The sequence below is a fragment of the Phyllobacterium sp. YR620 genome (assembly GCF_900104165.1).
Lineage (GTDB): Bacteria > Pseudomonadota > Alphaproteobacteria > Rhizobiales > Rhizobiaceae > Phyllobacterium > Phyllobacterium pellucidum.
In genome coordinates, this window is sequence record NZ_FNJP01000007.1 from 115,343 (window position 1) to 173,013 (window position 57,671).

Sequence of the window (57,671 nt, forward strand, 5' to 3'; positions counted from 1 at the left end):
ACTTGTAAAGCGCTGCAAGCTTTGGCGAAATTGCATCATCCGAGGTGTCTTCGGCACTGGCGATACCTTCTCCCGGCGATGTATCGCGGTAGTCATAACGAATGCCGGGGATCAAGGTCAGCTTTTCGCGCCACACGAATTCGTCCTGGGCGTAGAACCCGTACTTGTTCTCGGTTCCCTCAGGATGGAACAGAATCGGACCAGGCCGAACACCGCCGAGCGATTCGGCGTCGCGATCCTGACGGCTGATTTGCGTGCCGATCGTCAGGTAGTTCTCGAAATCGTCAGCCTTGTACTCAAAGGTATTCTCGAGACGAGCCTGCAACGTCTGGTACGAATAATCCGAATCGTCGAACAGCTGGTCGGGCATCCCTATTCCCGAAGCATTCGTCTGTTCGTTCGCCGTGTCCGAATAGGAGAGTTCGAACTTGAGATTGAGCCATGGATTGTCGCTGGCGGGATTCTCGTAGCTTAAGACGGCCGTCTGGTCAGTCACCTTGCGATCGACTGTTCCAAAATCAAAATTGTCGGTCTGTGAATATGCCTGGTCGTCGCCGCTGCCCTGCCAGCGCTGATAGGAGAGGCGGATGGTCTGTTCGTTACCATCACCGAAACGATAGGTGCCTTTCGCAAGACCCGACCAGGATTCGAAATTCGAACCCTGGATCGTGTCGCCATCGCCGTCCTTGTAATCGTCGCCCTGGCGATAATTGCCCATTCCGAGGAACTCGAAATTCTCGTTCAGGCGGGTCGCATAAATGGTTGAGCCGAGAACGCCCGTACCATTGGAATCATAGGCGCTCTTTACGCGCACGGCATTGTTCTGACCGTTCACCAGAAAATCTGCCGCGTCTTTCGTCGTCAGATTGATGACGCCGCCGAGGGCTCCGGAACCGTAGAGGGTAGACGAAGCCGGGCCGCGCAGGACTTCGACCTGCTTGTAAAGCTCGGGATCGCTGAAAAAGGATCCCATGCGGTACTGCTCGTAGAATTTGGGCGTACCATCGACATTGATGATGATCTTCGATTCGTCCGCCGCCGCGGCTCCGCCGATACCACGGATGTTGAACGCCTCGCCAAAAATACGGTCGCTGCCGATCGCGGTGACACCGGGCACGTCGCGCAGCGTATCGCCGATCGTCGTCGGCTGGTCCTGATCCATCTGTTCCTGATCGACCACGGTTACGGCCTGCGGCGTATCGATCGCGATCTTGTCGACGCCGGCGCCGATCACCAGTCGCTGCAGCAGCGTCACGCGACCCTTCTTTGCAGCTTCACCCTCGGGCTGTTGCGCCCCCAGTTGTACATTTGCGGTGGCCTGCTGCGCCCCCGCAACCGTCGAGCCAATCATTACCATCAGCGCCGCTCCGCCGAGCAGAGCAGCCGTATTCCGTGCAATAAGCCCCATAATTACCCATTCTCTCCAGAGTCTGAATGCTGGCTGGCTTAAAGGCGCTCTTGAAAAAGCTCATTGCTCGCTTGCAAACGATTGTTTCTAGAAGGTCATTTCAAATCTTGACTGGTTGACTCTTCTTTGTGTTGAGTAATAAAGGTGACTTTAAGAGTCAAGTTTGAAAAATGGCATTCTTGCCCGCTTCAGACTTTCATTCGAGAACAAAACATCAAGGGGCGCTCGCCATGGCTGAACCAGTAAAATCTACTCCCGAAACCATTCGGCAGGCTCGTGCTGAAAATCCTAAAATGCGCGAGCGCGACCTTGCACAGCAGCTCGGCGTCTCGGAAGCCGATCTCGTCGCTGCTTACTGCGGAATCAGCGTCGTGCGCATCAGCCCGCGCATCGAGACGTTTCTGACCGACATTGCTTCACTCGGCGAAGTAATGGCGCTTACCCGTAACGAAAGCGCCGTTCACGAGAAGATCGGAACTTACGAAAACGCCCATGTCAGCAAACATGCCAGCATGGTTCTCGGCGAACAGATCGACATGCGAATCTTCCAGGGCCATTGGGCCCATGGTTTTGCAGTTGCCAAAGAAGACGAGGTCGGTAGCGTGCGCCGCAGCCTGCAATTCTTCGACGCAGCAGGCGAAGCAATACACAAGATTCATTTGCGGCCTGCTTCCAGCCTCGAGGCGTATGAAGAACTGGCCGCCAAGCTGCGCCTCGACGACCAATCGCAGACGATCGAACTGACTTCATTGCCCGAAATCGAGGAAAAGAAACTGGCGATCGAAGAACTCGACGCCGCCAGCCTGCGTGATCGCTGGGAGAAAATGCGCGACGTCCACGAATTCTTCGGCATATTGCGGTCGTTGAGCATGACTCGCCACCAGGCGGTGCAAGTCATCGGCGACGATTTCGCTTGGCGTCTAGACGCGCAAACGGTGACCACGATGCTGCACCAGGCGGCCAAGGGCGAAATGCCGATCATGTGCTTTATCGGCAATCGCGGTTGCATTCAGATCCACAGCGGACCGATCCAGGCGGTGAAGCCCATGGGGCCCTGGATCAACATCCTCGACGAGACGTTCCATATGCATCTGCGAACCGATCACATCGCCGAAATATGGGCCGTACGCAAGCCGACTAAAGATGGCCACGTAACATCCCTGGAGGCCTACGATGCGAAAGGCGCGTTGATTGTGCAGTTTTTCGGCAAGCGGGCCGAAGGATCGGGCGAACGCAGCGACTGGCGCGACCTTGTGGAAAATCTTCCGAACCTCATGCATGCGGCGGCGTGAGGCGACCATGACACTCAGGACAATTGTCTGCGCCGGCCTCCTGTTGGCAACGCTTGGCGTGCCAAGCCGGGCCGAAGAGGTTACTGGAGCGCTGCCCGATGCGAGCCGTATTGTGTCGATCGGCGATTCGATAACCGAGATCATCTATGCGCTGGGCGAAGAGTCGCGGCTCGTCGGCAGGGACTCGACGAGTACGTTCCCTGATGCAGCGACCAAGCTTCCCGACATCGGTTACATGCGCGCACTGTCTCCCGAGGGCGTGCTCTCGATCAATCCGACAGCAATCATCGCCGTTGAAGGCAGCGGACCAAAAGAGACGATCGATGTCCTGAAGAAGGCGAGCGTTCCCATGGTCTCCGTGCCCGAGAGCTATTCGGGCCCGGGCATTGTCGGCAAAGTCGAGGTGGTCGGCAAGGCGCTTGGAGCCGAGGCCAAAGCGAAAGCGCTTGCTGGCGAACTTGAAAAGAAGCTCGCATCAGCTGCGGCCGAGACCAAGGATATTCAGGAGCGCAAACGGGTCCTGTTCATCCTCAGCGCGCAGGGCGGCAAGATCCTTAGTTCCGGCACCAAGACCGCTGCCAACGGGATCATCGAACTTGCAGGGGCCGAGAATGCGATCAGCGGCTTTGAGGGCTACAAGCCGCTGACCGACGAGGCGATCATTACCGCAAAACCGGATGTCATTCTCGTCATGGACAGGGGAGGGGATCATGCGGCCGCCAACGCTGACCTGCTTGCCAACAAGGCCATTGCCGCGACACCGGCCGGCGCTTCGAAATCGATTATACGCATGAACGGGCAATATCTCCTCGGTTTCGGTCCACGCACACCCAACGCCGTGCATGACCTTGCCAAGGCAATTTATGGCGACAAACTCAGCCAATGAGCGAAGCCTTGACCACAAAACTCATGGGGCGGCGCCAGACATCGACGAGGCACCTCGCCGATGGCGATCGATCCCATCTGGCAAGGGCAGTCATCGTCATCTTGTGTGGCTGCCTTCTGGCTTCCATGGCGTTCAGCCTTACGGCCGGCGCATCGGATGCATCTGCTCTTTCAGTGCTCTCCAGTTTATTCTCCGCTTCGCAGGACAGTCTGGACGCGGTATCGCTCCGCGACCGGATCATCGTCTACGACATCAGATTGCCGCGGGTCATCCTTGGCGCACTGATCGGTGCCTCACTTGCGGTGTCCGGGGCGGTGATGCAGGGCCTCTTCCGCAATCCCCTCGCCGATCCCGGCATTGTCGGGGTCTCGGCTGGCGCAGGACTTGGCGCGGTGAGCATGATCGTGCTTGGCGGCACGGCGCTCGCGCCCATGATCGCATTCTTCGGTAGTTACGCCCTGCCGCTTGCAGCGTTTGCAGGCGCCTTGAGTTTCACTGCGATTCTCTACCGGGTAGCGACCCGGCGCGGACAAACGTCGATCGCGACGATGCTGCTCGCCGGCATCGCGCTCGGCGCCATGGCCGGCGCCTATATGGGCATACTGGTCTACGTTGCCGATGACAGGCAGTTGCGTGATCTCACCTTCTGGGGGCTTGGTTCCCTTGCCGGCGCCAGTTGGATCAAGATCGCGGCGGCCGGACCCTTCATCATCGCCTCGCTGCTTGCCTCCCCGTTCCTCGCGCAAGGCCTGAACGGGCTCGCCCTCGGTGAAGCCTCCGCCGGCCACCTCGGCATTCCGGTGCAGAGGCTGAAGTATATTGCCATCGTCACAGTCGCCGCGGCGACCGGCGCATCCGTTGCAGTCAGCGGTGGCATAAGCTTTGTGGGGATTGTCGTACCGCATCTTCTGCGCATCGTTATCGGCCCGGATCACCGCTACCTCCTGCCAGCCGCGGCGCTGCTCGGCGCATGCATGCTGCTGCTTGCCGATACGGTGAGCCGGACGATCGTGGCACCCTCGGAACTGCCGATAGGCATTGTCACCGCCGCTGTTGGAGCACCATTCTTCCTCTGGATATTGCTGCGCAGACGCGGCATCCTCGATCTCTAGGACCCGCACCATGGCGAATTCCCATTGCATTGACGTGAGCGACGTAACTGTCTTCCTTGGCCGCAAAAAGATCATCGACGGCGCTGCTTTCACGGCTGAAGCCGGAAAATTCACCGTCGTCTTAGGGCCGAACGGATCGGGTAAGACGACTTTGCTTCGGGCGATGGCGGGTGACCTGCCATTTACGGGCCGCATCAGCCTCAACGGTACACCGATCGACAGGATGAAACCCTGGCAGATGGCTGCCGCGCGTGCGATGCTGCCGCAAGCCACCTCGCTCTCATTCCCGTTCACTGTCCGGGAAATCGTCAAGCTGGGAGTCATCGCCGGCCGTACCGGTGCAGGGCCGGCAAGGGATCTGCCGGATCTCGCCCTGGACCTTGTAGATCTTGCCGGATTCGGCGGCCGGTTCTACCAGGAGCTTTCAGGCGGCGAGCAACAGCGCGTGCAACTTGCCCGTGTTCTCTGCCAGGTCTGGCAACCCGTGCTTGACGGACAGCCGCGTTTCCTCTTCCTCGATGAGCCGGTCTCGAGCCTGGACATCAAGCATCAGTTGATCATCATGCGGATCGCGCGGGACTTTGCTGAACGCGGGGGAGGGGTCATTGCGATCCTGCATGATCTCAATCTCACCGCGATGTACGGCGACAAGGTCGTTATCATGAATCGCGGTCATACCGATTGCGTCGGGACGCCGGCTGAGGTGCTCACGGATGAGCGCATTCTGCGGGTCTATGATTGTGCGCTTAAGGTTGGCGCATTTCCGGCGCCGGGCACGCCGTTTGTCCTGCCGCATTCTGTATTGTCCTGAATAGTAGCCGCAAGCAAGACGGAACCTTGGGCTCAGGCAGCACCCGGGCAAAACCGTCCCCGCCGCAAAAGGCAGACATTTCACAGCATAATTTATTTCTGGTTGCATGAAGCGGAGACTCGCTCTCCCTTCGATGCCGAATTCTATCGCGCCCCGCCTATGCTAACCGGCATCCCGAGGATAAAAGGGGCGAAAGCGGCGCACTATTCGTGCTTCGAGAAGGTTGAAATGGCTCAGAAACCAGCGACGTTGAAGGATGTGGCAGCTTTTGCGAACGTCTCCCGCGCGACGGCTGCTCGTGCGCTCAACAGCTATGGTTACGTTGGCGACGAGACCGCGCAGCGCGTTCAGGAAGCGGCGGAAAAGCTCGGTTACAGGGGCAATCGCCTGGCACAGGCGCTGCGCAACGGCCAATTGCCGATCATCGGCTGCATTCTCGGTGACATTCAGAATCCATTTTTCGCCCGGATCGCGCATGATATCGAGGCTTTGGCGCGTCAAAGCCGGTACAATCTGATTATCGGCAGCAGCGAAGAGCAACTGGAACAGGAAGTCTCCTTGCTGGCGAGCCTGCAGTCCCTGAGCATTCGGGGCTTCATCGTCGCGCCGACATCGGACGAGAACAACATCCATCTAAAGCGCCTGATCGAGGAAAACGTCCCGCTGGTGCTGATCGACCGTGTCGTGCAAGGAATCGATTGCGACAGTGTCGTCGTCGATAATGAAGGCGGAGCGCGCAAGGCCATCGAATACCTCATCGCCATGGGCCACCGACGCATCGGCCTTCTCCAGGACGATACGCGCATCTTCACGTCGCGCGCACGCTTGAGCGGCTATCAAAGCGCGCTTGTCGCCGCAGGCATCAACCCGGACGACAGAATGATTTCTGTATCCCAATCGACAGTCGAACACGCGATCGATGCGACCATTCGACTGTTTAGCCAGAAATCGCCACCGACTGCACTCTTCACCGTCGACAGTTTGATGACCCAAGGCGCGCTGTTGGCCTTTCGTTCGATGGGAATCTCCATCCCGCATGACGTGTCGCTCATCGGATTCGACGACTTCAACCTGGCGACATTTACCGATCCGCAGATCACAGTCGTTGCACAGCCGGTGTCGGAAATCGGCCTTGCTGCAGCGCGGCTCCTTTTTGAACGGCTCTCCGGACATAACCGCCAGACAAGACAAATTCGCTTTGAAACCAAGCTGTTGGTAAGAGGTTCGGTGAGCCGTCGACAGGACGTTTGAGCCCCACCGCGCATCTCAGCAAAAAAATACTCCAACCCACTTGTCAGCGTGAAATTCTTGTGCGCTAAATATGTGTGAGATCGATCTCACATTGTCTTAACGAACATTCGCGCAAGACGGTACCTCGCTCTCCAGCGGTGTTGATATGCGCAAACGGGAAGGTTCTAATGCTCAACTTCGATAAAGATCGCTTTGTGAAGATACAAAGTGGCGCAGTCGCAATCGCCGATGACGTGCGCACCCTGGTGCGCAAGCTGCTCGACGATGGCCTCGAACGGATTTTCTTCATGGGCACGGGCGGCGTGCAGTTTCTGACGCAGCCGGCGATCGAGCTTGCCCGCAACGGCACTGTCTTCCCGGTCTCCGCGGCATTTCCGGCGCAGGTCGTTCTCGAAGCGCCGGCTGGCCTTGATGAACGGGCGCTCGTCATTCTTCCGTCGCTATCGGGAACAACCAAGGAAAGCGTCCAGCTTATGGCTTTCCTGAAGGAGCGCGGCGTAAAGACGCTTTCCCTCACCGGGCATAAGAACACGCCTCTCGGCCTCGATGCGGACTACAATTTCACCAACTTCGCCGAAGACGATACATCTTCGGAATCGTTCTACCTGCAAACTCTCCTGATCGTTCTCGCCCTGCTGGCTGAGCGTGGTGAATTTGCGGACTTCGATGCGACTGTGGCAGAGCTTAAGAAGCTGCCGGAATTGCTCGTATCGGTGAAGGAAGATTACGAGGCTGGCGCTGCCGCGCTCGCCCAGGAAATCAAGGACGAGACCTATCACATCTTCACCGGCGCAGGTTCGGTCTGGCCGGAAGCGCATTATTACGGGATGTGCATCCTTGAGGAAATGCAGTGGATCCGCACACGTCCGGTTCATGCGTCCGATTTCTTCCACGGCACGCTCGAATTGGTCGAGCCCGGTGTCAGCCTGTTCATCTTCAAGGGTGAAGATGCCTGCCGCCCACTGACCGATCGCGTCGAAAATTTCGCAAAACGCTATACCGACAAGGTTCGGGTTCTGGACGCAGCCGCTGTCAAGCTGCCGGGAATTTCCGAGAATACGCGCAAGCTGATCTCTCCGATTATCCTCGCCACCATGCTGGAGCGTCTGAGCGCCCATCTCGAAGTTTTGCGCGACCATCCGCTGACAACGCGCCGCTACTACAAGCGCGTCGAATACTGAGATTGTCCCGATCCGATCATGTCGGATCGGGATTGATTTATTCACAGAAACGAAAGATCAAAAAAGAGAGGAACTGCGAAATGAAAAGCACCACGTTTTTAAGCACGACGAGTCTCGCTTCTTTCATGGCGGCCGGATTGATTGTCGGCAGCGCAAGTGTCGCGCTGGCAAAAGACCCGGTCGTAGCGGATCCGGATGCAAAAGTTGAATATTCGGGCACGCTCAGCATTCTCACTAAGTTCGGTCTGCAGCAGCTTTCTCCGTTTTTCGTCGATGCCGCCAAGGAATATGAAAAGCTTCATCCAGGCGTCAAAGTCGAACTTATTCAGGAGAGCGACGACAGCGTGAAGGGCAAGACGAAGGCTCTCGTTGCGTCCAATTCCTTGCCTGATATCTATTTCTCCTGGACCGGCAGCTGGGGCGAAAACTTCGTCCGCGGCAATCGCGCGGTCGACCTTAGCAAGGTGATCGGTCCCGATACCGCCTGGGGCAAGCAACTTGCCGGCGCCGCAGTCAGCGCCTTCCAGTACAATGGCAAGCTCTATGGCATCCCGCTCTATCTCGATGCCAAGTTCATGGGCTACAGCAAGCCGCTGTTCGAAAAAGCCGGCGTTTCCGAACCCAAGACTTTTGATGAATTGCTCACCGCCTGCGCGGCCCTGCGCAAGTCGGGCGTCACACCGATCTCCTTCGGCAACAAGGAAGGCTGGCCGGCGGTTCATTATGCCGGACAGCTGCTCTCCTATAACGTGCCGCAGGCGACGCTCGAAAAGGATTTCACGCCGGCCACGGCCGACTACTCCGATCCGGGCTATGTGCTGAGCCTGACCCAGTTCAAGCAGTTGATCGATGAATGTTCGGATGGTTCCGGGACGAACGGCTCGTCCTATGCATCGGCGCTGCAGCAGTTCTCCAATGCCAAGTCGGCGATGTACTATCAGGAAATCATCGAGTTCGATCAAAGCACTGCCGACGGCGCCTTGAAGCGGGACGATTTCGGCTACTTCAAACTGCCGGCACCGAAGGACGCAAAGGGCGACGTGAAGTCGATCGAAGGCGCGCCGGAAGGCTACATGATCAATGCCGCTTCGAAGAACATTCCTCTTGCGATCGACTTCATGAAGTTCGTCACTTCTGCGGATAATGGCAAGGTCCTGTCCGCTCCGCCTTATGGCCAGCCGAGTGCGACAGTCGGAGGATATTCCGCCGATACGATGAACCCGGCGGTCGTCGGTGGCCTGAAGGTTATCGCGGACTCTTCCTATCTCATGCCCTGGCTCGATACGGCCAACCCACCGCGCGTGGCGGCTGCCTGGCTTTCGGGCCTGCAGGCACTCATCGGCGGCTCGCAGACTCCCGAGCAGGTCATGGAACAGGTGAAGAAAGCTGCGGCTTCTTCAAAGTAAGAAAGCTCTCAGACAATGACTGTCGTGAAGCATGACTATAAGGGTGAAGCCGCCGCTATCGGCTTCACCCTGCGGAGGAAAGCCGGGAATGATCGGGCCAGCCCGTTGTCCGGCTTGCTGTCTTTCCGCTGGGTGTTGGTCGCATTCGTTCTGATCCTTTGGTTCGTCTATTATCCAATCATCGACAACTTCATCGTCAGCACGAAGAACCAGGATATTTTCACCGGCGAAACCGCCTTTGTCGGCCTCGACAACTATCGCCGGCTCCAGAGCGATCCGATCGTCTGGACCGCGATCCTCAACAACACGCTTTATGCGGTCATCTCGATTGTCTTTCAGGTATTTGGCGCATTCGTGCTCGCTGCGCTCATCGAGGGTCTCGACAACGAAAGATGGCGCAGGTTCTGGCGCGCCGTCTATTTCATCCCCTCGGCGATTTCGATCACAGTGACCGGCCTGCTGTTCTACTTCATCTACCAGCCGGACATCGGTCTGCTCGACTCCTTTCTCACACAGATTGGCCTCGGGAATTGGTCGCGGGCGTGGCTCGGCGAAGAGCATACGGCGATCTATGCGATCATAGCCATGAGCCAATGGCAGGGTTTCGGCTATTCGACGCTGCTGTTCGGAATTGCGATCCAGAAGATACCGCGCGAACTCTACGATGCAGCGATCATGGACGGGGCCGGCACCTGGCGGCGCCTGTGGAACATCACCATGCCTCTGACACGCGAGATGACAGGCCTGATGGTCATTGTCACGATCACCGGCGCCTTCCAGGTTTTCAACGAGGTCATGGTCATGACGGCCGGCGGTCCGAACAATTCCAGCCAGGTGCTTGGAACCTGGCTCTATCAACAGGGCTTCATCGAAAACGACTTTGGATATGGCGCCGCCGTGGCAACCGTGATCTTCCTCATCACCTTGCTGACCGGCTTCGCCCAGCTCTGGTACACAAGGAAGCGGAGGGTGCATCTGTGAGCGTCACCCTTCAATCCAGTGAGAGGGAACCGGTCGATTTCGTGTCGGCGCTGGCAAAGGTCTGCCTCGTTACCTTTCTCGTCAGCCTCGGTGTCATCGTCATCTATCCATTGATCTGGATGGCCCTGAACGGCTTCAAGAGCAACTCCGAGATCTTCGGCAATCCATTTGCGCTTCCGACCAGCTTTACGATCGGAAACTATATCTCTGCCTGGAACCAGGGCATCCGCAATTACATCGCGACGAGCATAATCGTGACGCTTGGTTCCGCCATCTGCACCGTTCTCATAAGCGCGTGGACCGCATACGGCCTGACGCGCTCAAGCCTGCCCGGGAAGCCTTATTTCGTAGGTATCGTGCTTGGCGGTCTCATGCTCAGCCCGACTGTAGCGGTAATCCCGCTCGTGCGCATGATGCAGGATCTCGGCCTCTACAACACCTATTGGGCGCTGATCATTCTTTATACAGCCTTCCGCATCCCGTTCACGACCTTTCTCATTCGCGCCTACATGCTCGGACTGCCGCGCGATCTCGATGAAGCAGCCATCATGGATGGCGCGACCGAGGGCCAGATCTTTTGGAAGGTGATCCTGCCGCTGTGCAAGCCGATACTTGTATCCTGTGTCATCCTGCATGTGCTTTTCGCCTGGAACGAATATCTCTTCGCGATGATTTTCACGAGCGGCGCAGACTTGCAGACACTGCCTGTCGGCCTGACATCGATCATGGCGAAACACGGAACCAATTACGCCATCGTCTTCGCTGCGATGACATTATCGGCACTTCCCATCGTCATTGTTTTCTTCGCCGCGCAGCGCTTCTTCATCCGGGGCCTCGCCGAAGGCATCGGCAAGTAAGGGGAGTGGGAAATGTTGAGACGTGAACAACTCATCGGAGCGAATTTCTCCTTTCAGCACCACCCGTTCCGGTGGGTTGCGGAGCAGCTGCGCCGGATGGGATTCAGCCGCATGGAGCTTTGGGGAATTGCTCCCCACCTCGACCTCTTCAACGATAGCAATTCGCGCCTGAGAGAAGTGAAGGCCGTCCTCGTCGACAATCAGTTGTCGGTTCACTGCTTCACGCCGGAACAGGTGCTCTATCCCATCAACATCGCATCGGGCGACGACACCTATCGCGCAAAGAGCGTGGAGCGCTTTCTTCATGCTGCCGATATTTGTGCTGAACTTGGTGCGAAATACCTGTTTCTGACCCCGGGCCGCGGGTTCGAAAGTGAAAGTCGAGAGCGTGCCTGGGCTCGCTCGATCGAGTCAGTCAACACGATTGCCCGGCACGCCAGGAGAAACGGGGTTGCCTGTCTTCTGGAACCACTGCAACGAACCGAGAGCAATATCGTCAACAACGCGGATGAGCTCTTTGCCTTCTGGCGCGAGCTCGACGCAGATAATGTCGACGTCGTTCTCGATCTTGTGGCAATGGCAACGGCGAAGGACAGCGTCGGCGCCTATGTCGATAAGTTTGGCGAGCGCCTTTCCCATGTTCATATCGTTGACGGGACGCCGGCCGGCCACCTGGTCTGGGGCGATGGCAACCTGCCATTGCACGACTATTTCGCTGAACTCGATGCGAGTTCCTTTACGGGGACCCTTACCTTCGAACCGTTCGGCAATGGATCTTATGCGCTTGATCCCGTTTCGGCCTGGCAACGCTGTCTGACCGCGATTGCTCCTCTTCTTGACCGTGCGGAGCAATGATGCAGAACGCCAGTCCAACGCTGATTGCTGTCGGCGACAATTGCCTTGATGCCTACCTGACCAAAGGCTTCGTCACGGTAGGAGGAAATGCGCTCAATGTCGCGGTTCAATGGCAACGACACGGCCACAATGCGCGCTATTTCGGCGCCCTCGGCCATGATGAAGAAGCCGAGATCATGCTCGACGAGATCGAGCGTGTCGGCCTCGCTCCGGGCGACGTGGAATTGCTGACAGGGAGTTCCGCGGTAACCCTTCTTGCCGACGATGCCGGCGAGCGGCGCTTCCTGCTCGAGTCCCTCGGCGTCGGGGCAGGCTATTTTCCGAAAGGCGAACATTATGATGCGATGCGGCGGGCCGACTGGGTCCATCTCGGCACAAATGCGAGCGAAGAGCTGGTGCGCCGGCTTGTAGCGGATGGCGTAAGGTTCAGCGTCGACGTGTCGACACGACACTTCGATTTGCCGCTGGATAATGTACCGCTGGTTTTTGCGTCAGGTCCAGACGATCCGGACGAACCGGTCAAGCCGCTCATCGAAAAGTTTAAGCGGGCAGGGGCCCGCGAAGTCGTGGTCACATGCGGCAAGCGCGGCTCCTTCTACGATAATGGCAGCGCTCTGTTCTTCGCGGATTCGGTCCCGGTATCTGTCGTTGATACCTGTGGCGCCGGCGACAGCTTCATCGCAACATTCATCGTTAGCCGTTTTGTAGAAGGCTGCTCGGAGGAAACCGCGCTCAATCGTTCGGCCGCGCGGGCCGCGGAAACCTGTACGCATCTCGGCGGATTTCCCCAGGTGATCCTGCCGATACCCCAATGGCTTCTCGACAAATACGACAGCGTCATCCGTACCGCGCAAAGGGCTTGAGCATGAGCAGTATCAAAATGAGACCGCCGGTTGCGGCTCCAGGAGAAGACCGGTCCTTTTGGTTGCAGAGCATTGCCGCCGATGCCGCAACGACACCGCTCAAGGGCAGCGAGACGTGCGATATTGCGATCGTCGGCGGTGGTTACGCCGGCCTGTGGACTGCGCTGCGGATAAAAGAGCATGCGCCCGAGACGCGCGTTACGATCGTCGAAGCTGATTTTTGCGGGTCGGGCGCTTCGGGCAGGAATGGGGGACAGGTCCACACCTGGTTCGCCGAGATCGACATGCTACGGGAACTCGTGGGTACTGAAGACGCGCTCATGTTGTGCCGCGCTACTGCCGACGCCATCGATGAACTCAAGACCCTGCAGGATTCCGGCACGATCGACATGGATTTGCGACTGGACGGCTGGTTGTGGACGGCAAGTTCCGCCGCCCAGGAAGGGGCGTGGTCGAAGGCCTATGATCTCACCCGGACGCTGGGCGAGAAGCGATTTCGGACCCTTGACCGGGCCGATATGCTGAAGCGGACCGGTTCTTCCGCGTCCTACCTTGGCATCGTGGAAGACCGGGCAGGGACGGTCCAGCCGGCAAAGCTGGCGCTCGGTTTGCGCCAGCTTGCAATCTCGAAAGGCGTCATTATTCACGAGCAAAGTCCGGTTCTGGAGATCGTACCCGGGGCACAACCGCAATTGCGCACGGCTCAGGGTACGTTGTCAGCCAAGAAGATCGTCCTCGCAGCCAACGCATGGCTTTCGGCGATTTCGGAACTGCACCACTATCTTTATGTAGTCAGCAGTCAGCTCATCGCCACCGCGCCTGCTGCCGACATTCTGGATGAGATCGGTTGGGTCGACGGTGCATCGATCTGCGATGCCCAACACCACGTGCTCTACTACCAGCGCACCCCTTCAGGCCGTGTGATCTTCGGCCGGGGAACCGGCGGCATTGCGTATCAGGACCGCATCGGCTCCAGCTTCAACCGGAGCGGAGACAAGGGTTCGGACAATATCCGCGAGCTGCACCGCGTCTATCCGCAACTTAAAGAAGTTGAGGTGCAATATGATTGGAGCGGACCAATCGACTGCACTGCCCAGCATCTGCCAGTTTTCGATCATCTGAAAGAGCATCGGAATATCTTTTACGCTGTCGGTTTCAACGGCACCGGAATTGCCCAGACGCCCGTTGCCGGCCGCATTATGGCAAGCCTCGTTTTGGGACGCGACGACAAGTGGAGCAGGTGCGGGCTGGTCGGTATCGGTCGCCGGACGAAGCTCCCGCCCGAACCCTTGCGCTATGTCGGTGCGAAGATCGTCAGGAGCGCCATTCGCCGCAAGAATGACGTGGAAATTCTCAATCAGAAGCCGGATCGGATCACGCGATTCCTGGCCAATCTTGCTCCCTGAGTGATGGGAAGCAAATATAAGGAACGGAACGATGGCTGACTTGTCGCTGAGAAACATACGTAAGTCATACTCCAATCTGGAGGTCCTTCACGGCATCGATCTCGACATTAAATCGGGTGAGTTCATCGTTTTTGTGGGCCCCTCGGGCTGTGGAAAATCGACACTGCTTCGCTCGATTGCCGGGTTGGAAACGATTACCTCCGGCGACCTCATCATTGACGGCGAGCGGATCAACAATGTGGCGCCGTCCAAGCGCGGCATTTCGATGGTGTTCCAGTCCTACGCCCTGTACCCGCACATGACTGTCTTCGAGAATATGGCCTTCGGTCTGCGCATTGCCGGCCTGCCCAAAGCCGAAATAGATAAACGTGTGCGCAATGCAGCAAACATCCTCCAGCTCGACAGCTATCTGCAGAGGCTGCCGAAGGCTCTTTCCGGCGGACAGAGGCAACGTGTTGCCATCGGCCGCGCCATCGTGCGTGACCCGCGCGTGTTTCTCTTCGATGAACCATTGTCCAATCTCGATGCGGCGCTGCGCGTAGCGACCCGGATCGAGATTGCGAAGCTGAAGCAGAGCATGCCGGACGTCACCATGATCTACGTGACACATGACCAGGTCGAGGCCATGACTTTGGCCGACCGCATCGTCGTCTTCAAGGACGGAAACATCGAGCAGGTTGGGACGCCGATCGAGCTCTACAAAAATCCTGCCAATCTTTTCGTTGCGCAGTTCATCGGGTCGCCTTCGATGAACATATTGGAGGGGAAACTTGAAAAGGACTTGTCGGGCTCCGCGAAATGCAAGCTGGATTGCGGGGTCGCTCTCGATCTTGGTGTGCTGCCCGCTGGCGTTTCTGCTGGGGATCGGCTCAGCATCGGTATTCGTCCTGAAAATACACAGATCGCGGATGCAAAAACGAATGGCCCAGTGTTTACCGGTACCATCGATTTTGTCGAACACCTCGGCGAAGTACAGATCCTCTATGTCGATATGCCGGGCTCTGATCGAAAATATCTCATCAAGGTAGACGGTACCGGCACCTACGCCAGGACGGACAAGATCCGGTTTACCGCGCGACCGCAAGACGTCCACATTTTCGATGGCAATGGCGCTGCTATCGCGCGCTTGTCACAAGCCGGCGTCCAAAAGCAAAGTGAATACGGGATGCAATGAAACCTCGCTTTTGACGCGAGCGACCGATGGCAGGGAAAGGTGCTCCTCCGCCCTAGCCGCAAGACGACAACCATATGTCGCGGTCATGGAACCGCAGATCGCGTATGATGCTTGAAAGCAAGGAGGTCCCCGCATGGTTGACATCGGTCGCGTAGGCATCATTGGAGGGTCGGGTTGGCTGGGAACAGCCATAGCGAAAGCTCTTGTCGGTTCGGGAACAGTCGGGTCTGAACGGCTCACTTGCTCGTTCCGCAGCGGACGACCAGAAAGTTCGCTCGGCTGTCATTGGACGCCTGACAACACGCAACTCGTAAATAATTCTGATGTCATCGTGCTCTCGGTGCGGCCGAATGACTGGAATGCTGTCGATATCGACGCCGCGGAAAAATTGGTGGTGTCGGTAATGGCCGGTGTGACGATCACGGACATCAAGCAACGAACCGGCAGCAACAGGGTAGCCCGCGCACTGCCCAATGCGGCAGCAGAGCTCGGCTATTCCTATACGCCCTTCTTCATCGATTCGCATGAACCCGGAGATAGCGATACGATAGCGAGGCTGTTCCGCAGTTGCGGCGTGGTCGACGCGGTCAGCGAAGAGGAGCACATTGATTACTTCACCGCCATGTCGGGTTCGGGCGCTGCATTCCCGGCCTTGCTCGCAGAAGCAATGATGAACCATGCGGTGGCCCGGGGTGTTCCCGCTGACGTCGCGCGACGCGCCGCAGAGCAGGTGATCATCGGCGCCGGCCGGCTTCAGGAGTTCAACGGCGCATCGCCATCCGAGACGGTCAAATCGTTCGTGGACTATAAGGGGACGACGGCGGCAGGCATCATTGCCATGCGGCAAGAGGGCTTTGATGCTGCGGTGGACGCCGGTCTTGACGCCGCTTACCGCAAGGCCAAGGCATTATCGACGACACCGTAGAAGGACTGACGGATGAATGCGAGACCCCTGACCTCCGAGACGGCGCGATTGAAAATCGGCTTCGTCCTCGCGCGTTCCTTCACTCTGTCGGCCTTTGCCATGTTCGTCGATACGTTGCGGCTGGCAAGCGATGAGCTCGACCGTTCTGGACGGGTGCATGCCGACTGGCAGGTGCTCGGAAGCACCCGGCATCTGATCACGTCAAGTTGCGGCGTCGAGGTGGCTCCGACGTCGGATTTCGTCGACCCCGGCCAGTTTAACTACATCGTGGTGGTCGGGGGGCTGTTGACCGTGGAACGCCCCATCGACAACGACACGATCGCTTTCCTCAAGCGGGCAGATCTGCGAGAGGTGCCTCTGATCGGCGTGTGCACCGGGTCGTTCATTCTGGCGGAAGCCGGATTGATGGATCACCACGAGACGTGCGTCAGCTGGCTGCACTACCAGGCATTCAGGGAACGCTTTCCTGATCTGGCGGTACGTTCCGATCGATTGTACAACCTCGACAAGGCGCGCGGTTCCTGTGCTGGCGGCACCAGTGCCGCCGATCTGGCAGCGTCGATCGTGCGCCAGTCGATCAGCAGGGACGCCGAACGCAATGCGCTCGAAGTGCTGCAGATAGAACGGGCACGAACTGCGCTCGATATTCAGCCGCGCCGGCCGCTGGATATCGACTGCAGCGACGATCGCCTGAAGTCGATCCTGATCACCATGGAACGGCATGTCGAGGACATTATCAGCATCCCCGACCTCGCGGCGTCTGTCGGCATTTCGCGTCGCCAATTGGAGCGTCTCTTCCATGAAAAGACGGGCCGCTCACCCGCTCAGGCCTATATGGCGTTGAGGTTGCATCGCGCGCGGGCGCTACTACTGCAGACCAAGGCTCCGCTGATCGAGATCGCCATTGAGGTAGGCTTTGAGACCGCCGGGCACTTCATAAAGGCCTTCAAAAAGGCTTACGGTGAGACGCCGGGGCGGGTACGGGGCGCAACGACGCACTGATACGCAGAAGTGAGCAAGTCTGTGCCAAACGATTGCGTGCGCTCCATTCAGCAGGCCTCGTGCGTTTGCTATGGCCACCTCCTGATAGAACAAATACGCCCGCCGCTGCCAGGGGTTTGCAGCAGCGGCGGGCCAAGTTTCAAGTCTAGAGAGGGGAACTTGAGATATCGACAATATTGACAGGATCAGCATGCCGCAATCAGCACTAACCCTAGGCTCTGCCGAGAAAACTACGTAGAGCAGCCAGTGATTGACTTTCATCGGAATATTTCCCCGATAAGTTGTGCCTAGATGGCATTTGCTTTCGGGCGCGGCTGCAATACCCTCCGTCCGTCCCAATTCAAACCGTCAGGAGAGAACGATATGCCAACGATCAACACAAAGGATGGGGTCGAGATTTTCTACAAGGACTGGGGAGCAGGGCAGCCGATCGTCTTCAGCCACGGGTGGCCGCTATCAGCGGACGATTGGGATGCGCAGATGATGTTCTTCGCCAACAATGGCTTTCGCGTCATTGCCCATGATCGGCGCGGTCACGGGCGTTCAAGTCAGGTGAGCGACGGCCACGACATGGATCATTATGCCGATGATCTTGCGGCATTGACCGAAAAACTCGACCTGAAGAATGCCGTTCACGTCGGCCATTCCACGGGGGGCGGGGAAGTGGTGCACTATATTGCGCGTCATGGCGAAAGCCGGGTAGCCAAGGCGGCGATCCTGAGTGCCGTGCCGCCGCTCATGGTCAAGACTGACGCCAACCCCGGCGGACTGCCGAAGGATGTATTCGACGACTTCCAGAAGCAACTCGCCGCGGGCCGCAGCGATTTCTACCGTGCGATAGCCGCCGGCCCGTTCTACGGCTACAACAGACCCGGCGCCAATGTGTCGGAGGCCGTGATTCAGAATTGGTGGCGTCAGGGCATGATGGGTGGCGCCAAGGCGCATTATGACGGCATCGTCGCCTTCTCGCAGACCGATTTCACCGAAGATCTGAAGAAGATCAAGGTCCCGGTACTCGTGATGCACGGCGACGACGACCAGATCGTTCCTTATGCCGATTCTGCTCCTTTGTCGGCAAAGCTTTTGCAGAATGGAACGCTCAAGACCTACAAGGGCTTCCCGCACGGCATGCCGACGACGCACGCGGAGACAATCAACGCGGACCTTCTCGCGTTCATCCGCAGCTGATCGACGCGGCGGGGCCGACCATTGGCCCCGCTTCCTTTTTTGCACGGCGCAAGGCCTTACCCATGATTGATCATGATGTGGCGCACGGCCGTATAGTCCTCCAGCGCGTAGACGGACATGTCCTTGCCGTAGCCTGACTGCTTCACGCCGCCATGCGGCATCTCGTTGGTGAGCATGAAATGCGTGTTGATCCAGGTGCAGCCATATTGCAGGCGTGATGCTGCCTGCATCGCCTTGGTGATGTCGCGAGTCCAGACCGACGACGCCAGACCGTAATCGCTGTCATTGGCCCAGCTAACTGCCTGCTCGTCCTCTTTGAACCGTGTCACGGAAACGACCGGTCCGAACACTTCCCGGCGCACGATTTCGTCTTCCTGCGTGGCGCCGGCGACCACCGTCGGCTGGAAGAAAAATCCATTGGTGCTGCCGGGACTGCCTCCCGTCGTGATCTCGATGTGCTTCTGTTCCGTTGCCCGCTCGACGAAGCTCGCAACCCGGTCGCGCTGGCGTCCCGAGATCAGCGGTCCGATCTCATTGACCGTGTCGTCGGGGTCGTTATAGCGGATTGTCGACACTGCCGAAGACAGGTCGGCCACCAGGCGCTCATAAATGCTGTCCTGCGCGTAGATGCGGCAGGCCGCAGTGCAGTCTTGGCCGGCATTGTAGTAGCCGAACGTGCGGATGCCATTGACGACGGCTTCAAGGTCGGCGTCTCCATATACGATCACCGGCGCTTTGCCGCCAAGCTCGAGATGGGTGCGCTTGACGGTCTTGGCCGCCGCCTGCAAGACTTTCTTGCCTGTCGCAATGTCACCGGTAATGGAAACCATGGCGATCTTCGGATGGTTGATAAGGGCGTTGCCGACGGTCTCGCCGCGGCCAAGGATGATGTTCACGACACCTTCAGGCAATATTCCGGCGAGCAGGCGCGCCATTTTTAAGGCTGTAAGCGGTGTCTGCTCCGATGGCTTGAACACGACTGTGTTGCCGCCCGCGATCGCTGGCGCGACCTTCCAGGCCATCATCATCAACGGATAATTCCATGGGGCAATCGAGCCGACGCTGCCGATCGCATCGCGGCGGATCATGGAGGTATGTCCGGGCAGATATTCTCCGGCAACAGGGGAGGTCAATGTGCGAACCGCTCCGGCAAAAAACCGCCAGCAGTCGATGATGGCCGGCAGTTCATCGTTGCGCACCGCATTGATCGGCTTGCCGCAATTCAGTGCTTCGAGCGCGGCAAAATCGTCTGCCTCCGCTTCGATGGCGTCCGCAATCTTCAGAAGATACCCCGCGCGCTCGGCCGGCGTTGTGCGCGACCAGCCCAGGAAAGCTCCTTCGGCGGCATCTACCGCCGCGTCGATCTGACTGTGGGAAGCCTCGGCGAGATCGATAATCCTGGCGCCGGTCTTGGGATTGAGGATCTGTTCCTCCGTTTCCGTTCCGGCTTCGAACCTTGACCCGATGAGCAATTGCGTATCCATGACATGTTCTCCCATAGTCTTATTATTTGCCTGAACCGGCGATCTGGTCGCCGTCACGTGTGAGGTAATAGGCGGCAAGGATCGGCAGGAACGTCACGAGCACCACTACCATCGCCACGACGTTGGTGACGGGCCTCTGGCGCGGACGAATAAGCTCCTGCAGCATCCAGATCGGCAGTGTCGATTGTTGGCCACCGGTAAAGGTGGTGACGATCACCTCGTCGAACGACAGGGCGAAAGCGAGCATGCCCCCGGCCAACAGGGCGGTTCCGATGTTCGGCAGGATGATGTAGCGGAACGTCTGGAAGCCGTTGGCGCCGAGGTCCATCGATGCTTCCATCAGCGAGCCGGAAACGCGGCGGAAGCGGGCCACTGCATTGTTGTAGACGACGACGATGCAGAAGGTCGCGTGACCAAGGACGATGGTCCAGAACGAGAAGGGTATATCGGCCAGGCTGAAGGCGGAACGCAGCGCAATGCCGGTGATGATGCCGGGCAGCGCGATCGGCAGGATGACGAGGAGCGAAATTGTCTCGCGGCCGAAGAAGCGCGTCTGGCTCACGGCGGCGGCGCAAAGCGTACCGAGAATTAGCGCCAGTATGGTCGATACCGTCGCGACACGCACGGAGAGAGACAGCGCCTGCCAGACATCGGGCCGCTCCCAGGTGACAGCGAACCATTGGAGGGTCAGGCCGGGCGGCGGGAACTGGTAGCTCTTGTCTTCGGTCGTGAAGGCATAGAGAAAGATCAGAAGCAGCGGCACATGCAGGAAGAGGAGGCCGCAACCGGCAGCGATCTTCAGTCCGAGCGGGGCGGAGCGATCAGAGCGCATCGAATGCCCCCATGCGCCGCGCCATCCACAGATAGAAGCCCATGATCACGATAGGAACAACCGTGAACGCCGCTGCCAGCGGTATGTTGCCCGCCGTGCCCTGCTGCGCATAGACCGCCTGTCCAATAAACAGCCGCGACGAACCGATGATCTGCGGAATGATGTAGTCGCCGAGTGTCAGCGAGAAGGTGAAGATCGAGCCCGCGACGATTCCCGGCAGGGCAAGCGGGAAAAGGACATGGCGGAAGGTTTGTTGCGGCGTGGCCCCAAGGTCGGAAGAAGCTTCGATGAGGTTGCCGGGCACCCGTTCGAGCGATGCCTGGATCGGGAGGATCATGAAGGGCATCCAGACATAGACGAAGACGATAAACGTCCCCGTATAGCTAACCGATAGGGAGTTGCCCCCGATGACCGGGAGAGAGAGCCAGGCATCGAGCAGCCACATCAAATTGAGCTTAGTCAGAAACCAGGTAAGGATGCCTTCCTTGGCGAGGATCAGTTTCCAGGCATAGATCTTCACCAGGTAGCTCGACCAGAGCGGCAACATCACGCCGAGGTAGAAAAAGGCCTTCCATTTTCCTTGCGCATACCGCGCAGCATAGTAGGCGATGGGAAAGGCAATGACCGCCGAAACCAGCGTCACGATCGAAGCCATGAGAACCGTCCGGAGGATGATGTCCAGATTGGCTTCGTTGAGCAACTGGCCATATGTGGCGAGTGTAAACTGGTAGTTGATAAGCCCGGAATAGTCGTCAATGGAAAAGAAGCTTTGCAGCAGGAGCGCAAAGAGGGAACCGAGATAGATTATGCCGAGCCACAGCAGCGGCGGGGCGAGCAGGAGCATGAGCAAAATATGCGGATGCTTCCACAGGAAGTCCGAGAGCCGCCCGCTCAAGCTGCCGCGATCGGTGAGGGTTGATCGTTGTTGCGCGATGGCGCTCATAACGCCTGATCCATCAGGTGGAGATCGGCCCGGTCGAAACTCAATGTTACGCGCCCGCCTTCGGCGGGGACCGTCGCTGCGGCCGGGCTCATCACGTGGATGCGCGTGCCATTGACGCTGACGAGGATGCGGTTGGTCGCACCAAGGAAGCTGCGCGACACGACGGTGCCGTCAAGCACCAGCTTGCCGTCGCCAGCGCGGCCGAGCGTGATAGCTTCGGGGCGCAGGCTTGCATATCGGTTGACAGCGCCAAACTGGTTGACGAATTCCGGTGGCAGCACGTTCGACGAACCGACGAAGTCGGCAACGAAGCGCGTCTGCGGTCGCTTGTACACCTCCTCCGGTGTGCCAAGCTGTTGAATTTTCCCGTCATTGAACACAGCAATGCGGTCGGCCATCGACAAGGCCTCGCCTTGGTCGTGGGTAACGAAGACAAAGGTGATGCCAAGCGACTTCTGCAGGGACTTCAGTTCCTCCTGCATCTGCTCGCGCAACTTCAGATCGAGCGCGCCGAGCGGCTCGTCAAGCAGAAGTACCTTCGGCTTGTTGACGAGCGCACGCGCCAGCGCCACGCGCTGGCGCTGACCGCCCGACAACTGACCCGGACGCCGCGAGCCATAGCCGGGAAGCTTCACCATGGCGAGCGCGTCCTCAGCCGCCTTACGCCGTTCTTCCTTACCCGCGCCCTTCACCATGAGCCCGTAGGCAACGTTGTCGAGAATATTGAGGTGCGGAAACAGTGCGTAGTCCTGAAACACAGTGTTGACGCTGCGCTTGTAAGGGGGAACGCCCTCGGCGGTTTCTCCGAAGATCTCGATGTGACCACTCGTCGGTTGTTCGAACCCGGCCATCAGCCGCAGGCACGTCGTCTTGCCCGATCCCGACGGGCCAAGCATTGCGAAGAATTCGCCTTCAGCGACTGCCAGATCAACTGCATCTACCGCACGAACGGCACCGAAATGGCGGGATACGTTCTGGAATAGAACAGCAGGTGTCATGGCCTTGCTCCAGCAAGTTGGGTTATGATTGGCCCGGGCCTGGCCTATGCAGTTCGCGATCGACCGGCGTCCATGGCCGGTCGACAAATCTGCAAACATCAAGCGGCGTAGCGGCAGTGACCGGTATCAGCGTCCGCCAATGACGGCGATATAATCCGAGACCCAGCGGTTATAGGGAATGCATTGGCCCTGTGATTCACACTTGGCAACCGGCGTCTTCCAGAACTTGATCTTGGCGAAGTCGTTATAGCCGTTGGCGGCGCAGCCCTCCTCCGTCAGCAGCTCATTGCCCTTGCAGGCAGCACCGACCGAAGGATTGGCGCCGAACCATGCCGAAACGTCACCCTGCACCTTGGGCGAAAGTGAATGTTCGATCCACATATAGGCGCAGTTGGGATGCTTGCTGTCGGCGTGCAGCATGGTCGTATCGGCCCAGCCTGTCGTTCCCTCCTCCGGGAAAACCGATGCGACCGGCTGTTTCTCGCCTTTCAGAAGATTGACCTGGAACGGCCAGGATCCCGATGCGACAACACCCTCATTCTTGAAATCGTCAACCTGTACCATCGCATCGTGCCAGTAGCGGCCGGCGAGCGTGCGCTGGACGCGCAAGATGTCGAGCGCCGCCTTGTACTGATCCTCATTCAATTCATAGGGATCCTTGATGCCAAGCTCGGGCTTGTGGAACATCAGGTAGTTGGCAGCGTCGGCAATGTGGATTGGACCATCGTAAGCCTGAATCCGGCCCTTGTTGGACTTCCCGTCCGGCAGATTCATTTCCTCGAACACCACGCTCCAGCTCGTCGGAGCCTTGTCTTTGAAAACATCCGTATTGTACATGAGGATATTCGGGCCCCAGACATAGGGGACGCCGTAATGGACGCCATCAATCGTATGCCATGGCGCATTTTGCATGCGCTCGTCGATGGTCTTCCAACTCGGGATAAGATCAGTGTTGATTGGTTGGACCCGCTTGCCAGCGATCAGGCGCCGTGTCGAATCTCCGGATGCGGTCACAAGATCGAAGCCGCCTTCGTTCATCAGCGCTACCATCTCGTCGGATGTGGCCGCCGTCTTAACGGTGACCTTGCAGCCGGTTTCCTTTTCGAAGCCGGTCACCCAGTCGTAGTTCTTGTCTGTGTCGCCTCGTTCGATATAGCCAGGCCAGGCGACGATCGAGACTTCACCTTCACCTTTGCCGAGTTCCTTCAGCGCTTCCTGCGCCATGACCTGTGTCGCGAACACCAACGAAAGCGTTAGCGCAGTGCAGGATTTGAGTAGCTGCTTCATGTTCGAATCTCCCCGATTCGGCCGCGATTTTGCGAGCCATGTTCCCTGAGAAGAGACTGCCTCTGTTTCGCTGCATTCGCAAATTCATTTACGAGAAGGTAGGTATCGGAAATTCCGATATCGCTAATGTTAACGGGTGCGCCCGCTACGAAGCGCTTCGGCTATGCCGACGAAATCCCGCGCCGCCTGCGGCAGGCTCGAGCCCTTGCGCCAGACCATGCCGACCTGCACGACGGGGAGGGCGCCCGAAACGTCGCGGCTTTCGATGCGGTCGCCTTCCAGTGACCACGGGCGGTACACGAGATCGGGAAGAAGGGCGATGCCAGCACCCGTCGCCACGAGACTGCGCACGGCTTCAACCGAGCGCGTGCGAAAGGCCACGTGCGGACGGGCACCAAGAGCGGTCAAAAGCTTGCCGGTATTCTCCTCGATTTCGTCGACGGTCAGCATGATCAACGGCTCCTTGGCGATATCGTTGATCGAAATGATGTCGGCGCTGACCAGCGGATGCCCGAGGGGCAGCCACAGTCGATAAGGCGAGGTCTCGATAATTTCAGCCTGTAGCGCCATCCGATCGCGCAGGTTGGAGATCACCATCACGGCGACGTCCAGCTCGCCTCCGACGAGCAGATGTTCGAGATAGGAACCATTGTCCTCGATGGCGCTCACTTCGACGCCGGGACTGGCACGGCGAAACCGGGCAAGCAGGTCGGACAGCACATACCCTGCCACCAGGGAGGTGACGCCAAGGTGCAGCTTTCCACCCATGGCTGGCGCATCGTTGGAAAAAGACCGGCGCGCATCGGAAACGTCGGCGAGGATCTTCGTCGCGTGCCGCAGGAACTGGTGCCCGTTATAGGTGATATCAAGCCCGCGCGGATGCCTCTCGAAAAGTTCGACGCCAAGGTCGTTTTCAAGTTCCTTCACTGCTTCGGTGATGGATGACTGCGATATGGAAAGATTCTGCGCGGCGCGGGTGACGGAGCCTTGCTCCGCCACCGCTACAAAATATTGCAGTTGCCGCAGTGTAAATGCCATGCCACGAGTTAATGGCCCTGCGCGCAATTGGCAAGGCGCGAGGTATTGGCAGCCTTCAGTGTGCGCCGGCCGCTGCAGCACCTTTCGGCTTTTCGGCGAACAACAGGGCAATTGCAGCAATAGCAAGCAGGACGCCAATAACCGCAAAGGTGTCGCCGAAGCCGAGGATCAACGCCTGTCGCTTGACAAGCCGGCCAAGGACGACGACGGCCTGTTGGGCGGCCAGGGCGTGATCGGAAACGCCGTGGGCGATGAAATAACCCGTCAACTGGTCGAGACGCTGATGAACCTCGTCGCGGGCCAGAGTCACAGACTGGCCGATGATGTTCGAGTGGAACTGTTCCCGCTTGGTCAGAACGGTTCCGAGCGTTGCCGTACCGACCGCGCCGCCGAGATTGCGCAGCATGTTCGTCAAACCCGATGCTGCGGCGGCGTCGGCAGCGGCGATCCCGGCCGTGGTGATGGCAGTGATCGGTGTTAGGACAAGCGCCTGCCCGATTGCACGAACAATGTTCGGGATCCAGAATTGGTCGCCGGCATTGTCGGGTGAAAGCATGACGTTCATGAAACAGCTGACAGCGAAGATGCTTATGCCGAGAAAGCCGATGTAACGGGCGTCGAAACGCTTCATCAGCATCGGTACCAGCGGGATCAGCAGCAATTGCGGCAGACCGGTCCAGGCAAGCACATTGCCGATCTGCTCGGCATTGTAGCGCTGCACCTGCCCAAGGTATTGGGGCAGGATATAGACGGTGCCGAACAGGGCGACGCCGACCAGAACGTTGACGACGACACCGATGGCGAAGTTGCGCTGCTTCAAGAGGCTGAGTTTCACCAGGGGCTTGTCGACGGTCAATTCAATCCAGATGAAAGTCACCAGAAAGACGACGGCGACAGCGCTGAGCTTCAGGATGAAGGGCGAGGAGAACCAGTCATCCTTGTTGCCTTCTTCGAGCACGGTTTGCAGAGCCGATAGCCCGACAGCCATCGTGAAAATGCCGGCCCAGTCGCCTTCCTTCAGCAGATGAAGCTGCATCGGCGCCTTGTCCAACGTTGCCGCCAGGGCAACCGCCATGACGGCGCTCGGAACCGCGTTTATAAAGAAGATCGTTTGCCAGCCGTAATTCTCGGTAAGGTAGCCGCCGATCGTCGGCCCAATCGCCGGAGCAAAAGTGACGGACAGCGCGAAGAGCGCAAGGCCAACCGGCTGTTGTGCCTTTGGCAGCTTCGTCAGCACCATGGTGAAGGCCATGGGGATAAGCACGCCGCCGGCGAAGCCCTGCAGGCCGCGCATGACTATCATCGAGCCGAGATCATGCGTGAAGGCACAGGCGATCGAAAACAGCGGGAATAATATCGTGTTCACCAGCATGTAGCGGCGAAACGAAAAAACGCTGCTGAAGTAGGCCGTAAGCGGGATGACGACGATTTCGCCGATGAGGTAGGACGTCGAGATCCAGGCGCCGTTATCGACGCCGGTGCCGATGCCGCCTTCGATATCGAGCAGCGATGCATTGGTAATCTGGATGTTGAGGATTGCCATGAACGCGCCGATCATGCCGGCGAGTACGGCTATCCACTCCTTTGTGCTTGCGCGCGGCTGCGGCACGGCTGGGGCGTTGAATGTGACGGCAGACATGACACGATCCTCCTGCCGGCCATCAACGGCTCTGACGCTGGGCAGCGTCGGGCTTGGTGTCGATGCTTGGTTGAACGGACATGCCGGGCCGCAAGTCCCCGGCCGCGGCACTATCGGCATCAAGGACGATCTTCACGGGAATGCGCTGCACGACCTTGGTGAAATTGCCGGTCGCATTGTCCGGCGGCAGGAGCGCAAATTCCTGTCCACTCGCGGGAGCAAGGCTATCGACGTAACCGTGATAGACGCGGTCCGGAAACATATCGACGTCGATATCGACCGCCTGGCCCGCATGGACATCGGTAAGCTGCGTTTCCTTGTAATTGGCAATGACGTAGACCGAAGCTGTCGGCACCACCGTCATGAGCTGCGTTCCAGCCTGGACATATTGTCCGACCCGCAGCGTACGGTTGCCCACGACACCATCGACAGGCGCAATTATCGTGGCATAGGACAGGTTGAGTTCGGCCTGGTGTTGGACAGCAAGATCATGCTCCAAAGCCGCCTTTGCCTGCGCAAGTTCGGCCTTGAGTAGGTCAACCTGCTTGGTCGCAGCGTCCAGGGCAGCGCTATCACGAACGACCGTGGCCTTTGCCGCCGCGATCTGCGAGGCAGCCTGCTGTGCATTCTGGATGTTGCCATAGCCGCTGGTTGCGAGCGTCGCATAACGCTTGTTGTTCTGCTCGGCAAAGATTGCATTGGCCTGATCGACATCGACCGTGGCTCGCGCGGCTGCGATGACCGACTCCTGAATCTCGAGCGAGGCTTGCTTTGCTTCGATCGTCGCCTCGGCGGCAGCGACATCGCCCTTTGCTTGTTCGAGCGCGGTCTTGAAATCGCGATCGTCAATGCGTGCGAGGGGCTGACCGGCCTTCACCGTTTCGTTGTCCTTGACCAGAACTTCGGCGATGTAGCCCGAGATTTTGGGAGCGACCGAACTATTGTCCGCCTTGACATAGGCGTCATCGGTTTCGACGTTGAAACGGCCAACCGTCCAGTAATTGTGGCCGTAATAGACGCTGCCAGCCAGCAGGACGATCGCGGCCGTCCCGAACAGCAGACGTCGGCCGCGTTTTCGCGCCGGCTTTGCGTCGGCCGCGGGTGCCGGCATCACGTCTGGCACGAGTACGGGCCTGCCGGCTTCCGCGGTTGGTGCAGTTTCGGCGGGCTTGGCGACATTATTGTTCAAGGCATGCAGCTTGCTCATTTTTGATCTCCGAATTTACGGGTCGCCGTCACTTCGGGCTGCGGCCTTTGTCGATGATTTCCATTTAGGAAACTTGATGTTTTCCAAAATACGCTCTATAAATGACTTGTCAATGATATTTTGGAAAATGATCATGGTCGTAATTCACAAGATCGAGAAGCGCCCCCGGGGCCGCCCGCAAATCCGTTGCGACGATGATACGAAGAGCCTCATCATCGAAGCTGCCAATGCGCAGTTTCATGAGAGCGGCTACGCCGCTGCGAGCATTAGCGCGATCGCGCAAAACGCCGGCGTTTCCACCAAAACCCTTTACCGGCTTTTTCCCACCAAGGCGGACCTGTTCGCTTGTATGATTTCCGATCGCATCGGTCGCTTTTTCCTTGCGGTCAATCCCGATGCCCACGCAAACGAGGATATGAGAGAAGGCCTTGAACGCATGCTGACTGCCTATGGCATGCTGACGCTCTCGCACGATACGATTGATATTATCCGGCTTGTCATTGGCGAATCCGACCGGTTTCCCGAGCTTGCGGCATCGTTCTACGAGCGGGCAATCGTCAAAACGAATACGGTGATGGAGGCCTGGCTCCGCGATCAGATCAAGCGGGGGCGAATAGCGCTCACCGATCCACATGCCGCGAGCGGTATGCTGCGCGGAATGATGGTGATGGAGCCGCAGCGGGCAGCGATGCTGCGCCAGGAACCCGCGCCGCAGAGCGAAGAAATTGTCGCCCGCGCAAAAATGTGCGCCGAAATCTTTCTCAAGGGTTGCGCAATCTAGCACCTCCAAAGCCCATTCGCTGCGCTCGGAAATTACTGAACCTGAAGCGGCTTTTTGGATCGGCTCAGGCGGACAATCTGGAAATCCGCCGCATGGCCTGCGGAGGCTGGCCGAAAGCGCGTAGAAACGCGCGGCGCATTCGCTCGCGATCGGCAAAGCCGGTCTCATTTGCGATCATATCCATGGAGAGACGGCCTTGCTCCATCAGCAGGCGCGCGGTTTCCACACGCAGATTTTCGACTGCCTTCGCGGGCGACTGACCGGTTTCCGCGCGAAATGCCCGGCTGAACTGGCGCGGACTCAAGTTCGCGGCATCCGCCAGATCCTCGACCGAGAGGTCTGTCTTGAGGTTCTGCTTGGCGAAATCGACAGCCTTCTGGATGCGATCGGATTTCGGATCAAGCTCGAGCAAAGCGGAAAACTGCGACTGGCCCCCGGCACGGCGATGATACACGACAAGTTTTCGAGCGACTGTACGCGCTACCTCAGCACCGAGATCCTTCTCGACCATCGCTAATGCAAGATCGATGCCAGCGGTCATGCCGGCAGAGGTCCAGACCGGGCCATCGATGATGAAAATACGGTCCTCTTCCACCTTCACCCGGGGAAAGCGGTTATGAAGTTCGCGGGCGAAGGCCCAGTGCGTGGTCGCCCGCCGATCATCGAGGATGCCTGCCTCGGCAAGCGTAAAGGCGCCGAGGCATGGCGCTGCAATCCGGCGCGATGTCTGCGTCGATTTCTGCACAAAGTCGAGGAGCCCTGGGGTTGCCGGTTGCAATGACGTCCCCGCACCGAAGATGACCGTGTCAAAGGTCGACTTGCCGAAGGGCTCCGTCTCCACATTGAAGCCGGCCGAGGCACGCACCATCCCGCCCGTCTCTGAGAGCAGGCTAATGGTGTACACCGGCTCGTTGACCGTGAGATTGGCGATCTCGAAAGCAGTGAGCGCAGCAAATCCCATGACTTGAAAGTCAGGGAAGACGACGAAACCAATGGTGTGCATATCGTTGTCCTGAAACTTGGATGTCTTGATATGCAGCATATTACAGTTTTCGGACAAACAACAGGGTTCGCTGACGCTCGCATTCAGGGCGGGAACGCCGGGTTGGCCCCAAGAAAAACGGCCCCAAACGGGACCGTCTCCAATTCATCGACATTCGAGCGTTAGAAGTTGCGCTGGAAACGGATTGTTCCGCCGAGCGCGTCGTCGCCGCCACCATTGGCCTCGGAGAATGCCCGGCGCGCGCCGTCAAACTTCGTGTAGTTGATTTCCGGCGTGATGACCAAGCCCGGGACCAACGTGTATTCGACATTGGCGGCCAGCGCCCAGGTCCCTTCCGATTCATAAGCAGCCTGGCCGTTGAGGTTTGCCTTGTCCGTGAGAGCTGCGGTAACGCCGGCCCAGGCTGCCCAATCGCCTTCCCAAGTGCCGAACCAGTTGCGATTGTTGGGATCGACGTCGCCCGTATCCGGGTCGAAATTGTCATCATAGTCCGACTGGTAGCCGCCCATGACGAAAGCTGAGAACGTCTCGCTGAACTTTACATCAAGGCGCAACTTGCCCGCAAACTCCTCGAGGTTGGAATCATAGCCGGCGACGCCGGAAATGCCGCCCCAGTTCTGTTCCCATTTTGCGCCTGCCAGGACATGCGGCACATAATCTTCAATGACGTAGTTGCCGCCGAGACCGGTGACGTCACCCTGGCCCTGTTCGGCGCCGATCATGGCGGAGAATCCGTTGCCGCCCGTAAACGTATAGCTGACCTGATTGCTCTCGCCGGACTGATAGTTGATCACATCGTCATTGATGATGTTGCCGGCATAGTTGGCCCATGAACCGAAGAGTTCGTCGGCCGTGCCGATGCGAAAGCCACCGAGTTCGATGAAGGCCTGGGAAAGCGTCGCGCCGATATCCGATCCGTTTTCAAACTCGACACGTGTTTCCGCATAGGAACGCAAGGTGCCGAGTTCGGTTTCGGAACGGGCATCAAACCGAATTTCGGCACGTGTCTTCTTGTACCAGGTTTCGTTGTCGTCGGGGCCGACACTGGTGCCGTCATATGGATCATCGCCGCCGGCGGCATCGTAGCGGACATAGCCGTCGATCTTCAGGCAGGTCTCGGTTCCAGGTATATAGAAAAACCCGGCGCCATAGGCGTCGCAAACGCGGACATATTCGACCGGTTCCGGTTCGGCGACCACGACAGCATCGGCGGCATAGGCGCCCGATGCACTTATGAGGGCGGCGGCTGAGCCGAGAAGCAAGCTCTTTATATTCATGCGAAAGTTCCCCTTTCCGTCAGTCCTGGTCCCAGAGTGTCAGTTGCCCCGTGACGAACTCCCGTCACGGAAGTATTTCGATATGCTTGATGAATGCAATTGCCTTGTCTCGGTTTGAACGCCTCTTGCTTGATATTTCTTGGTTAGTAACATTAATACTACTCGTATACTTCATTGAGCCTGTTGAGCCAGGCGATGCCTACATGCTGGGATTTCAGAACGGCAATCGGGTCTTCACCATCCATCCGCGCGCAAATCCGGTATATCTCGAGGGCCTCATCGCTCAATTCACCGCGTTTGTTGAAATACATGGCGGCAGCGTAGCGGGCGCGGCCTGACCATTTCTGTCCGAGCGGCGTATTGAGCAGGGCAAATTGCTCGCGGGCTTCCTCGCCAGACCCATGCATCAGAAATCCCCGGGCGGATTGGCCGTGCGCCGGTCGAGCTTGATGAACGGCCTCGCCACGACCTTGGCCCGCTTCATCATCTTTTCGTAGCGCAGTTCGCGCATCGCATAGATCTCGACCCAAAGATCCTCGGTGACCGTGTCGCCATAGGGCCGTTCGAGACTCGCGATCGCAATATTGCGCTTGGCAAGGGGTGACCAGATGGCGGCACTGACAAGACCGACTTCGCGCTTGCCCTTGTGATAGACGATTGCTTGTTCTGCCGGGATGTTGCCTTCGATCTCCAGCCCAACGAGAGCGTGGCGCAACTGCTTCTTGATGCGCGCCCGCTCGATTGCCCTGCGGCCGTTGAAATGGCCCTTCTTCAAGTCGATCATGAACCCGAGGCCGATCTCGTCCGGCATGCGCGTGCGATCAGCGCGCAGCGCGTGGTCGGCGGTGATGAAGTCGGCATTGGCAACGATCAAGCCCGCTTCGATGCGGGCACGATTGAGCGCCGCATAGCCTATCGCTCGAAGGCCCCGCCGCTCGCCGGCACGGAAAAGCCGGTCCCAAAGGCTGAGCGCCGCCTTTGCCTCGATGAAGAGTTCGTAGCCAAGATCGCCCGTGAATCCCGTGCGCGATATGGTGACAGTACCGGTCTCATGGGCGAACCCGGCAAGATCAAAAACCTTGAGCGCTTCGACCCCTTCGAAACCCGCGTCGCGCAACACGGCGAACGAAGCAGGGCCCTGCAAGGCCAGTGCCGCCACCGCTTCCGTCTCCTCGGCAACGGTGACATAGAAGCCGATCGCGCTATCGAGGAGCCAAGGCAAGTGTCGCTCCTGACAGCACAGGCGGAACCGGTTTTGAGACAGCCGGAAAAGAGTGCCATCGTCCAGCACATGTCCCTCGTCGTCGCACCAGGCGGTATAGTGAACGCGCCCCGGCTTGAGCCTGGTCAAATCGCGCAACGTCAGGCGATCGAGATAGGCCTCCGCATCCGGGCCATCGATGCGATATTTCACCATGGGCGAAATATCGAACAATGCGGCCTGGCTGCGGATCGCGAAATATTCGAGTTCCTCGTCCCAAAGCGACATGGGCGCCTTGTAGCCGCCCCAGGCGTACCATTCCTCGCTCTGCATCAGGGCTTCAAGGCGCGGCTGGAAAGGCGTTGTAATCAGCGGCTTGCGAAAATGGCCCTGCTTGCGCGTGCGGGCTGGCAAGAGCTTGCTCAAAGGTGCGTGTTCCATGGTCTCAGCCCTTCATTGCAATGATGCGGCGTGCGGCGTTGAGGCCCGGAACTCCGGATATGCCGCCGCCCGGATGCGAGCCTGCACCGGCGAGGTAAAGCCCGTCGATGGGGGTGTCGTAACCCTCGGCCCCGAAGACGGGACGCGATATCAGCATCTGGTCAGCCTGCAATTCGCCATGGTGCCAATGACCGCCGGGAATACGATAGCGCTGTTCGATATCAACCGGGGTCAGCAGTTCGGCATGGCGGATCGAGCGGCCGATGCCAGGGGCGTATCGCTCCAGTTGCGCGATGATGGCCGTCTGGAGTTTTGGCTTGCCAGTGGCCCAGCCCTCTTTCAGGGCGTAGGGCGCATACTGCACAATCGCCGACAATGTGCAGGCACCCTCCGGTGCGAGCGCGGCGTCGCCGAGGCTTGGTAAGGTGATTTCCATGACCGGCTCGGGCGAAAACTCACCGTATTTAGACGGGTTGAAAGAACGCTCGACATGATCGACCGAAGGAGCAATGACGAGACGGCCGCGATGGCCGGCTTCATCGACGCCGAGAAACTGTGGCAATTCGTCGAGTGCAAGGTGGAGTTTCGCGGCATTGCCGTGGGTGCGAATATTGCTGACGCGGCGAATGAAGCCCGTATCGAGATTGGGGGTTCCCACGAGATTGAGGAAAGTCGTCTTCGCGCTGATCGCCGAGACAACCGTATCGGCGCGCAGGATTTCGCCGTTTTCGAGGACCGCCCCGACGGCCTTTCCGCGTTCGACCAATATGCCGCCGACCGGCGCATTGGAACGTACGCGCACGCCGGCTTTCTCTGCGGCAGAACGAATTGCGGCGATGACAGCATCAGCCCCACCTGCAGCGCCGACCTGGGCGCCCGAGGCGCCGGCTACTTCGCCTGTCAATCGATAGTAGAGCCCGAGCAGCGAGGTGGGAGAGCGCGGACCAAGGTGGCTGCCGAGCGTAGCGTCGAAGGCGAGGAGGCCCTTCAGCCGGTCATCCTCTAGATGCTCATCGAGCACGTCCGACACGTTCATCAGCAGCATGCGCAGGAAGTCCCGCATCCCCTCCTTGCCAAGCCGTTTCAACGAAACGCCGAGCATTGCGAGGGCGGCGGTTTCCGACAATGCCATATTGCCGCGAAGGTCGGGAGGACGGCGGATCAGCATCGGCTTCAGGATCCCGGCGAACTGCAAAAGCTGTTCGCGCAATCCCCACCACGCAGCCGTTTCGGCGGGCGCAGTACCTTGAACGCCTTCGCCATAGGCGCCGGACAGCACAAGCGGTTGCCCCGTGGCAGAAAGCGCAATGCTTGGCATGAAGTCGCTCTGCGCAACGCGCAGGCCGTTGCGTTCGAGCTCCAGCGAACTCACCACTTCGGGATGGAGACGGTTGATGACATGGGCAAGGGTGGAGACGGAAAACCCAGGTGCGAATTCCTCGGTCCGCGTGCCGCCCCCGGCATCGCTTCCTGCCTCAAGGACCAGCACCTTGCGCCCCGATCGGCCAAGCGTTGCTGCTGCGACCAGTCCATTATGGCCGCCGCCGATTACGATTGCATCAAATGACGTCATGGGCAGGGCTCATATGTTTGGTGCCGCGCTTCAGGTCGCGGAGGATTTCGGCTGCAGCATTTCGTCCGGGGGCGCCCATCACGCCGCCGCCCGGATGGGTCGACGAACCGCACATGTAAAGACCGCCAATCGGAGACCGGTACTGCGCGTATCCAGGCACCGGTCGATTGAAGAGCAATTGGTCGAAGGTGAGTTCACCCTGGAAGATATTACCTTCGGTCAGGCCGACTTCCGCTTCGATCTCACGCGGGGTACGGATTTCCATGTGCACGATGCGATCGCGAAACCCTGGCGAATAGTCGGCGATCTGCGCGATGACCGTTTCGCCAAAGGCGTCCCGGTCGGCATCGGTCCATTCCCGGCCCTCGACCTTGGGCGGACAGTACTGCACGAAGCAGCTCATGAAATGCTTGCCGGGCGGCGCCATGGTGGGGTCCAGCGTCGTCGGAATGACCATGTCGAGGAACGGATCGGCCGACCAGCGTCCGGCTTTCCAGTCGTCATAGCCACGTTCCATACGCTCGACAGTGTCGGTAAAGTGCATGTCGCCGCGATAGACGGGAGAGTCCTTCGGCAATGCCGGAAATTCCAGCATGGAGTCGAGGGCTATATTCACCTTGCCTGACGATCCGCGCATCTTGAAGTTCTTCACGCGGCGCAGGAACGGGGAGGGGAGTTCCTTTTCTTCCACAAGCTTCAGGAAGGTTCGTTTGACGTCGGCATTGGAGATAACCATCTTGCCGTGAATTTCGTCGCCATTGGCGAGGACGATTCCTTTGGCTATGCCATTGCGGACGAGCACCCGGTCCACCTCGGCTCCGGTGCGGATTGTACCGCCGGAGGCTTCGAACGACGCGGCGAGCGCTTTAGTGACTGCTCCCATGCCGCCGCGCGCATAACCCCAGGCGCCGACCGAACCATCGACTTCCCCCATATAGTGGTGCAGGAGCACATAGGCCGTGCCGGGCGACATAGGACCAAGCGCGGTTCCTATGATACCTGACAGGGCGAAATTCGCCTTGATCACGTCGGTTTCGAAATATTCGTCGAGGAAGTCCGAAATCGACATCGTCCAGAAACGCAGCGTGTCCGCCATCTCCTTCGCTCCAAGACCTGAGAATTTCTTGGCGAGAAACATGAGTTCGGAAATGTCGCGGGGGCGAAGGCTCGTCGGATCGGCAGCCGTGCGCATCAAGAGCGGCTGAATGAACCGGCACTGGCGGGTGACATCGCGGGCATAGCGGTCATAGGCCTCGGCGTCGCGCGGCGAAAAGCGGGCAAACTCGCGCCGATGCGCATTGTGATCACGGTAATTGGCAAGATAATCGCCGTCCTGAGTGAAGACCGCGCCGCCTTCGTACGAAATGACCTGAAGTCCGAAGCGGGGTAGCTCGAGATCGCGCATGATCTCCGGGCGGAACAGCGAACACACGTATGAACAATTGGAGTAGAGGTAGCCGGGCGTCAGCGAACGGCTCGTCGCGGCGCCGCCGATCCAGTCGTTCTTTTCGACGACCAGCACATCGAGGCCGGCGCGCTGCAGGTAGCAGGCATTTACGAGGCCGTTATGCCCGGCGCCGATGACAATTGCATCCCAGCTTTTCATGCGATTTCGTTCCACTTATTTTCTTATTGCATAATTTCATACGGAAAATTGCCTTCTGTCCAGCGGATATTGAATGAATGTTCAACAAATTTGATTGCGTTTTGGAGACAGTCGGTTAATCTCTGCCCGATCGCATGGATCGCGACGATAGCTACCTTGGAGTTCCTGGCGCCCAATATGATGCAGACCAAGCTTGACAATGCATCCCATCGCTTCACTCATCCGTTGACCGGGTGCAGCTGCAAGCCGGCGCGATGCAGGAAGGGTCAAGAATGAAGGTCACACCAATCAAGGAAGCAGAGCCAGGCAAACGCGGCCGAAAGGCCTCGAAGGAGACGCGGCAGCATCAGCTCATCGAGGCGACGATCGATTCGCTGGCCAAGCGCGGCTATTCGGAAACAACGATGGCGGATGTTGCCGATGGTGCGGGCCTGTCGCGCGGCATTGTCAACTTCCACTTCGAGAGCAAGGAAAAACTCCTCGTCGCGACCCTGCAATACATGTCCGAGGAATATGCGGTTCACTGGCGCAATGCGCTCGCCAAGGGAGGGGACGACCCGGCCCGGCAATTGGCGAGCGTCGTTGCCGCCGATTTCGATCGTGCGATCTGCAACAAGCGCAAGCTTGCCGCCTGGTGCGCCTTCTGGGGCGAGGCCAAGTCTCGGCCAACTTATCAGAGTCTCTGCGGCGCACGTGATGAGGACTACCAGAATGTCATCATCGATATCTGCACGGCACTGAAGTCGAGCGGAGACTATGACTTCGATCCGATCTCTGCGGCGCTGGCATTGAGCGCAATGCTGGAAGGCCTGTGGTTGCGACTGCTGATGGGAACGGAAAATGTCACGCGCGCGACTGCCTATGCGGCGGCATGCGATCACCTCGTTTCGGTGTTTCCGAAGCACTTTTCCAGGGAAGAGCTGCGCGCAAGAAAAATTGCCTAACAATCAAAATGGGGAATGAACCATGACAGGACTTGGCAGAAGCGTAAGCGTATTTTTGGGAATAGCCGCACTTTCGGCAACGGCGGCGACAATCGCCCTTGCGGCCGACGGCGATCTGATCGTCTTCGACTGGGCGGGCTATGAAGAGCCGTCTTTCCATCCGGGATACACTGCCAAGAATGGCGATTCGCCGACCTTCGCGTTCTTCGGCGACGAGGACGAGGCGTTCGAGAAGGTTCGTTCAGGCTTCAAGGCCGATCTCGGTCATCCATGCTCGCAAAGCGTCGCCAAATGGCGTGATGCCGGCCTGCTGCAGCCACTCGACACATCAAAGATTGCCGGCTGGAATGATCTCCTTCCCGACATCATGGCCATGAACGACCTGGCCACCACCGCCGACGGCCAGGCATGGTTCATGCCATGGGACTGGGGCAATACCTCGCTCACCTATAATACCGAGAAGGTGGATGCAAAGGACGTTCAATCGCTCAAGGCCTTTGCCGATCCGAAGTTCAAGGGGCGCGTATCAATCGACGACAATGTCGACGATGCCTATGCCCTCGCCAGCCTGGCCATCGGCCTCCACGACTGGACGAAAATGACCGATGAACAGTTCAAGGAAGCGTCAGACTTCCTCCGCGCCGTGCACAAGAACGTCCGGCTCTACTGGACTGACACGACCGAGATCGTACAGGCCATGGGCGGCGGTGAGGTCGATCTTGCCTGGGCATGGAATGATGCGGCGACCCAGCTCAGCATGAATGGCACGCCAGTCGCACGCAAGCCCGATACTGATGAAGGCATCTCGACATGGGTCTGCGGCTATGTCCGCTTCAAGGATGCACCGGGCTCCGAGCAAAAGGCTTACGATTTTCTCAATGCGGTAAATGACCCGGCCATTGCCAATTACATGGTCAAGGATTGGGGTTACGGCATGGCCAACGGTAAGGGCATGGCTTCCGTCGATCCGAAACTCCTCGAAGAAAAGGGCTATGCGAACGACCAGGAAACGACGAAGAACGTTCTGTTCCAATCGCCGCTTCCCAACGAGCTCAAGGCGAAGATGATTGCCGAGTTCGAGAAGATCAAGGCAGGCTATTGAACCCAAAGGTCACAGAGACCGATGTCGTCGTCGTGGGGGCCGGCTTTGCCGGTCTTTCCGCCGCCCGCGAATTGCAGAGCGCCGGCGTCGATTACGTTGTTCTGGAGGCACGTGACCGCGTCGGGGGTCGGGTCGAGGCCAAGAGCAACGGGCTCGGAGAATTGTTTGACGTCGGCGGCCAGTTCTTCTGCGAGGACATGAAGGAAATCACCGGCCTCGCTCGAACCTACGGCAAGACGTTTCTCGAGCCGCCAAAGGGCGGCGATACGATGGCCCAACCTCCGCCGCATGGCCGGCATGATGCAGCGCATATTTCTTCAGGTTCCGCAGCCATTCGCCGCCGCTTGCGCCAGCTCGATCCGCGCGATCCGTCGCTCGCTGGCCTGAGCGTGGCAGAATGGGTGCAGTGCCAGGGCGACCCACCGGACGCAAAATTAATGTTCCTGTCGCTCGTTGAAGGCCTGTGGTGCCGCGCGGCCGAGGGCATGCCGTTCTGGTTCCTTGTCGATAATGATGAGCGGATCACCAACAAGGTCTCGGAGCTTCAGTATTTTCTGAAGGAGTCGATGCATTCGCTCGCCGCAGACCTTGGCAGGGAACTGGGGAGCAGATTGAAGCTGGGGTACGCGGTCGAGCGGATCGTACGGCAGGGATCGGGTTTTGAGGTGGATACGGCGCGCCAGCGCTTCGCTACGCAGCACGTCATTCTCACTGTCCCGCCGACCATGGTGCGCAAGATAGCGTTTGAACCGACGCTACCCGGACCGATCTCCCACGCTCTTGCTGCCTGGAAGAGTGGGACCGTGGCCAAGCTGCTGCTTCGCTACAGAACGCCATTCTGGCGCACTGCAAATTTGAGCGGAAGCGTGATTTTCCTGGAACCACATGGACTGTTCGCCTGCGACATCAGTCAGGATCAGGAACATCCCACCCTCGTCCTGTTCGTCGGCGGACGCTGCGCCGTTGAATGGCCTGCCTTGGGAGAAAATGGTCTGAGGGATGAAGTGCTGTTGCGGCTGAGCAGGGCCCTTGGACCGGAGACAGGCAAGCCGCTGGACATCCTTATAAGGAACTGGTCGCATGATGCGTGGAGCGGTGGCGGTTATTCCGATGTCATTGACGTTGGAACATCCGACACTGAAACGGAGAATGTGCTGAGACAAGGCTTGCCGGGTATCACCTTCGGCGCATCCGAACTTTCGCTGTCCTTTCCCGGCTACATCGAAGGCGCGATTATCGCCGGCAGGTCAGCTGCCGCCCAAGCCATCGTTTCGCTTCAGTCCGCAAGCGCGACGAGCGCATCCGGATCGTAGGCCAGCCTGATCGGCGCGCCGACAGGAATATCGTCCGCGCCGAAATTATTCGTCTCGGTGACGGACAGGGGCTTTTCGAAGCCGGGGATCTCGATGACCAGGTGCGTGATTTCCCCGAAATAGTGCCGGTCCACCACCTTCCCCGCCACCTCATGCTTGTCGGTTGCGTCGTCCCACAGGACACGCAGCCGTTCCGGGCGAATGCCGAGCGTCGCCGCATTGCCGTTGCGCGCAAACGCGACCGGCTTGTCGGTCTTGACGCGCCCGAACACCGGGGTATCGAGCGTGATGGTGCTGCCATTTTCTTCGATGATGTTGGCCTTGACGAAATTCATGCCGCCAAGAAAATCCGCGACCTGGCAGTTGGTAGGCCGCTGGTAGATTTCCTTCGGCGTCGCCACCTGTGCAATCCGGCCACCGAACATGACGGCGATGCGATCGGACATCGCGAGCGCCTCATACTGGTCGTGGGTGACGAGGATGAAGGTAATGCCCACCGCCTGCTGCAGCCGGCGCAACTCCACCTGCATCTGCTCACGCAGTTTCTTGTCGAGCGCAGAGAGCGGCTCGTCGAGGAGCAGCACCTTTGGCCGCATGACGAGCGCCCGCGCGAGCGCAACGCGTTGCCGCTGGCCGCCGGAAAGTTCGGTGGCGCCGCGTTTGCCGAGCCCACCGAGCGAAACCTGTGCAAGCGCTTCCTCGACGCGCCGCTTTTCTTCGGAAGGATCGAGACGGAGCCGCTTCAGGCCATAGCTGACATTTTGCTCGACGTTCAGATGCGGAAAGATCGCGTAGCTCTGGAATACCATGTTGGTCGGCCGTCGATTGGCCGGGATCCCGTCCATTGGCTGGCCGTCGACGGAGATCGTGCCACTCGTCGGCGCATCGAAACCGGCTATCATGCGCAGCAAGGTGGTCTTACCGCAGCCGGACGGTCCGAGCAGTGAAAAGAATTCGCCCTCGCGGATAGAGAGCGATGTCTCGTCGAGCGCCTTGAAGGCGCCGTAGCTGCGCGTCACGCGCGAGATTTCGATCATCGTACGTTCAGGCAATCAAGCCTCCCATGTTCTGGGTGCGGCGGCTGGCACGGCGGCGCACAATTTCGGCAATGGTCAGTAGAATGACGGAGGCGATCAGCAGCAGCGTACCGAGCGCAAGAACGCCTGGCAGCTTGGCGGCGAATCTGAGCTGGCCCCAGATATAGACCGGTAGCGTTGCATCGGTCCCGGTGAGGAAAAACGCCATGATGAATTCATCGAGTGATATGGTAAAGGAGACGAGCAGGCTCGAAATGATCGCCGGGGCGACCATCGGCAAGGTAACGCGGCGGAATGTGCCGAAGGGCGATTCCCCGAGATCGGCAGATGCTTCCTCAAGGCTTCTGTCGAAGCCCTCGAACCCGGAGGTGAGAACGCTGAGCGAATAGGGAATGCAGATCAGCACATGTCCGAACACCACTGTGATCAAGGACAGATTAAGCCCAAGCTGCAGCATGACCAGCAGCATGGAAACGGCAATGATGATTTCCGGCAGGACAAGCGGCGCCATGAGCAGGCCGTTAATGCTGCGGCGGGCAGGAAAGCGATAGCGCGTGATCGCCCGCGCCGCGCAAATGCCGAACATCGTGGCGAGAAGTGAAGCCGAAACTGCGACCATGAGGCTGTTCCAAGCGGCGTCCGTCAGGGCAGGGGTCGTGGCGAGGTCGCGGTACCATTTGAGCGTATAGCCGCTGAGCGGGAATTTCGGCGTCGCTGCCGTGTTGATGGAGAAGATCGGCAGGAAGATCACCGGCAAATAGAGGAAGCCGATATAGAGCACGGCATAGGCTGTCAGCCAGCTCGGGAGCATTTTACGCAAAGCCGTCATCTTATGCGCCTCGCGGCCGTGCGGATGGTGAGGACGACGGCCGCAGCAATTGCCGTCACAACCGCCATGGTTGTAACCGAAAGCGCGGCGCCGAGTGGCCAGTTCGCAGCCTTGCCGAACTGTGCCTGGATGGCATTGGCGATCATCACGCCGTCCTTGCCGCCGACGAGCTTCGGTGTCACGAAATCGCCGACGGTCGGGATCATCACGATGAGTACCGCCGAAATGATGCCGGGCGCTGAAAGCGGCAATGTTATGCGCAGGAAGCGCCGCACCGGACCATCGCCGAGATCGGTCGCGGCCTCGATCAGCGTGCGGTCGATCTTTTCCAGCGACACGAAGATCGGCAAGACCGCAAACGTCGCCCATGCATGGGTAAGCGTGATGACCACTGCACTCGTATTGTAAAGAAAAGCATCCGACGGCTGGTCGGTGATGCCGAGCCCCATGAGGGTGGCGTTGAGGACGCCGTTATAGCCAAGGATGACCTTCCACGACATGACGCGCAGCAAATAGCTGGTCCAGAACGGGATGGTGATCAGGAACAGCCACAGCCCCTTGTGCCTGCCGCCATGAAAGGAGATGAAAAAGGCGATGGGGTAGGCGAGGACCACCGTGAAAAAGCTGACCAGAAGCGAGATCCACAGCGATCGCATGAGAAGATCGCGGTATATCGGATCCGTCAGTGCAGTCCGGTAGTTTTCGAGGGTGAAGGTTCTGTCGACAACCAGATAGTGCTGGGTCCAAAAGCTGTTGGCGATGACGAGAAGTATCGGCACCACGAGGAAGATCAGCGCGTAGATGAGTGTCGGACTAATGAGGCCGAGGCCCGTCGCAGATTCGGATTGCAGCCAGTTTCTTTTTCGGCCTCGTTCAGGAGGCATGGCGACAATTGTTTCTGCAGGTACCGTCATTGGCACGGTCCATACAGATTGAACAGATTACAACAACAATGAAGCATTCTATCCCATTCCGAAATGTGGCGCGTTCCCGTTAGTCGCCATCTTTCCTCCATCATGCGCTCAATCTACCGTTGAAATCAAGAACTATTTCTGACATATTGATTGAACGAACATTCAATATATTCGAGAAATATGTTTTATTTCCGATAATTGGTATCGAGAATCTGTGGGGATACCGGAAAGCGAGGACGGCGTGGCTGCTGCGAAGCAAATGACGGACGCAATCAGGGAAACGGCCCAATCCAACGCTCAGGACGTGGTTGAGCTCGCAAAGCGTCACCTCGTCCAACCCTGGCCCACGGCCGGCGAAGTCGGTGCGGAAGCACGCCCGCTTATTCGTGGGGGCGAGGGCATCTACATCACTGACGGCGCGGGAAAACGGCTCATCGACGGTCCGGCAGGCATGTGGTGCGTCAATGCCGGCCACCGCCGCGAGGAACTGGCAAGCGTCATGTACGAGCAGGCAATGCTGCTCTCCTACAATACGCCGTGGTATACGATGAGCGAACCCTCGGCGGTCCTGGCGAAGCGTATCGCCGATTATGCTCCGGGCGATCTCAATCATGTATTCTTCACGACAGGCGGCTCGTCAGCTGTCGAAAGTGCACTGCGCTTCATGCAATTTCACAATAATGTGCGTGGCCGTCCGGAAAAGAAGCTCATTTTGTCGCGCGGCGGCGCTTATCACGGATCCACCTATCTCTCCGCTTCGCTGAACGGACGTCCGCGTGACCGCGACTGGATGGATGGAGCCGATGATCTCGTCGTCAAGCTCTCGTCGCCCAACCCTTTCCGCAGGCCAGAGGGTATGAGCCTTGCGATCTTCTCCAACATGCTTGTTGCCGAGTTCGAGGAAACGGTGAGCCGCATCGGCGCCGACAAGATCGGCGCCTTCATTGGCGAGCCGATACAGGCGTCCGGCGGCGTGATCGTGCCGCCCGATGACTATCTGCCGCGCATCCGCAAGATTTGCCGCGACAATGACATCCTGTTCATCGCCGACGAAGTCGTAACCGCCTTTGGCCGCCTCGGCCACGTGTTCTCGTCCGGTGAGGAATTCGGCCTTGACCCGGATATCATCACCTTCGCCAAGGGCGTCACCTCGGGCTATTTTCCTTTGGGGGGCATGGTCGTATCGGAGCGCCTGCTGGCGGAACTTCGCCGCTCCAATCACCCGACCGCGATGTATGCCCATGGGCTCACCTATACCAGCCACCCGGTCGGCTGCGTCGTGGCTCTCGCCAATCTCGATCTGCTCGAAGGCGGCATCCTGGCGCATGCTAGGGCCATCGCGCCCTATTTCCAGGAGCAGCTCCGCACATTGGAGGAATTGCCGCTCGTCGGCGAGGTGCGCGGCACCGGCCTCATGGCCTGCGTCGAATGCGTTGCTGACCGCGAAAGCAAGAACCCGCTTGAACTCGACACCAGTGTCGGCATGCGTATTGATGCACATTGCCATGAACTTGGGCTGCTGGTGCGGCCGCTCATCAACATGTGCGTGATGTCGCCGCCGCTTGTCATAACCCGCGACCAGATCGACGACATGGTGGCGATCCTGCGCGAAGGCATCTCGCGCACCATGGACGATTTGAGAAGCGAGGGCGTCTGGCAGGGCTGAGCTCGGTCATAAGACCTCAAATGAAAACGGCCCGGCAAGCTACTTGCCGGGCCGTTTTCATTTGCTGATCGCTTCGTTTCAATGGCGTGCGCAGAGACTTTCGTTGAGGGCCGAGACCTCGCGTTCATCCGGCGCCTTGTCGACGTTCAGGACCGGCAGAACCTTGCGCAGATGGTCGTGGTGCGAACGCACCGTATATTCGAGATCCGACAGGTAGAAGCCGGAGAAGGATTTGGACATCATCGACTCGTTCGACCATTTGGTCAGCTGGATATCCTCGGAGTTGGTCTCGCGGTCGATGCGCGAGGCAAGATAGCGCGCCGCGGCTTGCTCGCGGCTTTCATCCCTGTACCGGAAGACTGCGCCACGCAGCAGCGTCTCGCCCGTGGAGAGCGGAAACTCCTGGTAGTATTGCGCGCCTTCAGGGGTCACCGCGATGACTGCATTCGGGAAGAACCCGTAATAGATCCAGGCCTTGCGCAAATGCTCGGGGAGATGCGTCGCTTCCGGTGCAATCTTGATGTAGTTGCGTACGCTCCAGCGACGCCCCGCATGCGGGTTGTAACGGGCAAAGGAACGCGAGACGCCATCGATGAAGGGCTCGTCGTAATATGTCGAGCCGTAAAGATCCTGCAGGGCAGGGTGCGCCATGGCGACATGATAGCCTTCGTTGTCGACATCGCGCACCGATTTCCAGTTGACCGGGGACTTCTGCTTCCAAAAACCGGCGGGCACCATTTCGGCAATACGGTAATGTGCGAGTTCCTGCTCGAAAGGCTGCATCAACGTGGCGACCGACGGCTGATTGCCCTTGCGGAAGCGAACGAAGATAAATCCCATCCAGATTTCGAGGTCGAGCGGCAGCAGCCCGAATTCAGTCTTGTCGAGATCCGGGAAGGAGCGCGGCCGGGCAGCGCCGCGCAGCGTGCCGTCGAGGTTGTAGACCCAGCCATGGAAAGGGCAAACCAGCGCATTGTTGCAGGTCCCCTTGTTGTCCGTGACAACGCGCGAGCCCCGATGGCGGCAGATGTTGTGAAAGCCGCGCACTTCACCGTCCTTGCCCCGCACAATAAGCGCCCGCTCGCCGACGACGTCGAGCGTTACATAATCTCCGACATTCGGCACATCGGAAATGTGACCGGCGATCTGCCAATGGCTGCGGAAAATATGTTCTTTCTCCAGTTCCAGGAGGGCCGGGCTGTTATAGCACCAGGCCGGCAGTCCCCGCCGGTCCCAACCTTTCGGAATCGTCAAGTCGCGCGCATGCATAAGTTCACCCGTATTTATTGAACGTTCATTCAATATAATCATGAACAATGTTTATTTGCAAGCTATTAGCCACGTCCCATGTGAATGTTCGCTGCGAATGTTCTGATGCCCAGCAAATATTCAAAAGTCCATTACGAGTAATAAAATCAACGCCGCACGCCGAGTTGGCGTGCGGTTCATCTCTATCCAGGGTGGGCGCTCGGTTCTGCGCCGACAGACCCCTTGGGAGCCTTAAAAACTCCTCAACATGCAGCGAAAGCTCAGCTTTCCCTAAGCTCGGCTAAACGCAGCCCATCGATCCAATGCGTTTTTTGATCCGGGTCGCCGTAGATGTAGGATTCCGACAGTTCCACCGTCCAATCAGGATCATTCTTGCTGAACTCTGCCATTATGGTCTTCGCGTCATCAATGTTCCCACGCCGGGCTTCACTCGCAGCCAAAATCAGGAGAACGTCATTGGGCTTTTTGGCGGGGTCGATGCTGTTGATTTCATTGATCGCTTCAGTGTAGTTCCCAAGCTGATAGTGCGCGCGGGCAGCAAGCCATTTCAACCACCACGGAAACTCGGGATAAGAAGCTTCTGCCCCGAGGATCAGGTCCAGAGCCGCGCCTGGATTGCCGTAATAGATCAAGGCCTCGGCCTTGTCGGCATCAAGCTCGGCGGTGTTTTTAATCTTCCAGACGGGATCCGTAATACGCGAGCGAGCCGCATCATATTCGTCGAAGCTTCGCTTGAAATCGCCTTCGTTCCACGACACCATTGCGCGGTACCAGAGCCCCCTGAAATCAAGGTGCCAGTCACTGTCGGGATCGTTGCTCAATGCGACTGCTTTATCGGCCAGGTTCGCTGCTTCCGTAATCGAGTCATTCGTTCGGAGCTTGGGCGGCCAGTTATTCTGATAGGCACGCAGGTGCACATAGGAGCACTCCGCGTAAGCGGGCAAATAGCCATCGTCTTCCTTGATCGCGAGGCCGTAAAGCCTTGCCGCTTCTATGTTTCCTGCAGGCGTTAGTTCCTGCTGACGTGCGTCGTGGCAATATTGTTTAGCGGTTGGCATGATATTCCCCCTTTTGATCGTTACATTGAAAGCTCATGCGCTCGTTTGAACGCCTGCTCGTTTACTCAATTCAATGCTTAACTCATAAGACAGGGTATCAATGGCAGGTGACACCCTGGCGGAATTGTCCGAACCGGGGTGCACTGCCAGTCTGAGATCAGCTCAAGTACAGATTTGAAAGAGCTCTCTCAGCTTCGTTCGCCAAGAAAAGACATTCCACTGAAGTGGGCAATAATCACAAGTTACGGTGCAATTTTGCCGCTCTGTTTCGAGGAATGTCAACTTTTGTCCGAGGTATCTATTTGCTTGTCGGGGCTAATTCTCCTTCAATCCCGCTTTACGCAATCCGTCCAGCCAGTGCTGACGATCGCTGTCGTTTCGGTAGTAGTATTCGGCCGATTTTTCGATCGACCAATCCGGGTCGATCTTGCTGAATTCGGCCATGATCGCCTTGGCGCCGGCAATGTCGCCGAGTTGGGCTTTGCTTGCAGCGGTGATTAGGCGAACATCGTTTGGCGGCGAGGCAATCTTGTTGATGGCGTCAATGGCCTGCTGGTATTGGCCCGCCATGTATCTGGCTTTGCCCTCGTTCCAAAAGTACCAGAACGGGACCCTTACGTTGCGCTTCTTGGCTTCTTCGATCTGCTCAATGGCCCTCAGCGGTTCTCCACCATAGATAAGCGCCTCCGCCATATCGGCGGCGAGATCCGGATCGTTCGGATTTATCTGTCGCGCGGCCTCATATTCGCTGAAACTCTTGTCGAAGTTGCCCTTGTTCCAGGCGACGATGGCAAGATACCAATGGCTGTTGGCATTATCACTGAGTGCGAGGGCCTTCTCCGCCAAAGCTTCCGCCTTGTCGAGATTCGCCTTGCCGCCATCGTCGAGGCCGCTCTGATAGGCCCGCACATAGACATAGGATAGTTCCGCATAGGGCGCCGAATAGTTCGGGTCCAGTTCGATCGCCTTCTCAAAGAGTTGACGTGCTTCCTCATTGCCTTCCGCCGTGACTTTGGTCGGGTCGGCCCAAATTTGCTTGCCTTTGAGGTAGTAGTCGTAGGCGTCCATGTTTGCCGGAGGCTTCAGGCGGGTACGGCGCTCCTCGGCGTCGGTCACTTTGACCGCAAGCGTCGTCACTATATTTTTCGTAATGCCTTCCTGCACCGCAAAAGTGTCTCCGAGCGGCTGATCGTAGCGATCGGCCCACACGTGATAACCGGTTTCGGCATCGATAAGCTGGGCATTGATGCGGAGCCGCTCGGCCGTCTTCTGAACGGTGCCCTCAAGGACGTAACGCACACCCAGAGCCTTGCCTATATCCTGAATCTTGGCAGGCTTGTTCTTGAAGGTCGACGACGAGTTGTATGCTGCAACGAGAAGGCCGGAGAACTTGGAAAGATCGCTGGTAATGTCATTGGTGACGCCATCGCTATAATATTCCTGCGAGGGGTCGCCGCTTATATTATCCAGCGGCAACACCGCGATCGAAGGCTGCGAGGAAGCCACGATTTGCGCCCCGGTAGTCTGGTTATCGGACATGCCCGGTACGTACTTCAACCAGATCGGCAGGGCGATGACGGCAAGCAAGGCTGTCGTTGCCGCCGCCAGTCCCCACATGGGCAGGCGTTTGCGGGAGCGCTTTGAATGGATGCTCTTGACAGAATAGGCATGGACCGGCAGCGGGATATTTTTCAGTCTCTTTGTGCCGAGATCTTGAAACCCGACATCCGGAAGGTGCTTCACCTGTTCATAGAGGCTCCCCGAAACGCAAATTCCGCCCGGCTCGGACAAGCCTTCGAGGCGGGCAGCAACGTTTACGGCTTCCCCGAGAAGATTGTCCTGTTCGACAACAGCATCGCCAAGGTTGAGGCCGACGCGAAACAGCATGCGCCAATCTTCGGAGAGTTTTTCATCCAGGTGCGCTATCTGGCTCTGGATTTCGATGGCGCACCGCATTGCTTCAACAGGGCTTGGAAATTCCGCGACGACGCTATCGCCGGCGCCGCCAAATACGCGGCCGTTATGGGCCCGAACCCGCTCGTCGATGATTGTCGCACATTCCTTGAAGAGCTTGAGGGCCGCATCTTCATCCTTGCCGACGAGACGACTGTACCCGACGGCGTCAGCGGCCAGTATCGTGACAAGCCTGCGCTGCATCTTTGCTTCCCCCAGCACTCCCATCATACCATGAGTAGGGTAGGCACAGGAAGGATGGCCAAAGGCATTAGAACGGCGCTGGAAAGCGCTGAAAATCGCCGGTTTTATAGGGGATTGCGCTGCCCGGATTGGAATGCATGTCTGGTTGAAGCGGAGAGTATGATCTGCTCGATCAACCCCTGATATGACATGCCTTTCATCCGGGCGAGCAGGGGCAAATCCGAATCTCTCGGATGCATGCCTGGAAGCGGATTTGCCTCAAGGAAATGGGCTGTGCCGGCATGGTCGCAGCGTATGTCTATGCGACCTGCATCGCGGCATCCCAGATGTTTCCATGCCGCGAGCGCGAGCCGCGTCGCCTCTGCGCCTGCCGCGTCGTCCACGAGCCTGACAGTGACCCTGTCGTCAAAGTTCTTCTTGTTCTGATATGAGTAGATTTCAGGCTCGGGCCCATCTCTCACCATTATTTCCATAATCCCAAGCACACGAGCATGATTGCCGGTTCCGAGGATTCCAACCGTGAATTCGCGGCCTGGCAAATAAACTTCAACCAATACCGGCTGCTTGTGTCGCGCAAGCAGCCTTTCGCACCCCTTTCGAAGCTCTTCCGGATCATGGACCTTTGATGCCGCCGAGATCCCCTTGCTGGTACCTTCCGCGATGGGTTTTATGAACAGAGGATATGGCAATGCAATACGTTCAACATCGCCCGGCGTTTCCACAACGGCGAAATCCGGCGTGGGAATGCCACAGTCGCGAACGACATGTTTCGCAGTGGCTTTGTGCAGCGTTATCGTCAGGGTGAGGGGATCGGAAAAGGCGTAAGGCACGCCATAGGAGTCCAACAAGGTGGGAGCCAGGGCCTCGCGTCCAAAGCCGTGCATTCCTTCAGCCGAATTGTAGACCAGATCCCATCGATCACCATTTTGGAGCCGCTGTGCGAGCGTCAACGCAGAGCCGATGCGTTCCGTATTGTGACCAAGCGAGAGCAGGGCTGCTTCAATAGCCTCGATGGTCTCGATGCTGTCGAACTCGACAATGTCTTCCTCGTCATATCCGGCGTTCGCGTCGTCATCACGAAGATCGAATGCAATGCCGATTCTCATCGCGTGCCCCCATCACCCGGACCCAATTCGGTCGTGCCAAATCTACCCCCGGCAGATGAATGCAGCAATGCTGGTCATCTGCTACCAGGGTTGTTTATTCAGCCGTGAAGTCGGCGCAGGAGAAGGCCCAGCCTGTCTTCGGGAGCGCTTGCCATGAGATCGGCTGCCGGATGGATCGAGGGACGTTCCTTGCCGCTAAGGCGTGCCTCGCTCGGTGTGTACCCGAACTCACGCTTGAAGGCGCGGCTGAATTCAGCTCCGTCACTGAAGCAGCGTTGCTCGGCTATCTCGATGATGCGTCGGCCATCGTTCGGATCGGCGAGCGCGGCATGTGCATCAAGAAGCCGCCGATGCTGGACATAGTGCATCACGCCGCCAAAGGGTTCGAACATCCGGTAAAGGCCGGTGCGCGAGATGGCGAGTTCGCGCCTCAGGGCTTCAGCGTTGAACGTCGGATCAAACAGTCGCGACTGAATGACGCCCCGTGCGCGTTCGAGCAACACGCGCACGACAGGGCCCTGCGCCTCTTGAGCATTGTCGCTGGATGGCAGGACGCACGCGCAGATCATGGCTCGCGTGGCGGCGACAAGTTCGGGCAGGTTTGCTGCGTCGATGATGGGCAACCGCTTGGCGAGACCAACGAAATAATCCGACAGGAGCCGCCCCATCGCTGTATCCATGGCCGAAAACTCTGCCCCCCTCAAGGCATGGGCAACCTCGCTGCAAAAATCGCGCGGGATGAACAGGGTCAATATTTCGCCGGCAGCCATATGGCACTCGAACGGGTCGCCAAGTGCGTGAACCTGGATGACGCCGGCGCCGCCGCCAAAGACGCCGGATGTGCAGGCGGTGTTGATCCTGCCGTCGAGGGGCAGCGTCATGGCCCAGTGGTCGATCGGCGTTTTGGGCGTGTCGGCACTCACAAGACGCAAGGGATCAGTATTGATACGAGCAAATACAAGAGATCCGAGATCCCATATCAACTGCCGGCCATTGAAGCCGGATGCGCGGTCATCGGGCTCTTCGATCGCGAATATAGATGAGAAACTCCTGCGCCAGGCCTCGAACCTGAGTTCTACCGGAAGATCGCGCGTGTCGAATTCGAAGGTCGGGATGCCGCTGCGGTCGGGTAGGCCGAAGTCGGTGAGTGGCGATTGCGACAGGCCGGCAATCACATTGGCGGATATGGTTTCCGCCAGCGTATGGGAATTTAGGGCATTTTCATATCCCATTGCGTCATTCCCCTTTCCAACGTAGTTCCCTGGGCAATTCTTCCCCTCGTTGGGACTGGAATTGTCAGCATCGGAGCGGGTCGGGTAAAGACGGGGTGGAAAATTCGATACAGCGCCGTGCCAAATTGCAATGTCTGCCACCGCGACTAATGGAACGACTTTCCAGCAGTTTCAGGGATGCGAAGCACCACCAGCAGGCTGACGAGTGACGCGGATACGACGTAGAGCGCGGGGGCGTACGGACTCCCCGTCACGTTGATCAGCCAGTCGGCAATAAAGGGCGCAAAGCCTCCAAACAGGGCGGCCGCGAAGGCGTAGGATGTCGCCGCCAGCCTCGCGCGATTTTGCGTTGGAAAGAGTTCGGCCATGAGTGCCGGGGCGGGGCCCGAATAAAGAGCAATGGCCAGTCCGAAGACAATCTGTACGGGGACAATGACCGCGAAGCTTTTCGTCGCAAGGATCAGCCAGAGCGCCGGAAGGGTCATCAATGCAATTGTCGAACACGACATGACGAGGAACGGCCGCCTTCCGTGCCGGTCCGACAATAGCCCGACAATTGGAACGAGGATGACGATCGTCAGCAGGCATATGGTGTTTGACCACGCGGCCAAAGCCGGAGCGATACCGGCCTGCACCCGCGCATACGTCGGAAGATAGACGAGGAACATATAGAAACAGACCGTCCAGTGAATGGTAAGGCCGAATGCAAGCAGACCGCGCACAAGGTCCGATCTTGGGATTGGAGCACTGCTGTTTTCCGGACGTGTGCGTTGCAGTTGCCGGTAAGCGGGCGTCTCGTCGACGCTGGCCCGCATCCACCGGCCGATCAGCCCGAGCAATCCCCCTATCAGAAATGGTATACGCCACCCCCAGGCCGCCATGTCTTCAGGTCGCAGGAACGAAATAAGGATGGCGGCAATTCCACTCGCAAGAAGGCTGCCGAGCGCCACTGTCATTGAAAGAAAGCTGCTGAAAAAGCCCCGTCTTCCGGGCGGTGACCACTCCGAAAGAAAGGAAATCGCAACACCAAGTTCTCCGCCGGCCGAAAAGCCCTGCAGAAGACGCGCCAGCAGCAACAGAAGCGGAGCCGTCATACCGATCATCGCGTAGGTCGGCAGGAACGCGATCATCAATGTGCCGGCCGTCATGGTGACGATGGTCAAAAGAAATGCGGGTTTTCGACCGTAGCTATCGCCGACCCAACCGATCACGATCGCCCCCAAAGGCCGCAATACGAAACCGACGCCAAAGACTGCGAACGTCTCCAGCAAAGCGGTATCACCGTTGTCGGCGCGGAAGAAAGCCCGTGCGATATAAGTCGCGAGGATGCCGTATGTCACAAAATCGAACCACTCGAGCGTATTGCCGAAGAAGGTAGCAATCAGCGCGCTCAATCGAGCGCGTTCGATTGGCGCAATGGGTTCTGCGACGGTTTCGTCCGCCTCAGTTGCCATGCCGGGCATCGATCCCGATTGCGGATACATGGGAACCGGCAATCGGCCTTTCACCCTCATCCTTGACGGCCGACGGCGCATGGCCGAAGTGCTCGCTGAAGGCGCGCGAAAAGCTCGCATAGCCGCCATACCCGACACGGCGTGCGATCTCGCTGATCGACAGATTGCTGTTGCGCAGAAAATTCTGCGCCTCCTCCATGCGCAGGTTGAGGGAGAAGGCGTGCGGCGTTACTCCGAAATTTTCCAGAAAACCGCTCACGAGCGCATTGCGATTCACGCCCACACGGATAGCGAGTTGCTCCAGTGTCGGTGGCCGGTGCAACTCGCGTCTGTAAATCGCTGCCGCGGCTTCGATAGCGTGAAACACGCTTGGTGCCTGCGCGATGCGTGACCTTGAGGGAAGCATGCTGTTGAGTTGGTAGACGATGTCGCAGATGATTTCCGTGGTCTTGTTGATGAAATAGATACTTCGCAACGGCTCCTGATATTTGCACGAGAGGATTTGCTCTGCGGATATGCGAACCGAACTCACCGCCGGAATTTTCATGGCCTGGACCATGCCCACATCCGACGCAAAGATGGGCCGGTAGGCAACCGGGATCCGATCAAGGTTGACGCCGAAATGCTCGAGCAGATGGGACCGCTCCACGACAATCAGGATGCCTCGCAGCCTTTCGCCGGCACGCGCTTCGCTCACCGATCGCGGAAAGTTGGTGATCTGCACCGATGCCGAATTGACAGTGTCGACATAGTCGCTGGCCAGACGATTGTAGGTACCGGTAAGAATAATCTGGATGCACACCAGATTTTTTCGCGATGTATCTATCGCGTAGGGCTGCACGACGTGGAAATCCATAACATGCAACACCGTCGAATCGTCTATTCGCCGGTATTGATGATGCCGCGTTGCAAAGATGTCTTCTGTCGGACCCCACGCTTCGCTGCTGCGGATGATGGGCCTGTTGCGCAATTCGGCCTGAATGGCTTTAAAATCCAGTTGTAGCGACTTCCGCATGCGTCCCCTGAGGAAAAGTCTCTGGTCGTTTTCTTATGATCACCTAAACTCAACTAGAAATATCATCTGGTTGTTATTGATACGGCGACACGCAAAGCGATAAATCAAGGATTTTCTGCATGCTCGCCTGAATATGTCGGCCTTTGCAGCTTCTCGCGCCAGTGCAACGTCTACGTGGGGGCTTCGTCGTCGATTGGATTTTGCCTGAACAGTTCACCAACCAGCCAACTATCGAGATAAGCGCGCACTTCAACGATCTTGGCGTCAGCAAACCGGCACAGCCAGCAATAGCGGTTGTCAAACCGCAGGCCGCTATGGGCCGTCGCCATCGACCGGAGTTCGACCACCGCCCATGCGCCGTCAATCAGGACATTCTGAACAGTCAGTTGTACGCCGTCGGGCAGCACCTTCGCCAGTTTTTGAAATGTGCCGGCGATGAAATCCTTCTTGCTGTGATAGTGACCCGCAAGCGGGTGGGTGCCCTCTACGATCCAATCGACATCATCGGCAACAAGCGCGAAGAAATTTGCGCCGTCGCCGTGCTCTAGATGCGCGAAGAGCGCAATGACATCCTGCTTGTCCATGGCGATGTCCCCGTGTTGTCGCCACTATATACGGACAATGCTTAAACGCGAAGATGTGAGCCTCCCCGCCTCGCAGCAAGGCGCAGCCACGTCGGCAGATGGAAGGCGCTCATAAGCAGATACATAATAGCCATATCATTGAGCGGGGACATGCTTTGAACGGAGCCGCACATGCTTTCCGCCGTGCCACTTGCCGTCAGCACTGCCATCAAAACAAAGGCAGGCGTCGCTGCGTAGCTCAGTCCGTCCGCAATACGCAGCAGCAGATTAAGCTTCGGCGAGCGTGCAGTGACCTTGGATGCAGTCATTCTCCTTCTCCTGCTTTTATCGTAGCATCGCCACTGCGAGCGGTTGTGTGATGGGCAGACTAGGATGGCGGTGGAAATGCCGAGAGTTACAAGTTTGACGGGATCTGCATGGACTCGATGATTACCGCCGCCGCACGGCTGCTCGCGACCGGAGATCTCCTCGGCGCATTGAAGCGGGTCGCGCTTCGTGACGACGCACCGGCACTGGCGCTACGCGGCATCGCAATGGCGCAGCTCGGTGAACTTGCTCGCGCCAGAGCGCTGTTAAAGTCTGCCGCGCGCGCATTCGGACCGCGCGAAGCCGTCGCCAGGGCGCGTTGCATCGTCGCCGAGGCGGAGATTGCACTCGTCTCTCGTGACCTTGCCGGACCCATCAAGACATTGGCCAGCGCCCGGGCGGTGCTCGAGGCGCATGGAGACCGATTGAATGCCGCGCATGCTCGCCACGTGGAGGCTCGGCGGCTGGTTTTGATCGGTCATGTCGATCAAGCGGAGCAATTGCTCGGCGATCGCGATGCCACGAGGCTTCCCCCGCCCTTGCGCGCCGCCTACGAGTTGGTGATTGCCGGGATTGCCATCCGGCGCTTGCAGACCAAAGCTGCGCGCGTCGCGTTGCAGCGTGCGGCCGATGCGGCAATGCAGGCCCGTATCCCGGCACTTGTCGCAGAAGTTGAAAGCGTCTCGCGCGTGATTGAGATGCCCGCCGCGCGCCTCATCGCGCGCAGCCATGAGCGGCTTGTACGGCTCGAAGATGTCGAGGCGCTTTACGCGTCGGACACTCTCGTCGTCGATGCTTGCCGCTACGAGATACGCGATTCAAGCGCCTGCGTTTCGCTGGCCAGCCGCCCGGTGTTGTTCGCACTCGCCCGCGCCCTCTGCGCGAACTGGCCAGGCGATGCATCGCGACGTGATCTTATTGCCAGCGCCTTTCGCGGCAAGGAGGCCGATGAATCGCATCGGGCTCGCCTGCGCGTCGAGATCGGCCGGCTCCGCAGTGAGCTTCACGCAATTGCGGATATAAAAGCGACCGGCGAAGGCTTTGCACTGCATCCGCTGCGTGCTCAAGCCGCGGTCATCCTCGCCCCGCCTGTCGAAGAGCAATATGGCTCGCTGCTCGCCTTGCTTGCCGATGGCGAAGCATGGTCGAGTTCCGCCCTCGCCATCGCTCTTGGAACTGGCCCTCGCACCGTTCAGAGGTCGCTCGAAGCCTTGGCGTCTGCTGGCAAAGTACAGGCCTTCGGTCGCGGACCGGCGCGCAGATGGATGATCCCGTCCATGCCGGGATTTCCGTCAACTTTGTTACTCCCCGGTCCATTGATGAACGGCTAGGATATAGCGATGAAACACTCCCAAGCTGAAATTCTCCGCGAGTATGGACCGTTTCCCGGCGTGGAACGCGTCCATGGCGTCACCTATGACGGTCAACACGTGTGGTTTGCATCTGGAGAGAGGATCAATGCTCTCGACCCCGCTGCCGGAAAGGTCGTGCGGTCGATCGATGTCCCCGCGGATGCTGGAACAGCCTTCGACGGCAAGTATATCTATCAAATCGCCGAAGATCGCATCCAGAAGATAGATCCCGAGACGGGTGAAGTCGTCGCGACGATCCCGGCGCCAGGCAATGGCGGCGATTCCGGCTTGGCCTGGGCCGAGGATACGCTGTGGGTCGGGCAGCATCGCGGCCGGAAAATCTACCAGATCGATCCCGAAAGCGGTGCAATTCTGCGGACGATCGAGTCCAACCGCTTCGTAACGGGCGTTACCTGGGTGGATGGTGAGCTTTGGCACGGCACCTGGGAAGGCGACCATAGCGATGTCCGGCGCATCGATCCGAAGACGGGAGAAGTCGTGCAACGCATCGACATGCCGGAGGGCTCGGGCGTGTCAGGCCTCGAGTCCGATGGGAAAGATCGATTTTTCTGCGGCGATGGCAGTGAAAGCAAGGTCAGAGCCATCCGAAAGCCGAAGTAAGCAAGTTATTCGCCGACCCGTCTCGTACACCTGCGTGCGAATTTCTGGCTCCCACTTGCCAAGCTTGCTGCACTGCAGCATAGTTCAACCCAAATAGCCGGATTTGCTCGCTTGAGTTGCAACGGCATGCTGCCCTTGTAGCGTTTTGGCTTCGCAAGTTTTCCGGCGGGGTAGGGGTCCATGAGCGCGGCAAGTGACGACAGGTCTGAAGCTTCCAACGCTAAAGCGCGAAATCCTCTGCCAATAGACCTTGCCCTGCAAGGCGGCGGGGCCCACGGCGCCTTCACATGGGGCGTCATCGAGCGACTGCTCGATGAGCCATGGCTGAAGATCGAAAGCGTGACAGGAACGTCGGCCGGAGCAATGAACGCCGCTGCGCTCGTGTCAGGCTACGCCTTGAATGGTGCTGAAGGCGCAAAGACCGCGCTGGAAGTGTTTTGGCGCCGCGTCAGCGATGCGGCAAAATACAGTCCGATCCAGCGGACGCCGTTAGACAAGATGGTCGGCAACTGGTCTCTCGACAATTCGCCCGGCTATCTGTTCTACGATATCTTCAGCCGGCTCTTCTCGCCCTATCAAACCAATCCGGCCAACCTCAATCCGCTTCGCGAGGTTCTTGAGGAATGTATTGATTTCGATCGGCTGAAACAGTCTGAAATCAAGATCTTCGTGAATGCGACCAATGTGCGGACCGGACTGCCCCGCGTGTTCCGCAATGCCGAAATGCACGTCGATGTCCTTTTGGCCTCGGCCTGTCTGCCCCTCATTCATCAGGCCGTCGAGATCGATGGCGATCCCTATTGGGATGGCGGCTTTTCCGGCAATCCATTGCTGACGCCGATCATTCGCGAGAGTAAGGCGCGCGACACGTTGCTCATCCAGATCAATCCTATCGAGCGGCCAGGCGTGCCAAAGACGGCCCCGGACATTCTCAACCGGCTCAACGAAATCTCCTTCAATTCCAGTCTCAAGAAAGAGCTTCGCGGCCTTGCAATGTTTCAGCGCCTCATCGCAGAGGAGCGCGGGCTCGAACACGCCGAGTGGGTCGAACAATGGGCCGACATGCGTATCCATCGCATTACGAGCCCGAAGATGGTCGAACTCGGCGTGTCCTCAAAGCTCAATGCGGAGTGGGAATTCCTGACGATGCTGCGGCTCGAAGGTCACGCCTGCGCCGAAATATTCCTCAAGGATCATGGCACTGACCTCGGCGTTCGATCTTCCTTCGACATCGACAGCCTTCTTGATACCATCCTCGAACAGGTGTGACGTCCGATGGGCATTCTTGGCATCCTGATCGCGCTCGGTCTGCTCATCTGGCTTGCTTATCGCGGCTGGAGCATCTTGCTCCTTGCTCCGCTTTGCGCGCTTCTGGCCGCCTTGCTTGCCGGCGAACCGCTGCTTGCAAACTGGACGCAGACGTTCATGAGCAACGCCGCCCAGTTCGTTGCACAGTTCTTTCCCATCTTTTTGCTCGGCGCCCTTTTCGGCAAGCTTATGGAATCAAGCGGCTCGGTCGAAGCGATCGCCGCCTATATGACCGAGAAACTGGGCACGCAGCGCGCAATCCTTGCGATTGTTCTCGCGGGAGCCTTCATCACCTATGGGGGCGTCAGCCTGTTTGTCGCCTTCTTCGTGCTGGCGCCCATGGGACACGCCTTGTTCAAGGCCGCCAATATACCGCATCGGCTGATGCCGGCCGCCATCGCGCTCGGAACCTCCACCTTCACGATGTCGGCCATGCCGGGAACCCCCGCAATCCAGAACGCAATTCCCATGCCCTTTTTTGGCACCAACCCCTTTG

Annotated in this window: 52 protein-coding genes (2 of these 52 running past the window's edge); 25 read left to right on the forward strand and 27 right to left on the reverse strand. The window is 58.4% G+C overall.

Features of this window, described 5'->3' with window-relative positions:
• Positions 1-1,408, reverse strand: the 5' portion of a protein-coding gene (locus tag BLR72_RS20295; RefSeq protein ID WP_091951480.1) for a TonB-dependent hemoglobin/transferrin/lactoferrin family receptor. The gene continues 734 nt to the left of window position 1, outside the view; only the first 1,408 of its 2,142 coding nucleotides appear in the window; the start codon lies at positions 1,406-1,408; the stop codon falls past the left edge of the window.
• Between the two features lie 230 nt (positions 1,409-1,638).
• On the opposite strand from BLR72_RS20295, the gene BLR72_RS20300 reads away from it, so the two are divergent.
• The 16 genes from BLR72_RS20300 (at position 1,639) to BLR72_RS20375 (ending at position 18,598) form a co-directional block, all read left to right on the forward strand.
• The gene (locus BLR72_RS20300; protein ID WP_091951482.1) at positions 1,639-2,700 is read left to right on the forward strand and encodes a hemin-degrading factor; all 1,062 of its coding nucleotides are present in this window, start codon (positions 1,639-1,641) and stop codon (positions 2,698-2,700) included.
• 7 nt (positions 2,701-2,707) lie between these two features.
• The gene (locus BLR72_RS20305) at positions 2,708-3,586 is read left to right on the forward strand and encodes a heme/hemin ABC transporter substrate-binding protein (protein WP_091951680.1); all 879 of its coding nucleotides are present in this window, start codon (positions 2,708-2,710) and stop codon (positions 3,584-3,586) included.
• Between the two features lie 23 nt (positions 3,587-3,609).
• On the forward strand, positions 3,610-4,698 hold the full coding sequence (locus tag BLR72_RS20310; protein WP_091951682.1) for a FecCD family ABC transporter permease: 1,089 nt from the start codon (positions 3,610-3,612) through the stop codon (positions 4,696-4,698).
• Between the two features lie 10 nt (positions 4,699-4,708).
• Positions 4,709-5,509, forward strand: coding sequence for a heme ABC transporter ATP-binding protein (locus BLR72_RS20315; protein WP_091951484.1), 801 nt, complete (start codon positions 4,709-4,711; stop codon positions 5,507-5,509).
• Between the two features lie 228 nt (positions 5,510-5,737).
• A complete protein-coding gene (locus BLR72_RS20320) occupies positions 5,738-6,760 on the forward strand; it encodes a LacI family DNA-binding transcriptional regulator (RefSeq protein WP_027232677.1) in 1,023 nt (340 codons plus the stop codon).
• A gap of 167 nt (positions 6,761-6,927) precedes the next feature.
• Positions 6,928-7,941 carry an SIS domain-containing protein gene (locus tag BLR72_RS20325; RefSeq protein WP_091951486.1) on the forward strand — a complete coding sequence of 338 codons (1,014 nt, stop codon included), beginning with the start codon at positions 6,928-6,930 and terminating at the stop codon, positions 7,939-7,941.
• Positions 7,942-8,021: 80 nt separating this feature from the next.
• Positions 8,022-9,347, forward strand: a complete 1,326-nt coding sequence (locus BLR72_RS20330) for an ABC transporter substrate-binding protein (RefSeq protein WP_091951488.1) — start codon at positions 8,022-8,024, stop codon at positions 9,345-9,347.
• A 15-nt stretch (positions 9,348-9,362) separates the two neighbouring features.
• Positions 9,363-10,328, forward strand: a complete 966-nt coding sequence (locus tag BLR72_RS20335; RefSeq protein WP_091951490.1) for a carbohydrate ABC transporter permease — start codon at positions 9,363-9,365, stop codon at positions 10,326-10,328.
• Complete coding sequence (locus BLR72_RS20340; protein WP_091951492.1) at positions 10,325-11,185, forward strand: carbohydrate ABC transporter permease; 861 nt, start codon at positions 10,325-10,327, stop codon at positions 11,183-11,185. The genes BLR72_RS20335 and BLR72_RS20340 overlap by 4 nt, the downstream gene beginning before the upstream one ends.
• 12 nt (positions 11,186-11,197) lie before the next feature.
• Positions 11,198-12,040 carry a sugar phosphate isomerase/epimerase family protein gene (locus BLR72_RS20345; protein WP_091951494.1) on the forward strand — a complete coding sequence of 281 codons (843 nt, stop codon included), beginning with the start codon at positions 11,198-11,200 and terminating at the stop codon, positions 12,038-12,040.
• Complete coding sequence (locus BLR72_RS20350; RefSeq protein WP_091951496.1) at positions 12,040-12,903, forward strand: PfkB family carbohydrate kinase; 864 nt, start codon at positions 12,040-12,042, stop codon at positions 12,901-12,903. The genes BLR72_RS20345 and BLR72_RS20350 overlap by 1 nt, the downstream gene beginning before the upstream one ends.
• A gap of 2 nt (positions 12,904-12,905) precedes the next feature.
• Complete coding sequence (locus BLR72_RS20355) at positions 12,906-14,309, forward strand: NAD(P)/FAD-dependent oxidoreductase (RefSeq protein WP_091951498.1); 1,404 nt, start codon at positions 12,906-12,908, stop codon at positions 14,307-14,309.
• A 31-nt stretch (positions 14,310-14,340) separates the two neighbouring features.
• On the forward strand, positions 14,341-15,483 hold the full coding sequence (gene ugpC, locus BLR72_RS20360) for an ABC transporter ATP-binding protein (RefSeq protein WP_091951500.1): 1,143 nt from the start codon (positions 14,341-14,343) through the stop codon (positions 15,481-15,483).
• Positions 15,484-15,616: 133 nt separating this feature from the next.
• Positions 15,617-16,408, forward strand: coding sequence for a pyrroline-5-carboxylate reductase family protein (locus BLR72_RS20365; RefSeq protein WP_091951502.1), 792 nt, complete (start codon positions 15,617-15,619; stop codon positions 16,406-16,408).
• Between the two features lie 12 nt (positions 16,409-16,420).
• Positions 16,421-17,410 (forward strand): GlxA family transcriptional regulator, encoded by a 990-nt coding sequence (locus BLR72_RS20370; protein WP_091951504.1) that lies wholly within the window; start codon positions 16,421-16,423, stop codon positions 17,408-17,410.
• Between the two features lie 363 nt (positions 17,411-17,773).
• The gene (locus BLR72_RS20375; protein ID WP_091951505.1) at positions 17,774-18,598 is read left to right on the forward strand and encodes an alpha/beta fold hydrolase; all 825 of its coding nucleotides are present in this window, start codon (positions 17,774-17,776) and stop codon (positions 18,596-18,598) included.
• 56 nt (positions 18,599-18,654) lie between these two features.
• On the opposite strand, the gene BLR72_RS20380 is transcribed toward BLR72_RS20375, so the two are convergent.
• The 8 genes from BLR72_RS20380 to BLR72_RS20415 form a co-directional block, all read right to left on the reverse strand.
• A complete protein-coding gene (locus BLR72_RS20380) occupies positions 18,655-20,082 on the reverse strand; it encodes a gamma-aminobutyraldehyde dehydrogenase (RefSeq protein WP_091951507.1) in 1,428 nt (475 codons plus the stop codon).
• 22 nt (positions 20,083-20,104) lie between these two features.
• Complete coding sequence (locus BLR72_RS20385) at positions 20,105-20,914, reverse strand: ABC transporter permease (RefSeq protein ID WP_091951509.1); 810 nt, start codon at positions 20,912-20,914, stop codon at positions 20,105-20,107.
• On the reverse strand, positions 20,904-21,857 hold the full coding sequence (locus BLR72_RS20390; protein WP_091951511.1) for an ABC transporter permease: 954 nt from the start codon (positions 21,855-21,857) through the stop codon (positions 20,904-20,906). The genes BLR72_RS20385 and BLR72_RS20390 overlap by 11 nt, the downstream gene beginning before the upstream one ends.
• Positions 21,854-22,855: an ABC transporter ATP-binding protein gene (locus BLR72_RS20395; protein ID WP_091951513.1), complete on the reverse strand. Its 1,002-nt coding sequence runs from the start codon at positions 22,853-22,855 to the stop codon at positions 21,854-21,856. The genes BLR72_RS20390 and BLR72_RS20395 overlap by 4 nt, the downstream gene beginning before the upstream one ends.
• 126 nt (positions 22,856-22,981) lie before the next feature.
• Positions 22,982-24,142 carry an ABC transporter substrate-binding protein gene (locus tag BLR72_RS20400; protein ID WP_091951515.1) on the reverse strand — a complete coding sequence of 387 codons (1,161 nt, stop codon included), beginning with the start codon at positions 24,140-24,142 and terminating at the stop codon, positions 22,982-22,984.
• Between the two features lie 129 nt (positions 24,143-24,271).
• The gene (locus tag BLR72_RS20405) at positions 24,272-25,180 is read right to left on the reverse strand and encodes a LysR family transcriptional regulator (RefSeq protein WP_091951517.1); all 909 of its coding nucleotides are present in this window, start codon (positions 25,178-25,180) and stop codon (positions 24,272-24,274) included.
• Positions 25,181-25,235: 55 nt separating this feature from the next.
• Positions 25,236-26,819, reverse strand: a complete 1,584-nt coding sequence (locus BLR72_RS20410; RefSeq protein WP_091951519.1) for a DHA2 family efflux MFS transporter permease subunit — start codon at positions 26,817-26,819, stop codon at positions 25,236-25,238.
• Between the two features lie 22 nt (positions 26,820-26,841).
• Positions 26,842-28,026 carry an HlyD family secretion protein gene (locus tag BLR72_RS20415; protein ID WP_091951521.1) on the reverse strand — a complete coding sequence of 395 codons (1,185 nt, stop codon included), beginning with the start codon at positions 28,024-28,026 and terminating at the stop codon, positions 26,842-26,844.
• Between the two features lie 133 nt (positions 28,027-28,159).
• Here BLR72_RS20415 and BLR72_RS20420 point away from each other — a divergent pair, with 133 nt between their 5' ends.
• Positions 28,160-28,807 carry a TetR/AcrR family transcriptional regulator gene (locus BLR72_RS20420; protein ID WP_091951523.1) on the forward strand — a complete coding sequence of 216 codons (648 nt, stop codon included), beginning with the start codon at positions 28,160-28,162 and terminating at the stop codon, positions 28,805-28,807.
• A gap of 64 nt (positions 28,808-28,871) precedes the next feature.
• On the opposite strand, the gene BLR72_RS20425 is transcribed toward BLR72_RS20420, so the two are convergent.
• From BLR72_RS20425 to BLR72_RS20450, 6 genes are all read right to left on the reverse strand, one after another.
• Positions 28,872-29,810 carry a GlxA family transcriptional regulator gene (locus tag BLR72_RS20425; protein WP_091924468.1) on the reverse strand — a complete coding sequence of 313 codons (939 nt, stop codon included), beginning with the start codon at positions 29,808-29,810 and terminating at the stop codon, positions 28,872-28,874.
• A gap of 161 nt (positions 29,811-29,971) precedes the next feature.
• Positions 29,972-31,087 (reverse strand): porin, encoded by a 1,116-nt coding sequence (locus BLR72_RS20430; RefSeq protein WP_091951525.1) that lies wholly within the window; start codon positions 31,085-31,087, stop codon positions 29,972-29,974.
• Positions 31,088-31,245: 158 nt separating this feature from the next.
• Complete coding sequence (locus BLR72_RS20435; protein ID WP_091951527.1) at positions 31,246-31,494, reverse strand: hypothetical protein; 249 nt, start codon at positions 31,492-31,494, stop codon at positions 31,246-31,248.
• The gene (locus BLR72_RS20440; RefSeq protein ID WP_091951529.1) at positions 31,494-32,729 is read right to left on the reverse strand and encodes an aminomethyl transferase family protein; all 1,236 of its coding nucleotides are present in this window, start codon (positions 32,727-32,729) and stop codon (positions 31,494-31,496) included. Before BLR72_RS20440 ends, BLR72_RS20435 begins: the two co-directional genes overlap by 1 nt.
• A 4-nt stretch (positions 32,730-32,733) precedes the next feature.
• Entirely contained in the window at positions 32,734-34,302 is a 1,569-nt protein-coding gene (locus tag BLR72_RS20445) for a phytoene desaturase family protein (RefSeq protein ID WP_091951531.1), read from the reverse strand.
• The gene (locus tag BLR72_RS20450) at positions 34,289-35,908 is read right to left on the reverse strand and encodes a phytoene desaturase family protein (RefSeq protein ID WP_091951532.1); all 1,620 of its coding nucleotides are present in this window, start codon (positions 35,906-35,908) and stop codon (positions 34,289-34,291) included. The genes BLR72_RS20445 and BLR72_RS20450 overlap by 14 nt, the downstream gene beginning before the upstream one ends.
• A 272-nt stretch (positions 35,909-36,180) precedes the next feature.
• Between BLR72_RS20450 and BLR72_RS20455 the strand changes: the two genes are divergently transcribed.
• From BLR72_RS20455 to BLR72_RS20465, 3 genes are read left to right on the forward strand one after another with little or no spacing between them, the layout of a single operon-like run.
• Positions 36,181-36,852 carry a TetR family transcriptional regulator C-terminal domain-containing protein gene (locus BLR72_RS20455; RefSeq protein ID WP_244506780.1) on the forward strand — a complete coding sequence of 224 codons (672 nt, stop codon included), beginning with the start codon at positions 36,181-36,183 and terminating at the stop codon, positions 36,850-36,852.
• Positions 36,853-36,874: 22 nt separating this feature from the next.
• Positions 36,875-37,954: an extracellular solute-binding protein gene (locus BLR72_RS20460; protein ID WP_091951537.1), complete on the forward strand. Its 1,080-nt coding sequence runs from the start codon at positions 36,875-36,877 to the stop codon at positions 37,952-37,954.
• Positions 37,951-39,267 carry a flavin monoamine oxidase family protein gene (locus BLR72_RS20465; RefSeq protein ID WP_091951539.1) on the forward strand — a complete coding sequence of 439 codons (1,317 nt, stop codon included), beginning with the start codon at positions 37,951-37,953 and terminating at the stop codon, positions 39,265-39,267. Before BLR72_RS20460 ends, BLR72_RS20465 begins: the two co-directional genes overlap by 4 nt.
• Here the strand turns inward: BLR72_RS20465 and BLR72_RS20470 are convergent.
• The 3 genes from BLR72_RS20470 to BLR72_RS20480 are packed head-to-tail and all read right to left on the reverse strand — an operon-like array spanning position 39,231 to position 42,047.
• Positions 39,231-40,304 carry an ABC transporter ATP-binding protein gene (locus tag BLR72_RS20470; protein ID WP_091951541.1) on the reverse strand — a complete coding sequence of 358 codons (1,074 nt, stop codon included), beginning with the start codon at positions 40,302-40,304 and terminating at the stop codon, positions 39,231-39,233. The genes BLR72_RS20465 and BLR72_RS20470 overlap by 37 nt on opposite strands.
• Before the next feature lie 7 nt (positions 40,305-40,311).
• On the reverse strand, positions 40,312-41,133 hold the full coding sequence (locus BLR72_RS20475) for an ABC transporter permease (protein WP_027232642.1): 822 nt from the start codon (positions 41,131-41,133) through the stop codon (positions 40,312-40,314).
• On the reverse strand, positions 41,130-42,047 hold the full coding sequence (locus tag BLR72_RS20480) for an ABC transporter permease (protein WP_091951543.1): 918 nt from the start codon (positions 42,045-42,047) through the stop codon (positions 41,130-41,132). Before BLR72_RS20480 ends, BLR72_RS20475 begins: the two co-directional genes overlap by 4 nt.
• Before the next feature lie 259 nt (positions 42,048-42,306).
• Here BLR72_RS20480 and BLR72_RS20485 point away from each other — a divergent pair, with 259 nt between their 5' ends.
• Entirely contained in the window at positions 42,307-43,713 is a 1,407-nt protein-coding gene (locus tag BLR72_RS20485) for an aminotransferase (RefSeq protein WP_091951545.1), read from the forward strand.
• Positions 43,714-43,791: 78 nt separating this feature from the next.
• Here the strand turns inward: BLR72_RS20485 and BLR72_RS20490 are convergent, their stop codons facing one another.
• The 9 genes from BLR72_RS20490 to BLR72_RS20530 all read right to left on the reverse strand — a co-directional run bounded on the left by BLR72_RS20490 (position 43,792) and on the right by BLR72_RS20530 (position 53,896).
• Positions 43,792-44,982, reverse strand: coding sequence for an aromatic ring-hydroxylating oxygenase subunit alpha (locus BLR72_RS20490; protein ID WP_091951684.1), 1,191 nt, complete (start codon positions 44,980-44,982; stop codon positions 43,792-43,794).
• 260 nt (positions 44,983-45,242) lie between these two features.
• The gene (locus BLR72_RS20495) at positions 45,243-46,040 is read right to left on the reverse strand and encodes a tetratricopeptide repeat protein (protein WP_091951547.1); all 798 of its coding nucleotides are present in this window, start codon (positions 46,038-46,040) and stop codon (positions 45,243-45,245) included.
• Positions 46,041-46,355: 315 nt separating this feature from the next.
• The gene (locus BLR72_RS20500; RefSeq protein WP_175492422.1) at positions 46,356-48,197 is read right to left on the reverse strand and encodes an adenylate/guanylate cyclase domain-containing protein; all 1,842 of its coding nucleotides are present in this window, start codon (positions 48,195-48,197) and stop codon (positions 46,356-46,358) included.
• A gap of 104 nt (positions 48,198-48,301) precedes the next feature.
• Positions 48,302-49,303 (reverse strand): D-alanine--D-alanine ligase family protein, encoded by a 1,002-nt coding sequence (locus BLR72_RS20505; RefSeq protein ID WP_091951550.1) that lies wholly within the window; start codon positions 49,301-49,303, stop codon positions 48,302-48,304.
• Positions 49,304-49,401: 98 nt separating this feature from the next.
• Complete coding sequence (locus tag BLR72_RS20510) at positions 49,402-50,535, reverse strand: helix-turn-helix domain-containing protein (protein WP_091951552.1); 1,134 nt, start codon at positions 50,533-50,535, stop codon at positions 49,402-49,404.
• 146 nt (positions 50,536-50,681) lie between these two features.
• On the reverse strand, positions 50,682-51,989 hold the full coding sequence (locus BLR72_RS20515) for an MFS transporter (protein WP_091951686.1): 1,308 nt from the start codon (positions 51,987-51,989) through the stop codon (positions 50,682-50,684).
• Positions 51,979-53,004, reverse strand: a complete 1,026-nt coding sequence (locus BLR72_RS20520) for a helix-turn-helix transcriptional regulator (protein ID WP_091951554.1) — start codon at positions 53,002-53,004, stop codon at positions 51,979-51,981. Before BLR72_RS20520 ends, BLR72_RS20515 begins: the two co-directional genes overlap by 11 nt.
• Before the next feature lie 170 nt (positions 53,005-53,174).
• Positions 53,175-53,588 (reverse strand): nuclear transport factor 2 family protein, encoded by a 414-nt coding sequence (locus tag BLR72_RS20525; RefSeq protein WP_091951556.1) that lies wholly within the window; start codon positions 53,586-53,588, stop codon positions 53,175-53,177.
• Positions 53,589-53,629: 41 nt separating this feature from the next.
• Entirely contained in the window at positions 53,630-53,896 is a 267-nt protein-coding gene (locus BLR72_RS20530) for a hypothetical protein (protein WP_175492423.1), read from the reverse strand.
• Between the two features lie 108 nt (positions 53,897-54,004).
• Between BLR72_RS20530 and BLR72_RS20535 the strand changes: the two genes are divergently transcribed.
• From BLR72_RS20535 to BLR72_RS20550, 4 genes are all read left to right on the forward strand, one after another.
• Positions 54,005-55,225 (forward strand): helix-turn-helix domain-containing protein, encoded by a 1,221-nt coding sequence (locus BLR72_RS20535; RefSeq protein ID WP_091951558.1) that lies wholly within the window; start codon positions 54,005-54,007, stop codon positions 55,223-55,225.
• A 9-nt stretch (positions 55,226-55,234) separates the two neighbouring features.
• A complete protein-coding gene (locus BLR72_RS20540; RefSeq protein ID WP_091951560.1) occupies positions 55,235-55,867 on the forward strand; it encodes a Vgb family protein in 633 nt (210 codons plus the stop codon).
• A gap of 180 nt (positions 55,868-56,047) precedes the next feature.
• The gene (locus BLR72_RS20545; RefSeq protein ID WP_091951562.1) at positions 56,048-57,136 is read left to right on the forward strand and encodes a patatin-like phospholipase family protein; all 1,089 of its coding nucleotides are present in this window, start codon (positions 56,048-56,050) and stop codon (positions 57,134-57,136) included.
• Between the two features lie 6 nt (positions 57,137-57,142).
• On the forward strand, positions 57,143-57,671 hold the 5' portion of the coding sequence (locus BLR72_RS20550; protein ID WP_091951563.1) for a GntP family permease. It continues 926 nt past the right edge of the window; 529 of the gene's 1,455 nt are visible here — the first part of the coding sequence; its start codon is at positions 57,143-57,145; its stop codon lies off the right edge, out of view.

Coding starts and splice junctions, on each gene's coding strand:
- BLR72_RS20365 (WP_091951502.1), top strand. CDS start 15,617: ATGGTTGACATCGGTCGCGTAGGCATCATTGGAGGGTCGGGTTGGCTG.
- BLR72_RS20320 (WP_027232677.1), top strand. CDS start 5,738: ATGGCTCAGAAACCAGCGACGTTGAAGGATGTGGCAGCTTTTGCGAAC.
- BLR72_RS20400 (WP_091951515.1), bottom strand. CDS start 24,142: ATGAAGCAGCTACTCAAATCCTGCACTGCGCTAACGCTTTCGTTGGTG.
- BLR72_RS20395 (WP_091951513.1), bottom strand. CDS start 22,855: ATGACACCTGCTGTTCTATTCCAGAACGTATCCCGCCATTTCGGTGCC.
- BLR72_RS20530 (WP_175492423.1), bottom strand. CDS start 53,896: ATGACTGCATCCAAGGTCACTGCACGCTCGCCGAAGCTTAATCTGCTG.
- BLR72_RS20385 (WP_091951509.1), bottom strand. CDS start 20,914: ATGCGCTCTGATCGCTCCGCCCCGCTCGGACTGAAGATCGCTGCCGGT.
- BLR72_RS20375 (WP_091951505.1), top strand. CDS start 17,774: ATGCCAACGATCAACACAAAGGATGGGGTCGAGATTTTCTACAAGGAC.
- BLR72_RS20500 (WP_175492422.1), bottom strand. CDS start 48,197: ATGCAGCGCAGGCTTGTCACGATACTGGCCGCTGACGCCGTCGGGTAC.
- BLR72_RS20420 (WP_091951523.1), top strand. CDS start 28,160: ATGGTCGTAATTCACAAGATCGAGAAGCGCCCCCGGGGCCGCCCGCAA.
- BLR72_RS20390 (WP_091951511.1), bottom strand. CDS start 21,857: ATGAGCGCCATCGCGCAACAACGATCAACCCTCACCGATCGCGGCAGC.
- BLR72_RS20515 (WP_091951686.1), bottom strand. CDS start 51,989: ATGGCAACTGAGGCGGACGAAACCGTCGCAGAACCCATTGCGCCAATC.
- BLR72_RS20300 (WP_091951482.1), top strand. CDS start 1,639: ATGGCTGAACCAGTAAAATCTACTCCCGAAACCATTCGGCAGGCTCGT.
- BLR72_RS20335 (WP_091951490.1), top strand. CDS start 9,363: ATGACTGTCGTGAAGCATGACTATAAGGGTGAAGCCGCCGCTATCGGC.
- BLR72_RS20415 (WP_091951521.1), bottom strand. CDS start 28,026: ATGAGCAAGCTGCATGCCTTGAACAATAATGTCGCCAAGCCCGCCGAA.
- BLR72_RS20480 (WP_091951543.1), bottom strand. CDS start 42,047: ATGACGGTACCTGCAGAAACAATTGTCGCCATGCCTCCTGAACGAGGC.
- ugpC (WP_091951500.1), top strand. CDS start 14,341: ATGGCTGACTTGTCGCTGAGAAACATACGTAAGTCATACTCCAATCTG.
- BLR72_RS20460 (WP_091951537.1), top strand. CDS start 36,875: ATGACAGGACTTGGCAGAAGCGTAAGCGTATTTTTGGGAATAGCCGCA.
- BLR72_RS20470 (WP_091951541.1), bottom strand. CDS start 40,304: ATGATCGAAATCTCGCGCGTGACGCGCAGCTACGGCGCCTTCAAGGCG.
- BLR72_RS20505 (WP_091951550.1), bottom strand. CDS start 49,303: ATGAGAATCGGCATTGCATTCGATCTTCGTGATGACGACGCGAACGCC.
- BLR72_RS20310 (WP_091951682.1), top strand. CDS start 3,610: ATGGGGCGGCGCCAGACATCGACGAGGCACCTCGCCGATGGCGATCGA.
- BLR72_RS20450 (WP_091951532.1), bottom strand. CDS start 35,908: ATGAAAAGCTGGGATGCAATTGTCATCGGCGCCGGGCATAACGGCCTC.
- BLR72_RS20510 (WP_091951552.1), bottom strand. CDS start 50,535: ATGGGATATGAAAATGCCCTAAATTCCCATACGCTGGCGGAAACCATA.
- BLR72_RS20445 (WP_091951531.1), bottom strand. CDS start 34,302: ATGACGTCATTTGATGCAATCGTAATCGGCGGCGGCCATAATGGACTG.
- BLR72_RS20535 (WP_091951558.1), top strand. CDS start 54,005: ATGGACTCGATGATTACCGCCGCCGCACGGCTGCTCGCGACCGGAGAT.
- BLR72_RS20305 (WP_091951680.1), top strand. CDS start 2,708: ATGACACTCAGGACAATTGTCTGCGCCGGCCTCCTGTTGGCAACGCTT.
- BLR72_RS20540 (WP_091951560.1), top strand. CDS start 55,235: ATGAAACACTCCCAAGCTGAAATTCTCCGCGAGTATGGACCGTTTCCC.
- BLR72_RS20330 (WP_091951488.1), top strand. CDS start 8,022: ATGAAAAGCACCACGTTTTTAAGCACGACGAGTCTCGCTTCTTTCATG.
- BLR72_RS20325 (WP_091951486.1), top strand. CDS start 6,928: ATGCTCAACTTCGATAAAGATCGCTTTGTGAAGATACAAAGTGGCGCA.
- BLR72_RS20405 (WP_091951517.1), bottom strand. CDS start 25,180: ATGGCATTTACACTGCGGCAACTGCAATATTTTGTAGCGGTGGCGGAG.
- BLR72_RS20355 (WP_091951498.1), top strand. CDS start 12,906: ATGAGCAGTATCAAAATGAGACCGCCGGTTGCGGCTCCAGGAGAAGAC.
- BLR72_RS20370 (WP_091951504.1), top strand. CDS start 16,421: ATGAATGCGAGACCCCTGACCTCCGAGACGGCGCGATTGAAAATCGGC.
- BLR72_RS20440 (WP_091951529.1), bottom strand. CDS start 32,729: ATGGAACACGCACCTTTGAGCAAGCTCTTGCCAGCCCGCACGCGCAAG.
- BLR72_RS20315 (WP_091951484.1), top strand. CDS start 4,709: ATGGCGAATTCCCATTGCATTGACGTGAGCGACGTAACTGTCTTCCTT.
- BLR72_RS20495 (WP_091951547.1), bottom strand. CDS start 46,040: ATGCCAACCGCTAAACAATATTGCCACGACGCACGTCAGCAGGAACTA.
- BLR72_RS20520 (WP_091951554.1), bottom strand. CDS start 53,004: ATGCGGAAGTCGCTACAACTGGATTTTAAAGCCATTCAGGCCGAATTG.
- BLR72_RS20430 (WP_091951525.1), bottom strand. CDS start 31,087: ATGAATATAAAGAGCTTGCTTCTCGGCTCAGCCGCCGCCCTCATAAGT.
- BLR72_RS20485 (WP_091951545.1), top strand. CDS start 42,307: ATGACGGACGCAATCAGGGAAACGGCCCAATCCAACGCTCAGGACGTG.
- BLR72_RS20435 (WP_091951527.1), bottom strand. CDS start 31,494: ATGCATGGGTCTGGCGAGGAAGCCCGCGAGCAATTTGCCCTGCTCAAT.
- BLR72_RS20455 (WP_244506780.1), top strand. CDS start 36,181: ATGAAGGTCACACCAATCAAGGAAGCAGAGCCAGGCAAACGCGGCCGA.
- BLR72_RS20380 (WP_091951507.1), bottom strand. CDS start 20,082: ATGGATACGCAATTGCTCATCGGGTCAAGGTTCGAAGCCGGAACGGAA.
- BLR72_RS20490 (WP_091951684.1), bottom strand. CDS start 44,982: ATGCATGCGCGCGACTTGACGATTCCGAAAGGTTGGGACCGGCGGGGA.
- BLR72_RS20425 (WP_091924468.1), bottom strand. CDS start 29,810: ATGCACACCATTGGTTTCGTCGTCTTCCCTGACTTTCAAGTCATGGGA.
- BLR72_RS20410 (WP_091951519.1), bottom strand. CDS start 26,819: ATGTCTGCCGTCACATTCAACGCCCCAGCCGTGCCGCAGCCGCGCGCA.
- BLR72_RS20345 (WP_091951494.1), top strand. CDS start 11,198: ATGTTGAGACGTGAACAACTCATCGGAGCGAATTTCTCCTTTCAGCAC.
- BLR72_RS20475 (WP_027232642.1), bottom strand. CDS start 41,133: ATGACGGCTTTGCGTAAAATGCTCCCGAGCTGGCTGACAGCCTATGCC.
- BLR72_RS20350 (WP_091951496.1), top strand. CDS start 12,040: ATGCAGAACGCCAGTCCAACGCTGATTGCTGTCGGCGACAATTGCCTT.
- BLR72_RS20545 (WP_091951562.1), top strand. CDS start 56,048: ATGAGCGCGGCAAGTGACGACAGGTCTGAAGCTTCCAACGCTAAAGCG.
- BLR72_RS20525 (WP_091951556.1), bottom strand. CDS start 53,588: ATGGACAAGCAGGATGTCATTGCGCTCTTCGCGCATCTAGAGCACGGC.